Annotated in this window: 52 protein-coding genes, 1 tRNA gene and 1 riboswitch (2 of these 54 cut by a window edge); of the genes, 28 read left to right on the plus strand and 25 right to left on the minus strand. The window is 45.3% G+C overall.

The features are described 5' to 3' along the window. Positions 1 to 73, minus strand: partial view of a YaiI/YqxD family protein gene (locus tag FCL46_RS25530; RefSeq protein ID WP_136809305.1) — the start only. 380 nt of this gene lie to the left of the window's left edge; only the first 73 of its 453 coding nucleotides appear in the window; its start codon is at positions 71 to 73; the stop codon falls past the left edge of the window. A 136-nt stretch (positions 74 to 209) separates the two neighbouring features. On the opposite strand from FCL46_RS25530, the gene FCL46_RS25535 reads away from it, so the two are divergent. From FCL46_RS25535 to FCL46_RS25545, 3 genes are all read left to right on the plus strand, one after another. Next, positions 210 to 286: transfer RNA gene (locus FCL46_RS25535), tRNA-Arg, on the plus strand. 605 nt (positions 287 to 891) lie between these two features. Beyond that, positions 892 to 1,212 (plus strand): cupin domain-containing protein, encoded by a 321-nt coding sequence (locus FCL46_RS25540; protein WP_136809306.1) that lies wholly within the window; start codon positions 892 to 894, stop codon positions 1,210 to 1,212. Between the two features lie 213 nt (positions 1,213 to 1,425). Continuing rightward, positions 1,426 to 3,900 carry a cation:proton antiporter gene (locus FCL46_RS25545; protein ID WP_136809307.1) on the plus strand — a complete coding sequence of 825 codons (2,475 nt, stop codon included), beginning with the start codon at positions 1,426 to 1,428 and terminating at the stop codon, positions 3,898 to 3,900. A gap of 263 nt (positions 3,901 to 4,163) precedes the next feature. Here FCL46_RS25545 and trkA read toward each other — a convergent pair whose 3' ends face one another. Beyond that, positions 4,164 to 5,576 carry a Trk system potassium transporter TrkA gene (trkA, locus tag FCL46_RS25550; protein ID WP_136809308.1) on the minus strand — a complete coding sequence of 471 codons (1,413 nt, stop codon included), beginning with the start codon at positions 5,574 to 5,576 and terminating at the stop codon, positions 4,164 to 4,166. Positions 5,577 to 5,829: 253 nt separating this feature from the next. On the opposite strand from trkA, the gene FCL46_RS25555 reads away from it, so the two are divergent. Beyond that, positions 5,830 to 6,018, plus strand: coding sequence for a hypothetical protein (locus tag FCL46_RS25555; protein ID WP_136809309.1), 189 nt, complete (start codon positions 5,830 to 5,832; stop codon positions 6,016 to 6,018). A 92-nt stretch (positions 6,019 to 6,110) separates the two neighbouring features. On the opposite strand, the gene surE is transcribed toward FCL46_RS25555, so the two are convergent. Together surE and ilvY are read right to left on the minus strand one after the other, a co-directional pair. Then, the gene (gene surE / locus FCL46_RS25560; RefSeq protein WP_136809310.1) at positions 6,111 to 6,854 is read right to left on the minus strand and encodes a 5'/3'-nucleotidase SurE; all 744 of its coding nucleotides are present in this window, start codon (positions 6,852 to 6,854) and stop codon (positions 6,111 to 6,113) included. A gap of 55 nt (positions 6,855 to 6,909) precedes the next feature. Beyond that, complete coding sequence (ilvY, locus tag FCL46_RS25565) at positions 6,910 to 7,806, minus strand: HTH-type transcriptional activator IlvY (protein ID WP_136809311.1); 897 nt, start codon at positions 7,804 to 7,806, stop codon at positions 6,910 to 6,912. A 204-nt stretch (positions 7,807 to 8,010) separates the two neighbouring features. Between ilvY and ilvC the strand changes: the two genes are divergently transcribed. From ilvC to FCL46_RS25585, 4 genes are all read left to right on the plus strand, one after another. Then, positions 8,011 to 9,483 carry a ketol-acid reductoisomerase gene (gene ilvC / locus FCL46_RS25570; RefSeq protein ID WP_136809312.1) on the plus strand — a complete coding sequence of 491 codons (1,473 nt, stop codon included), beginning with the start codon at positions 8,011 to 8,013 and terminating at the stop codon, positions 9,481 to 9,483. 435 nt (positions 9,484 to 9,918) lie between these two features. Beyond that, positions 9,919 to 10,236, plus strand: a complete 318-nt coding sequence (locus tag FCL46_RS28535) for a ComEA family DNA-binding protein (RefSeq protein ID WP_136809313.1) — start codon at positions 9,919 to 9,921, stop codon at positions 10,234 to 10,236. A 345-nt stretch (positions 10,237 to 10,581) separates the two neighbouring features. Further along, positions 10,582 to 11,052, plus strand: coding sequence for a CBS domain-containing protein (locus tag FCL46_RS25580; protein WP_136809314.1), 471 nt, complete (start codon positions 10,582 to 10,584; stop codon positions 11,050 to 11,052). Positions 11,053 to 11,054: 2 nt separating this feature from the next. Next, the gene (locus FCL46_RS25585) at positions 11,055 to 12,419 is read left to right on the plus strand and encodes an ArsB/NhaD family transporter (protein ID WP_136809315.1); all 1,365 of its coding nucleotides are present in this window, start codon (positions 11,055 to 11,057) and stop codon (positions 12,417 to 12,419) included. 51 nt (positions 12,420 to 12,470) lie between these two features. On the opposite strand, the gene FCL46_RS25590 is transcribed toward FCL46_RS25585, so the two are convergent. Together FCL46_RS25590 and FCL46_RS25595 are read right to left on the minus strand one after the other, a co-directional pair. Beyond that, complete coding sequence (locus FCL46_RS25590; protein ID WP_263577240.1) at positions 12,471 to 12,863, minus strand: rhodanese-related (seleno)protein; 393 nt, start codon at positions 12,861 to 12,863, stop codon at positions 12,471 to 12,473. After that, positions 12,860 to 14,140: a hypothetical protein gene (locus FCL46_RS25595; protein WP_136809317.1), complete on the minus strand. Its 1,281-nt coding sequence runs from the start codon at positions 14,138 to 14,140 to the stop codon at positions 12,860 to 12,862. Before FCL46_RS25595 ends, FCL46_RS25590 begins: the two co-directional genes overlap by 4 nt. Before the next feature lie 234 nt (positions 14,141 to 14,374). On the opposite strand from FCL46_RS25595, the gene FCL46_RS25600 reads away from it, so the two are divergent. Then, positions 14,375 to 14,911, plus strand: coding sequence for an acyloxyacyl hydrolase (locus FCL46_RS25600; protein WP_136809318.1), 537 nt, complete (start codon positions 14,375 to 14,377; stop codon positions 14,909 to 14,911). 21 nt (positions 14,912 to 14,932) lie between these two features. Here the strand turns inward: FCL46_RS25600 and FCL46_RS25605 are convergent, their stop codons facing one another. Both FCL46_RS25605 and FCL46_RS25610 read right to left on the minus strand, forming a co-directional pair. After that, complete coding sequence (locus FCL46_RS25605; protein WP_136809319.1) at positions 14,933 to 15,421, minus strand: GNAT family N-acetyltransferase; 489 nt, start codon at positions 15,419 to 15,421, stop codon at positions 14,933 to 14,935. Positions 15,422 to 15,624: 203 nt separating this feature from the next. After that, complete coding sequence (locus tag FCL46_RS25610; protein ID WP_136809320.1) at positions 15,625 to 16,068, minus strand: universal stress protein; 444 nt, start codon at positions 16,066 to 16,068, stop codon at positions 15,625 to 15,627. 947 nt (positions 16,069 to 17,015) lie between these two features. On the opposite strand from FCL46_RS25610, the gene FCL46_RS25615 reads away from it, so the two are divergent. Next, entirely contained in the window at positions 17,016 to 18,014 is a 999-nt protein-coding gene (locus FCL46_RS25615; protein ID WP_136809321.1) for a vitamin K epoxide reductase family protein, read from the plus strand. 131 nt (positions 18,015 to 18,145) lie between these two features. Here FCL46_RS25615 and FCL46_RS25620 read toward each other — a convergent pair whose 3' ends face one another. After that, positions 18,146 to 18,430 carry a hypothetical protein gene (locus FCL46_RS25620; RefSeq protein WP_136809322.1) on the minus strand — a complete coding sequence of 95 codons (285 nt, stop codon included), beginning with the start codon at positions 18,428 to 18,430 and terminating at the stop codon, positions 18,146 to 18,148. A gap of 747 nt (positions 18,431 to 19,177) precedes the next feature. Here FCL46_RS25620 and FCL46_RS25625 point away from each other — a divergent pair. The 4 genes from FCL46_RS25625 to FCL46_RS25640 are packed head-to-tail and all read left to right on the plus strand — an operon-like array spanning position 19,178 to position 23,030. Further along, entirely contained in the window at positions 19,178 to 19,585 is a 408-nt protein-coding gene (locus tag FCL46_RS25625) for a 4Fe-4S dicluster domain-containing protein (RefSeq protein ID WP_217909521.1), read from the plus strand. Positions 19,586 to 19,593: 8 nt separating this feature from the next. Beyond that, entirely contained in the window at positions 19,594 to 20,478 is an 885-nt protein-coding gene (locus tag FCL46_RS25630; RefSeq protein ID WP_136809324.1) for a CoB--CoM heterodisulfide reductase iron-sulfur subunit B family protein, read from the plus strand. Positions 20,479 to 20,528: 50 nt separating this feature from the next. Then, positions 20,529 to 21,311, plus strand: coding sequence for a 2Fe-2S iron-sulfur cluster binding domain-containing protein (locus FCL46_RS25635; RefSeq protein ID WP_136809325.1), 783 nt, complete (start codon positions 20,529 to 20,531; stop codon positions 21,309 to 21,311). Positions 21,312 to 21,353: 42 nt separating this feature from the next. Beyond that, complete coding sequence (locus FCL46_RS25640; RefSeq protein ID WP_136809326.1) at positions 21,354 to 23,030, plus strand: FAD-binding protein; 1,677 nt, start codon at positions 21,354 to 21,356, stop codon at positions 23,028 to 23,030. Between the two features lie 137 nt (positions 23,031 to 23,167). Here the strand turns inward: FCL46_RS25640 and FCL46_RS25645 are convergent, their stop codons facing one another. Then, positions 23,168 to 23,377, minus strand: coding sequence for a rubredoxin (locus FCL46_RS25645; RefSeq protein ID WP_136809327.1), 210 nt, complete (start codon positions 23,375 to 23,377; stop codon positions 23,168 to 23,170). Positions 23,378 to 24,948: 1,571 nt separating this feature from the next. Between FCL46_RS25645 and FCL46_RS25650 the strand changes: the two genes are divergently transcribed. Continuing rightward, positions 24,949 to 27,588 (plus strand): hybrid sensor histidine kinase/response regulator, encoded by a 2,640-nt coding sequence (locus FCL46_RS25650; protein ID WP_136809328.1) that lies wholly within the window; start codon positions 24,949 to 24,951, stop codon positions 27,586 to 27,588. Between the two features lie 86 nt (positions 27,589 to 27,674). Here the strand turns inward: FCL46_RS25650 and FCL46_RS25655 are convergent, their stop codons facing one another. After that, positions 27,675 to 28,070, minus strand: a complete 396-nt coding sequence (locus tag FCL46_RS25655) for a GatB/YqeY domain-containing protein (protein ID WP_136809329.1) — start codon at positions 28,068 to 28,070, stop codon at positions 27,675 to 27,677. Between the two features lie 230 nt (positions 28,071 to 28,300). Between FCL46_RS25655 and FCL46_RS25660 the strand changes: the two genes are divergently transcribed. The 10 genes from FCL46_RS25660 to FCL46_RS25705 all read left to right on the plus strand — a co-directional run bounded on the left by FCL46_RS25660 (position 28,301) and on the right by FCL46_RS25705 (position 40,353). Further along, positions 28,301 to 29,920 carry an FAD-binding oxidoreductase gene (locus tag FCL46_RS25660; protein WP_136809330.1) on the plus strand — a complete coding sequence of 540 codons (1,620 nt, stop codon included), beginning with the start codon at positions 28,301 to 28,303 and terminating at the stop codon, positions 29,918 to 29,920. A 405-nt stretch (positions 29,921 to 30,325) separates the two neighbouring features. Continuing rightward, the gene (locus FCL46_RS25665; protein WP_217909522.1) at positions 30,326 to 31,927 is read left to right on the plus strand and encodes a peptide ABC transporter substrate-binding protein; all 1,602 of its coding nucleotides are present in this window, start codon (positions 30,326 to 30,328) and stop codon (positions 31,925 to 31,927) included. 102 nt (positions 31,928 to 32,029) lie between these two features. Beyond that, entirely contained in the window at positions 32,030 to 32,953 is a 924-nt protein-coding gene (oppB, locus tag FCL46_RS25670) for an oligopeptide ABC transporter permease OppB (RefSeq protein WP_136809331.1), read from the plus strand. A 21-nt stretch (positions 32,954 to 32,974) separates the two neighbouring features. Next, on the plus strand, positions 32,975 to 33,868 hold the full coding sequence (gene oppC / locus FCL46_RS25675; RefSeq protein WP_136809348.1) for an oligopeptide ABC transporter permease OppC: 894 nt from the start codon (positions 32,975 to 32,977) through the stop codon (positions 33,866 to 33,868). A 2-nt stretch (positions 33,869 to 33,870) separates the two neighbouring features. Then, the gene (locus FCL46_RS25680) at positions 33,871 to 34,833 is read left to right on the plus strand and encodes an ABC transporter ATP-binding protein (RefSeq protein WP_136809332.1); all 963 of its coding nucleotides are present in this window, start codon (positions 33,871 to 33,873) and stop codon (positions 34,831 to 34,833) included. Next, positions 34,830 to 35,834, plus strand: a complete 1,005-nt coding sequence (locus tag FCL46_RS25685) for an ABC transporter ATP-binding protein (protein WP_136809333.1) — start codon at positions 34,830 to 34,832, stop codon at positions 35,832 to 35,834. The genes FCL46_RS25680 and FCL46_RS25685 overlap by 4 nt, the downstream gene beginning before the upstream one ends. 415 nt (positions 35,835 to 36,249) lie before the next feature. Further along, entirely contained in the window at positions 36,250 to 37,299 is a 1,050-nt protein-coding gene (locus tag FCL46_RS25690; protein WP_136809334.1) for a 4Fe-4S dicluster domain-containing protein, read from the plus strand. After that, positions 37,292 to 38,194, plus strand: a complete 903-nt coding sequence (locus tag FCL46_RS25695) for an FAD/NAD(P)-binding protein (RefSeq protein ID WP_136809335.1) — start codon at positions 37,292 to 37,294, stop codon at positions 38,192 to 38,194. Before FCL46_RS25690 ends, FCL46_RS25695 begins: the two co-directional genes overlap by 8 nt. After that, positions 38,191 to 39,021: an NADH-quinone oxidoreductase subunit B family protein gene (locus FCL46_RS25700; protein WP_136809336.1), complete on the plus strand. Its 831-nt coding sequence runs from the start codon at positions 38,191 to 38,193 to the stop codon at positions 39,019 to 39,021. The genes FCL46_RS25695 and FCL46_RS25700 overlap by 4 nt, the downstream gene beginning before the upstream one ends. 54 nt (positions 39,022 to 39,075) lie before the next feature. Then, positions 39,076 to 40,353: a Ni/Fe hydrogenase subunit alpha gene (locus FCL46_RS25705; RefSeq protein WP_136809337.1), complete on the plus strand. Its 1,278-nt coding sequence runs from the start codon at positions 39,076 to 39,078 to the stop codon at positions 40,351 to 40,353. A gap of 123 nt (positions 40,354 to 40,476) precedes the next feature. On the opposite strand, the gene FCL46_RS25710 is transcribed toward FCL46_RS25705, so the two are convergent. The 5 genes from FCL46_RS25710 to FCL46_RS25730 all read right to left on the minus strand — a co-directional run bounded on the left by FCL46_RS25710 (position 40,477) and on the right by FCL46_RS25730 (position 43,851). Continuing rightward, entirely contained in the window at positions 40,477 to 40,614 is a 138-nt protein-coding gene (locus FCL46_RS25710) for a hypothetical protein (protein WP_153307136.1), read from the minus strand. A 163-nt stretch (positions 40,615 to 40,777) separates the two neighbouring features. Then, complete coding sequence (locus FCL46_RS25715; protein ID WP_136810867.1) at positions 40,778 to 40,987, minus strand: hypothetical protein; 210 nt, start codon at positions 40,985 to 40,987, stop codon at positions 40,778 to 40,780. A gap of 60 nt (positions 40,988 to 41,047) precedes the next feature. Further along, positions 41,048 to 41,809, minus strand: a complete 762-nt coding sequence (istB, locus tag FCL46_RS25720; protein WP_136810868.1) for an IS21-like element helper ATPase IstB — start codon at positions 41,807 to 41,809, stop codon at positions 41,048 to 41,050. After that, complete coding sequence (gene istA / locus FCL46_RS25725) at positions 41,806 to 43,290, minus strand: IS21 family transposase (RefSeq protein WP_136810869.1); 1,485 nt, start codon at positions 43,288 to 43,290, stop codon at positions 41,806 to 41,808. The genes istB and istA overlap by 4 nt, the downstream gene beginning before the upstream one ends. Positions 43,291 to 43,365: 75 nt before the next feature. Then, positions 43,366 to 43,851 (minus strand): hypothetical protein, encoded by a 486-nt coding sequence (locus FCL46_RS25730; protein ID WP_136808796.1) that lies wholly within the window; start codon positions 43,849 to 43,851, stop codon positions 43,366 to 43,368. Between the two features lie 669 nt (positions 43,852 to 44,520). On the opposite strand from FCL46_RS25730, the gene FCL46_RS25735 reads away from it, so the two are divergent. Continuing rightward, complete coding sequence (locus FCL46_RS25735) at positions 44,521 to 45,366, plus strand: NADH-quinone oxidoreductase subunit B family protein (protein WP_136808795.1); 846 nt, start codon at positions 44,521 to 44,523, stop codon at positions 45,364 to 45,366. Positions 45,367 to 45,368: 2 nt separating this feature from the next. Next, a complete protein-coding gene (locus FCL46_RS25740) occupies positions 45,369 to 46,682 on the plus strand; it encodes a Ni/Fe hydrogenase subunit alpha (protein WP_136808794.1) in 1,314 nt (437 codons plus the stop codon). Positions 46,683 to 46,921: 239 nt separating this feature from the next. Here FCL46_RS25740 and FCL46_RS25745 read toward each other — a convergent pair whose 3' ends face one another. Then, positions 46,922 to 47,461: a nitrogen regulation protein NR(II) gene (locus FCL46_RS25745; protein WP_136808793.1), complete on the minus strand. Its 540-nt coding sequence runs from the start codon at positions 47,459 to 47,461 to the stop codon at positions 46,922 to 46,924. A 297-nt stretch (positions 47,462 to 47,758) separates the two neighbouring features. Here FCL46_RS25745 and FCL46_RS25750 point away from each other — a divergent pair, with 297 nt between their 5' ends. Then, positions 47,759 to 48,337, plus strand: a complete 579-nt coding sequence (locus tag FCL46_RS25750) for a DNA-3-methyladenine glycosylase I (RefSeq protein ID WP_136808792.1) — start codon at positions 47,759 to 47,761, stop codon at positions 48,335 to 48,337. 83 nt (positions 48,338 to 48,420) lie between these two features. Here the strand turns inward: FCL46_RS25750 and FCL46_RS25755 are convergent, their stop codons facing one another. From FCL46_RS25755 to FCL46_RS25790, 8 genes are all read right to left on the minus strand, one after another. After that, positions 48,421 to 48,915, minus strand: a complete 495-nt coding sequence (locus FCL46_RS25755; protein ID WP_136808791.1) for a CBS domain-containing protein — start codon at positions 48,913 to 48,915, stop codon at positions 48,421 to 48,423. Positions 48,916 to 49,145: 230 nt separating this feature from the next. Beyond that, positions 49,146 to 50,921, minus strand: a complete 1,776-nt coding sequence (locus tag FCL46_RS25760) for an SLC13 family permease (RefSeq protein ID WP_136808790.1) — start codon at positions 50,919 to 50,921, stop codon at positions 49,146 to 49,148. A gap of 265 nt (positions 50,922 to 51,186) precedes the next feature. Next, on the minus strand, positions 51,187 to 52,815 hold the full coding sequence (locus FCL46_RS25765; protein ID WP_136808789.1) for an alpha-keto acid decarboxylase family protein: 1,629 nt from the start codon (positions 52,813 to 52,815) through the stop codon (positions 51,187 to 51,189). Between the two features lie 270 nt (positions 52,816 to 53,085). Beyond that, positions 53,086 to 54,069 (minus strand): sirohydrochlorin cobaltochelatase, encoded by a 984-nt coding sequence (locus FCL46_RS25770; protein ID WP_136808788.1) that lies wholly within the window; start codon positions 54,067 to 54,069, stop codon positions 53,086 to 53,088. A 120-nt stretch (positions 54,070 to 54,189) separates the two neighbouring features. Continuing rightward, positions 54,190 to 54,374, minus strand: a riboswitch (cobalamin riboswitch). A gap of 103 nt (positions 54,375 to 54,477) precedes the next feature. Further along, positions 54,478 to 54,849: a DUF2237 family protein gene (locus FCL46_RS25775; RefSeq protein WP_136808787.1), complete on the minus strand. Its 372-nt coding sequence runs from the start codon at positions 54,847 to 54,849 to the stop codon at positions 54,478 to 54,480. A 291-nt stretch (positions 54,850 to 55,140) separates the two neighbouring features. Further along, positions 55,141 to 56,787 carry a sensor domain-containing diguanylate cyclase gene (locus tag FCL46_RS25780; RefSeq protein WP_136808786.1) on the minus strand — a complete coding sequence of 549 codons (1,647 nt, stop codon included), beginning with the start codon at positions 56,785 to 56,787 and terminating at the stop codon, positions 55,141 to 55,143. Between the two features lie 143 nt (positions 56,788 to 56,930). Next, entirely contained in the window at positions 56,931 to 57,641 is a 711-nt protein-coding gene (gene btsR / locus FCL46_RS25785; RefSeq protein ID WP_136808785.1) for a two-component system response regulator BtsR, read from the minus strand. Then, positions 57,638 to 57,671 carry the end of a sensor histidine kinase gene (locus FCL46_RS25790; RefSeq protein ID WP_176371627.1) on the minus strand. The gene runs 1,664 nt beyond the window's last position, so the window shows 34 of its 1,698 coding nt (coding positions 1,665–1,698); its start codon lies off the right edge, out of view; its stop codon occupies positions 57,638 to 57,640. The genes btsR and FCL46_RS25790 overlap by 4 nt, the downstream gene beginning before the upstream one ends.

Consider the following 57,671-nt stretch of genomic DNA (forward strand, 5'->3'; position numbering starts at 1 on the left):
TGCGCTCTGCAGCCCGATAGAGAATTTCTTTGATAACAACCGGACACGCATCGGCGTCGACCCATATTTTCATAGTATAGCCTCAAAATGATGATCTGGATGTGGGAAAAGACAAACAACATATCACATTTTTATCCAAAAGAGAAAAACAGATACAATTAAAGCTTGCCATCTTAAAAAATATACAGTACAAAGTCCCCTCTCAACACGCACCAGTAGCTCAGCTGGATAGAGTACCTGACTACGAATCAGGGGGTCGGGCGTTCGAATCGCTCCTGGTGTACCAGTTTTCCCAGGCAGTTATCCGTTATTAACGGGTATCGGGTCTGTTTCAATATATAGGGCAGGTACTTTCTAAGTACCTGCCCTTTTTTTATTCCGATTATGTGACTCGTGTCCTGTCATGCCTCAGATGTCTAATTCTGCTTACCCTTTTCATGTCCTGACTTCGTTACTCCTTCAGTTACATAGTGCTGCTATGCTCCATCAGTCATGCCTTGCAGGAAGAGAAAAAACTTCACATTATTACAAAACCTGACACATGACATGACACGAGCTTTTCTTTTATGATTACCACCGAATCTCAGCCTTAGATAGAGAGGTGTAAGGCGTGAGGTGACAACTATATCAGTCCAGAAAGAAAGGCAAGTTTCTGTATTTGCATAGATACTAGTGGTCAGATTCTGAAAGGTTTTATACGCCTGACGCCTCACTATACTGGCTGAGGATTATTGGTAATCAGATTTCTTTTTAATCCGTTACCTATAGAATTATTTTCCAGCTTGACCTGTGTCAAAGAAAAAACAAATTATGCGTATAGTATAGAGACATGTGACGGTTTGGTGGCTCTGCCACGGATTCGAAATTCAATCCTACTATCGGAGGTGCTCTATGAAAGTGCTCAAACTTGATGAAACAAATGAATTCACCGAAGGTGCCATGAAGCGGTTCTTTCTGGTTGAAACTTCAGAATACTTTAAGATCATAAATTTTAATCTTGATGCTGGTGTGACTTTTCCGGTTCACTCTCATGATCTGGATGGTGAACTCTCAATTCAAGTAGTTGAAGGTGAGGGCTTTTTCCTTGGTGATGCGGGTGCTGAGATTCCGGCCAAGAAAGGAGATATTCTGGTCTCTGAGATCAGAGAGCCTCACGGTGTGCGGGCTGAGACGAGAATGCGCATTGTGGTGACCATTGCTCCACCGATTTAATGATTCTGTTTCGACATGCTGCTTCCAATGTGATTCATGAACGGAAAAGAGAAGATATTCTATCTGTATATACCTTCTTACCCTGTAATGGTGTGAATATAGGCTGCCAGGGTTTGCAATAACCTGCTTCCTGAGGCTAAAATACATGTAGTTTATAGCCCGATTTCACCATAATGGTACTTCCTCGCGGAGTGCCATACCGGGGATGATCACATGGAGCAGCACACAGGTTTTTTGATTCTATTGGCGGTTGTTCTTGCCTTGTTCTTCGGCGCAATTTTACGCCACATTCTTAAAAAGATAGCAATTCCCTACACTGTATCCCTGTTGGTTATTGGGTTGGGGCTCGGTTTGCTCAAGCGCGGAGGAATGTTTGATGACACCCTTTATATGCTTGGTGAGTCGATTGAGCTCGTCGCTGCTATCGATCCGCATCTTATCATGTTTCTTTTTTTGCCGACGCTGATCTTTGAGTCGGCATTTGCAATGGAAGGCCATCTGTTTCGTCGGGCATTCACCCAAATTGCCATCCTCGCTGTTCCCGGCCTTATTCTCTGTACGCTACTGACCGCTTTTCTGATTAAAGCCTTTTTCCCGTGGGATTGGAGTTGGCCTGCTGCCCTGCTCTTTGGAGCGTTGATAAGTGCAACTGATCCGGTCGCGGTGGTGGCACTGTTAAAAGAATTAAGCTCTCGAAAGCGGCTGGAGACCCTGATTGAAGGTGAATCATTATTAAATGACGGTACAGCGATTGTCTTTTTCGCCTTGTTTTATGGTTTTGTGGCAGGTGACCAGCAGGCTAATTTCGATGCAGGGATAATTCCCCTGATAGGTTGGAACTTCGTGGTGAAGGTCAGTCTGGGAGTGTTAACCGGATTGTTTTTTGGCATGCTCGCTATCGTTTTTATCGGCAGGGTTTTCAAGGATGCAATGATTGAGATTACCATCTCGATTGTCGTTGCGTATCTTACGTTTATAGTGGCCGAAAGTTTGCTGCATGTTTCAGGAGTTGTAGCCGTTGTTACTCTGGCACTGCTGTTGGCAAGTGTCGGTAAAACACGAATATCACCTGAGATTGAAGGATTTCTACACCATTTCTGGGAGATGATGGCGTATATCGCCAACACCCTGATTTTCTTGCTGGTAGGAGTAATCATTGCCCTGCGGGTACAGCTTGATTCGCCAGCGTCATGGGGAGCGTTGTTCATTCTCTTCATAGGTATCATGATCATTCGTGCTGTATCTATTTCAATGTTCCTGCCGCTTTTACAACGCATTGGTCTCGGGATTACACGAGAGAAATCTATTGTATTGATCTGGGGTGGTTTGCGCGGCGCTGTTGCTCTTGCTCTTGCCCTGGTGGTTGCGCAGGATCGGAGGATACCGAGTGAACTGGGTGACCAGATACTCTTTTTGACAGCTGGCATAGTGGTACTCACTCTTCTTATAAATGGTACATCCATGCAACTGGTGCTGAAGTGGGTTGGGCTGGACAAATTGCCTCCGGCCAAGCAGAGCACTGTCGATAAGGCCAGAGTTCACATTCAAAGAGAAATGGATGAATTATTACCAACACTCAAGGAGAATGGTTTTTTTCAGGGAGCAGATTGGGATCAGGTAGAGCAAAACATTGGTCTTGTGGCTGCAGGCACACACGACTTTTCTGAAGAAAAAAGCGCTTCGCCGCAGGAGTTGGAGTGTGAATTCAAACGACGCATTCTTGAGGCAGAACGAAGCAATTACTGGTGGCAGTGGGGGAAAGGATTGCTTGGAGGGACCGGTACGAATATTTTGATAGATGCAGTCGAAAAGGCCCTCGACGGTCAGCCGACAATCACACCACGACCGATGCTGCAAAAGCTGTGGAAGATGCCGATGATTGCGCAGTTACTGGGAAAGATCCCCTTTGCTAAAGATTTTGCAGTATCAGTTTCTTTTGACAGGCTGGCGCTTGGTTATGATGTTGCGAGAGGCTTTATCTATGCACAGGATGCAAGCCTTGAGAGAATTCCCCAACTTGCCCCTGATGATACGAGTGCTGAACGGGTCCGAAAAGAAATACTCAAAAACAAACGGGATACCTATGAGCGTATCGAACAGTTGCGTGCAGCTTTTCCTGAAGTTGTGGTAGCCATAGAAACCCGGGCAGCCTCAAGGTCTTTACTCAACAGGCAGCGTTCAGTGATTGATAAACTCATCGGTAATGGTCTATTAGATACCGCTGAGGCAGATCGAATGCTTGAAGAAGTGAACAAACAACAACAGCGACTGCGGCAGACTCCTACCCGTATTGAAACGCTTTCTCCCGAAGCTCTTCTGCGTCAGGAGAGTTGGCTCAAATCTGTAAAACCCGAAACTCGTGATCGATTGCTCTCGGCAATGGAGGTGCGGTTTCATGCGGCTGGCGATGTGCTGCTGCATTTCAGTGAATCAGGGATGTCTCTGGTGGTTATTGTTCGAGGTGCTGTGGCTGTGTCCAGAAAAAATGCTAAGCGACAGATTGTAGATGATATTCTCGGACCGGGGGCTGTGCTTGGCATAACAGCAATACTCTCAGGTGACCGGGGAGAAACTGTGCGTGCAGAGAGTCCCGTAGAAGCTCTCTGGTTTAATGCCGTTACGATACAGGAACTGATGTCACTGGATGATGTCTTCGCACACAATATGAGAGAGTTGACAGGTGCCTAACCCTGCCTATGAACCATAATTCCAAACATCAACCTGACAGATTGCGTGAGATCTTTGAAAACGCAACGAAAGGACTAAGGTTAAAGGGGTTAGGACTGAGTAAATTGCATTGAAAATGCAATACGTTTCTAAAACACTCAGTCCTTTTACCTTTGGCCTAAGTCCTTATACACGCTTCCAGTCTATGCAGAATGCTGGTAAAGCAACAGATTTGGCAGAAAATAACGAAGAGTTTGGAACAAAGGTCATTTTCGGACAGGCTTCTAACCCTTGTTCTTAAAAAGTTTGCGTACATCTTTAAGGTGCCTGGATGGGCAGATGACGATAACCTGTTCATTTTCGTTAATCTGGGTATCGCCAACAGCAATATTCCAGCTATCTTCTCTTCGCACGCTACCAATAATAAGTTTGTCGTTATAGTACGGGTCAAGCTTTGAGAGAGGTTTTTTGGTAATTTGTGATTTCGGACCTGCAACAAGTTCTACCACTTCAGCGTCAAAACCGTGAAGGTGAGCCACCGAAAAGAGCTCATTTCTACGGATATATTTGAGTATTTCATTGGCAGCCATAACCTTTTTATTCAAAGCGATATTCGAACCTGTCGTAAGAGCAAGTACCAGATAATCTTCTTTTGTAACCAGAGATATTGTCTTGGCTTCGCCGTTGTTGTTCACTTTCTTGTGCTGGCGCAGCAGGTTTTTGGCGAGAAGGCAACTCATGATATTGGTTTCGTTCTCACCTGTTGTGGCGATGAAAGTATCTGTTTTCAACAGACCGCCTCCGAGCAGTACATCGGCGTCTGATCCGTCACCGCATAAAACCTCTGTGTGTGCAAGATGATACGAGAGCTCTTCTGCCCTGGCTTCATCTTTTTCCATCAAGGTGACTTTTACTGATTTTTGTAACAATTCAGCAACTCGCATACCAACAAGCCCGCCACCCAGCACCATCACCCGCTGTTGTCGATGCAACTTCATATCCGTAAGTTTCATGAGCTTTGGCAAATCACGGTTGGCTGCCATGATAAAGACCTGATCGTGTGGCTGGAGTTGCTGTTCACCACCTGGAATTATGGTACTGATTCCTCTGGCGACCGCCACAACCCTGAATGGGAATTCGTTAAATTCCTGAGCGATAGCTTTAAGCTTTTTATTGGCAAATGGAGAATCGTCGCCAATTTCAGTTGCCAGGAGTTGAATCTGGCCATCGGCTATACCAACAATCTCGTTACCTGCAGTAAGTTTGATAAGGCGTACAATTTCCTGGGCTGCGAGCTCTTCAGGGTTGATCAGCAGGTTAAGTTTCAGGTCATCTGAGGAGAGAATGGAATCAGGAGTACCGAATTGTCGTGTTCGCACTCGGGCTATTTTGCTGTTGATACCAAAGCGGTCACCGATAATGGAGGCGAGCATATTCACAGCATCGTTATCGGTGGCGGCGATAAGATAGCGCATTTTTCCGGCATCTGCTTCTTTCCAGCATTCGATATCCATGGCGCTGCCTTTTATCAGGCGGGCATCTATCTGGCCGTCGGCGAGGGCGAGAACCTTGGGGTCTGGTTCGATTACGGTGATTGCGTATTCTTCATGGGCAAGCCGTTTGGCCAGGTAATAACCGACACCACCGAGACCGAGTATGAGAATGTTATCCCGTTGATTTCTTTTCTTGTTGAACATAGTCCCTGCTGCTTTTAGCCCATGAATAATATGGTTGAAAATAGGGCTGGTCGTGCCACTTCGGCCGGTGCTCGAAGGAGGGCGGGATGAGTAGTGTAATTACAGATTTTCCCGGATGAATTATGTGATTCTCTTACATGATTAGCAATTGCTTGTCAACTTGACCACGGTGGACAGGGCGTGGAATGCTTGTTGCAAGAAGATATATGGCGGAGATCCACTTAAATCAATTATTGACGAAGGAAACAGCGGCATGGATGTAAGTATGGGTGCGTTAAATGCTCAGGCGATGTCACTCAACAAGGCAAGCGTCGGGCAGGAGATTCTCTTGAAAACACTTGAAAAAAGTGAAGGGACTAAATTGAATAATACAGCAATGGAGTCGCGCCCGGTTGAGAAGGCTCAAACCGAGAGGCAGGGGCGTATAAATCTGTATGCCTGATAGTGATTGTTTTAATATTCGCTATTGAATTACGGTTGTGAAATTCAATAGCGTGGTCCGGGCAGTTGAAATCGTTACTGTCGTGCGGCCTTTTAATCAAGTTCCCACTCTTTTTTAAGATGATTCAGTCCTGAATGATTGGTCAGATCCAGATGGATTGGCGTAATTGATACATAGCCATCGTGGATTGCATGAACATCTGTATCTTCATTGGCATCTCTGACCGGAGTTCCGCCTCCGATCCAGTATCGCTTTCTTCCCCACGGATCCTCGGTTTCCTGAATAGCATTTTCCCATAATCGTCTGCCCTGACGTGTTATACGGATCCCCTTTGGGTGCAGTAGTGGCGGCACGTTCATGTTGATGAGTGTATTGTGCGGAAGAACATCATCAAGAATTCTGGCGGCCATTTTTTTAGAGAGTTCTCCGGCTACAGTAAAATCATACGGTGCCTCTCCTGCCAGTGAAACTGCCATCGATGGTATTCCGTAAATGGTTCCTTCCTTGGCAGCTGAAACTGTTCCTGAGTAAGAAATGTCATCGCCGATATTTGGGCCTGCATTGATCCCGGATACTAAAAGGTCAGGCCTGATATCAAGAACTTTGCCGAGTGCCAGTATTACACAGTCTGTAGGAGTACCGTCCACTGTGTAAGTGTCTTCGGCAATTTCTCTGACATGAAGAGGCCTGCTCATGGTGAGCGAGTGTGAGACAGCAGAGTTGTCTCTATCAGGTGCCACAACGATTATACGACCAAGCGGTGCCAGAGTTTGGCGAAGAGTTTGTATTCCCTGGCTGTGGATGCCGTCATCATTGGTAACAAGTATTGTGGTCATAATGTGATCCTTGTTGATCGGAAAAAACAGGTCGAGACATGATTGGGGTCAGTGCTTATATAGATTGTACATCATAAGCTTCCCTGGTTGCTATATCCCAGAATGCGGCAATAACCGGATTGCGTCTATTTTTTTGTGCTGTACATATGCCAACGGAGAATGGTTTCAGTTTCGGTGAAACATCCAGTATCGTGACCTGCTCTTTGAGGACACTCTGGTCAAGTACGAGTTTAGGTACGACACCGACTCCGCACCCCATGCCAACCATGGCGATTATCGCTTCGTTCCCAGCCACTTGTGAGTAGATATTGGGTTCTATAGATTTTTTTTCAAACCAGCGATCAACCCGGTCCCGGCCAAGACCACGTTCCGGGACTATTATTGGTGTGCGGCGCCAGTTGATATCGATCCCGTTATAGGTGATTGTCCGGGGATGATTGTCCGGAGCAATGAATATGAGAGGTGTTTTTATCAGTTCTATGAAATCGAGACCTTCAGGCTGTTGATCGGGTAAAGCTGCGACAGATATATCCGCTTCACCATTATATATTTTATAGAGTGCCTTGGCTGCATCTCCTGTCTGCAGATGAAGGAAAACGTCGGGGTGTTCCTTCCGAAATCTGTTGAATATTGCAGGGAGAATAGAAAGAATTGCAGTAACCGAGCAGTAGAGGGAGAGTTCACCCTGTAGTGTGTCGTTACGCGAGAGAGAGTTTTGCAACTCACTCCAGCGATTGATGACTTCTTCAGCGTATTCTCTGAAAACGACTCCGGAAGGGCTGAGGGAGACCGAGCGTTTGTCACGGTGAAAGAGTTCGTGACCAAGTTCGTTTTCAAGGCGCTGCATAGCTCTGGTCAGACCTGAAGGAGTGATGTTGCAGGCCTGGCTGGTACGACCGAAATGGAGAGTTCCTGCAAGGTGCCGAAAAAGTTTAAGTTCTCTGATATTCATGGTATTAGGGAAACCGTAGCAAGGCTGGCCACTGTAACTCAGTGATTTGCCATTTTTTCAACAGGGGTGCGTGTATTGCGATATATGCAACACTGTATCACGAACAAATCACTTGACGCAATAGAGTATTCTCAATATATGACGTCTAATGCCGAAAACGCGCAGTTTGTTCATTAAGGAAAATCTTACATCAGGGAGATAGAGATGGGTGAAAATTATTTCAATACCCTGCCGCTTCGTCGGCAGCTTGAAGAGCTTTCCCAGTGCCGCTTTATGGATGCTTCAGAATTTGATGGAGTTGAGGTTCTGAAAGGAAAGAAGGTTGTCATTGTAGGTTGTGGTGCACAGGGCTTGAACCAGGGATTGAATCTTCGTGACAGCGGTCTTGATGTCTCCTACGCTCTGCGCGAAGTTGCAGTGACTGAAAAACGTCAGTCCTGGAAAAATGCCACAGAAAATGATTTTGTTGTAGGTTCTTACGAAGAATTGATTCCTCAGGCTGACCTGGTTATCAATCTTACTCCGGACAAACAGCATACAAATGTTGTTGCAGCGGTCATGCCGCTTATGAAAGAAGGTGCCTGTCTTTCTTACTCTCACGGTTTTAATATCGTTGAAGAGGGTATGAAGATCAGAGACGACCTTACTGTTGTTATGGTAGCTCCTAAAGGACCAGGCACCGAGGTTCGCGAAGAGTATAAGCGCGGATTCGGTATCCCTACCCTGATAGCTGTTCATGGTGAGAATGATCCAAAGGGCGAAGGTTGGGATATTGCTAAAGCATATTGCTGTGCAACCGGTGGTGACCGTGCTGGCGTCCTGCAGTCGTCGTTTGTCGCAGAAGTAAAATCTGATCTTATGGGCGAGCAGACAATTCTCTGCGGAATGCTTCAGGCAGGTTCTCTTGTTCTTTTTGACAAGATGGTAGAGAAAGGCATGGACGCCGGATATGCTTCCAAGCTGGTTCAGTATGGTTGGGAAGTTACCACAGAGGCGCTTAAGCACGGTGGTATCACCAACATGATGGACCGTCTTTCCAATCCTGCAAAAATTAAAGCTTTCCAGCTTGCAGAAGAGTTGAAAGGAATTCTCCTTCCTCTTTTTGAGAAGCATATGGATGACATCATGTCAGGCCATTTTTCCAGAACCATGATGGAAGACTGGGCAAATGATGACGTTAATCTGCTTGGATGGCGTCAGGAGTCCCTTGAGTCCGCTTTTGAGAAAACACCAAATGCTGATGTTGAGATTCCTGAGCAGGATTACTTTGATAAAGGTATCCTGATGATCGCCATGGTTAAAGCCGGTGTTGAGATGGCATTTGACGTTATGGTTTCTGCTGGTATCAAGGAAGAGTCTGCATACTATGAGTCATTGCATGAGACTCCGCTTATTGCAAATACCATTGCACGCAAGAAACTCTACGAGATGAACGTTGTTATCTCTGATACAGCTGAGTATGGCAACTACCTGTTTGCTAATGCAGCCAAGCCATTGCTTCAGGAGTTCATGAAGAATATCGATCTTGATGTTGTTGGTAAAGGTCTTGAGAATGCAGGCAATGGAGTTGATAATATTGAACTGATCAGTGTAAACGAAGCGATCCGATACACCGCTGTTGAAGTGATCGGAGAAGAGTTGCGTTCTTACATGGGAGCTATGAAAGCTATCATCTAACTTAGAAGATACTACCTGGTTTTCATTCGAAAACTATCTAGCTCACGCACTATATTAAGACCCCGAAAGATAAAGATATCTGTCGGGGTCTTTTTTTTTTTCAAAAAAAAAATAAAAAAAGGCGTAAATGTAATTTTGTACGATAAACGTAAGAGCCTGTTGATAGGCTGGAACAAGATTAAGCAAGAAGAGCGACAGACCAGTGCGGGGCCACAACCAGACAATGTCTTTTTGGCCGGTTACTCGGGGGGATGTATTGTAACTGACTGAACTGACGCATCGGGGGGTGAAAGTTTGGGTGAATTGATGTTTGATCAATGGCCTCCGCCTGCTGTCCTCTCTTGCTTTTTCTTTTCTCCTGGCCAGGAAATCACTGTATGTGCAGATAGTCATTTAAAGCATTAATCGAACCAGAGATTTTATTAGGAGAAATACATGAAAAGAGTATGTTTGTTGATTGCTGTTGTTTTTACTTTTATGGCAGGGTTTGTAGGGGTTCCAGCAGAAAGTTTTGCCAAGTCGACGCAAAGTGAGAATACTGCAAATCAAGTGCTTTCAGGTCCCGTTGATATTAATACCGCTGATGAGGCTATACTCAGTTCATTACCAGGAATAGGTCCGAAGACAGCAGAGGCGATTACTGATTACAGAAAACAGCATGGTAATTTCAAATCGGTTGACGATCTGCAGCAGGTAAAAGGAATAGGCACCGTGAAACTCGCAAAGCTTAAGCCTTTTTTGAAAAAGATTTAACTGTATTATCTCTCGAAGTACCTCTCTTCTTTATTACGGCAGGTGTTGCCCACACCTGCCGTTTTTTTGTTTATTGCCAGGGGCAATCCATTATTTCCTATTTCAGATATTTCCGGTATCGTTGATCTTTTCAGGGGACCTGATTGCTATTTGAACTAAATAGAAAGCACACTGTATTAGTTGGTGCTCATGTTCAGTCAGATTGGATAGGCGAAAATCTGTTTTCATTTGTCTTTCCAATGCAATTGGCCTAGGCTGAAAAAAAGTTTTCCGAATATTTTACAACGTATCCATGTGCTAGGGTTGTGTGGTGAATATATAAAGAACGCAAAAGGGGAGTGTGACATGCAGGTGAAAGAGCTGATGCAGCCTGTGGTAAAAAACTGGTTACAGCCGGAGTTGACATTGCATGAAGCCGTATGCGCCATTCGAAAGGCACAGCGGGAGGGTGTTTTTTCAAACGGAATGGTTGTTTTGGAGGATGGTGTTAAACTCGTCGGGATTGTTTCAATAAAGGATATTATTCGGACGGTTATCCCGTCGTACATGGAGAATAATCTTCGCGAATTTACCTGGGACGGAATGCTGGAGGAGCACGTGCAAAAAGCACGTGAGGTTAAGGTGTCTGATATCATGTCAAAAAATGTACTGACAATCAGCCCGAATGCTTCACTTATGCGATGTGCAGATTTGATGATAGATCATTATCTCCAGCAGTTACCTGTCGTTGATGATTCAGGCCGTGTTCTGGGAATAATCCATATACATGATCTCTATATCAGGATTGCTGATCTGATGTGTGCGGATGAGGAGTAATCATGGAACCAACAGCAGCCGGCGCAGCCTTTCCTATAGATTCGACATTTTGGATAGCTATTGGGATTTTTTCATTTGCTCTGATTATCATAATGTCGGAAAAGATTCACAAGACGGTTGTGGCGATCTTTGGTGCATCGTTGGTACTGGTATTAAAAATACTGGATCAGCATGAAGCATTTCATCTTGAGGAATTTGGTGTTGACTGGAATGTAATATTTTTGCTGGTTGGGATGATGATTATCATCAGTCTGATCAGACCCACAGGGATGTTTGAGTATATAGCTATCCGCAGTGCTAAACTTGGTCGCGGTGAGCCTTTACGGATAATGATAATATTTGCTGTGATTACTGCTATTCTTTCTGCGCTTCTTGATAACGTTACAACTGTACTGCTGCTGGCACCTGTCACTTTACTTATTGCAGAAGCTCTTCAGGTTGATGCTGTACCCTTTCTGATAGTTGAGGCGCTGGCATCCAACATCGGGGGAACAGCCACCCTGATCGGTGATCCTCCTAACATAATGATCGCCTCAAAAGCCAAGTTGAGTTTTGTGGATTTCGTTATCCATCTTACGCCTATTATCTTTGTCATTATGGTGGTCTTCCTACTTATCGTTAAGATAGTTTTCGGAAAGAAATTACAGACAAAAGATGAGTTGAAAAAGCGTATTATGGGAATGCGGGAGGAAGAAGCTATTAAAGATCCTGTAATGTTAAAAAAATCACTTTTTGTACTGGCAGTGGTTTTGGTTGGTTTCGTCTTTCATGGGGTATTCCATTATGAGCCGGCTACAGTTGCCCTTTTTGGTGCTGGGTTATTGCTTCTGCTTTCGAAAACATCTGAGCCTCACAGGGTGCTTGCTGAAGTTGAATGGCCGGTAATTTTCTTTTTTATAGGGCTGTTTGTAATGGTAGGCGGGTTGGTTAAGGTGGGGGCCATAAAAATGATGTCTACCGAGGTGCTTAATCTCACGGAAGGCAATATGATGGCAACCTCCATGCTTATTATGTGGTTCTCAGCAGTTGCCTCGGCAGTGGTTGATAACATCCCCTACGTGGCAACAATGAATCCTCTGATAATTGACATGGCACGGGAGTTATGGCCAAATCTCGCGGGGAATGAGTTGCTTCATCATCCGGACCTCATGCCTGTATGGTGGTCGCTTGCTCTTGGAGCTTGTCTTGGCGGTAATGGTTCTCCTATTGGTGCATCTGCAAACGTTATAGTTGTCGGAATGGCCGAAAAAGCAGGTTGTCGGATCAGCTTTCTACGGTTTATGGCCTATGGTGTTCCCATAACTATTGTGACAGTATTTTTGTCGATGATTTATGTGTTGCTTAGATATTACGTGCTTGGCTGGTAATGAAGCCCGGACAGGATGATCCGAAGATATCCTGTCCGCTTGTAATGCAGATTATTTGGATTCAACTGGGTATTTGTTTCGATACCAGGCGCGCCAGCCTCCTTTTAAGGCGTGAACATCTGTGTACCCTTTTGCTATAAGTTTTTGTGCCAGACCGGCACTTGTTGCTTCGCTGGGTCAAGCGCAATAGAGGACAATTTTCTTGTCCTTAGGATATTTATCACCCCACTCTGAGAACTCTCCGTAATTTGAACGAATCGCCCCTGGAATCTTGAATTCACTGGTACTCCAGTCCCGGCCTGTTCGAACATCAAGAATGATGACATCCTCAGACCCCAGCAGAGGTTTAAGTTCCTCTATGTTCATTAAGCCGACAGATCCGGCGAAAGCGGGTGAAAGTGTAAGGCAGAATGCTGCTACAAGCAGGACCGCAATTCTTTTCATGATTGACCTCCTGTTTTTTTGACGGTTGGGTAGGTTATCTCGTATGCAGGTCTTTTCCAGAGCCAGAAAGCCGATAAGCCGGCAGATGCTGCAATGATCGAGAGTAAAAAACGGATGATGAGGGCTGATTGCTCATTGGCAATAATAAGATACAGGGCACTGATAGAGTAAATACTTCCTAGAACGAGCCCTCTGCGAATGCCTGAAGCACTGACTTCGTATAGAATTTTTGAGGCCGCTATGCACAGCAGTCCTATAAACAGCAGCCAAAGTATGAGTGATGCCTGAATGTATGTTTCAAGAATATCATGTCCTGCCAGGCCACCCATTAAGAACGCACCTATTATTACTGATAATAGAACAACAAATCTCCTTCGTTTGAGTTTTCCAGGTGGGTGTCCGGGAAGGAGATTGCGTTTAGAGAGATCAGCCAAAGCTGTGAGGGCAAGAAGGAAAAAGCCATTAACAGCCGCACATACTCCACTGATTATGGCTGCTCCCATCAGGTATCTTCCCGGTTCTCCCAGAATCTCTCTGGCTGTGAGCATATATGGAATAGTTGATTGGGCGAGTTTTTCGGCATCGACGTATTGCAACGAGAGCATTGACCAGAAGAGCAACAAAAAAAAGCAGAAAAATACTGCTGCAAGTGCTGGAACCCGTGAATCATTTTCCTGATCAGGAGTAGCGAAATCAAATCCAAGAAAAAACATCAGAGAGCCTGCCAGAACCGGAAGGGAAAATGTAAACCCGACGTCAACCGAGATGGGTGTGGAGCTTGCAGATCCACCAAGGCCAGCCAGGCAGAGTATAGCAATTGATAGTAGTACGACGACTAAAAAGAGTGGCTGGGCCATACGTGCGAATCGTTCGCCCGCGAGATGGAGCAGGCAGACGATAGCAAGTAATACAAAGGCAAAACCGAAATTCGGGAACCAGTAAAGGAAAATTTCGTTAAACGCGAACCCACCAGTGACCAGCAGACCCGTGGGTATAAGCAGAACCAGGCTGATTCGGCAGGCAAGTATAATTGTCATGGCTGGGAGTTTGCCTAACCCTTCTATGAGCAATCCTGTCTGAGAGCAATTGCCATTGTTGCGTAATCGGGGATGTCGAATTAACGAGACAGCCAAAGCTGAGATTAAGGCGGAGATGGCGATCGCTGCCAGAAAGAGGGTACGGGTTTCAGCAATGCCGTTGCCCAGACGTACCAGAACTTCTGGGGATAGCATCCAGCATAAACTAAAACTTACAGCAATAAAAAACGGCCAGGTCATGAACCCTCCCATTGTGTGACATAAGGTTATGCAAGTGAGAGACTGATTAATATGAGAATATTCCCAAAATAATTACATCACTTCCATATAACAAGGCTTATGCAAGGAATTATGTAAATGCAGAAGCTTATACGAGCCCTTGTAATGAAAATTCTTGACAATGGTTAGCGGTTTGCGAGACGATTAATGAAGGAGAAAACCAGTTAACATGCTGACAATACAGAGGAGAGTTCTATGATTTGCCTGCGGCGCATGGTGGTGGTTGTTCTTTGCATTTCTTTTAGCTGTATATATTCAAATGCTATGGCAGCATCGTTGTCAGACGTTGCGCTTGGAGTACGGGTAGCCACAAATATTGATGACGAAGACTTCACTCAGTATGAAGTGTTTGGCGCCGTCCCTTTGCCATGGAGGTCACATCTTTCAAATGGCTGGGAGTTTGAAACCATGCTTGACCTGAGTATAGGGGTGATGGAGGCCGAAAATGATACTGGTGGAAAATTTACTGCCGCTGTTGATGCATTATTCTATTCGCCGGATCGAACGTTATCACTCGTTGCTGCTATGGGGATTGGCGTGATGACCAGGGAGGTCTATGACGGGGTTGACTTTGCTGGTCCTGTTTTCTTTCGATTTCAAGGTGGACTCAACTATTGGCTCAATCAATCGTTTAGTGTCGGCTATCGATTTCTTCATGAATCAAATGGATCTATGTATGATAAAAACCCAAGCCTGAATATGCACCAGTTTGAGATGAGGGTCCATTTTTAAGCGTTTTTCTCTCTCCGCCTCTTATTTCGGGTGCAGCATCATAATGTGGGGAATACCGTCTTCGTCGTATGGTTCTGAGATCGCCTGAAAACCAAGATCAATATACAATTCAGACAGGTATAGTTGTGCTGATATTTTTATCGGCAGGTTGGGATGTTGTGTTTTTATAAAACCGATAGCTTGAGCCATTAACTCACGACCGAGCCCTTTTCCACGAATTGTCTGTGTTGTCAGAAGACGGCCAATGGCAGGTTCGGTAAATTTTCTGCCAGGAGGAATGACGCGCAGGTATCCGGCAAGTTCTGATGGTGTGTGTTTCAGATGTGCGAGTAAGTGGTACGCATGTTGATCAAGGCCGTCTGCATCAAGATAAGGGCAGTTCTGCTCGACAATAAACACCTGCTGACGTAATTGGAGCAAGCTGTAGACATCCTCTTTTTCCAGTTGTTCGAAAGTATACCACGTAAATACGATGTCCTGTAATCTCTGCAAGGTGCTGTTCGTGTTCATACGGATGATCTCAGCCTGTGTTTTGCGTCGTTACGCTGAATTATACGAAAAAATACATGATACCACAGAGGACTTCTTGTCGCGAGATCAGCTTCTGTTGGATAGAAATAATACAGCGGGAGAATTGGCACATGTGACCACAGAAACACCGGCAGCTAAGCTGAAGCTGCCGGAAGATGTGGTCTGAGTTGGAAGGATGGGGTTTATTTATACGGGTTCATCGTGAGCGTCGGACAGTGAGCTCGCTTCAGGACCCGCTCCGCTACACTTCCCAGAAGAATTTTTTCCAGTCCTTTGGCGCCGTGAGTACCAATAATGATCAGGCCAGCCTGTTCCTCCTGAGCATATTTCACAATGGTATCGACAATTTCACCTTTGTAGACAATGCCACTGATATTCTCATATTTAGCTCTATTGTCATCCAACAGGTTATTCATCACCTCTTTGGCGCGTTGAACCCGCTCCTGGTTAATTGTTTCAAGAGAAGGACTGCCGAGCATCATGTCTCCACTGGCGTAAAACTCAGTAACATGGATGAACCGTAATTGAGCGCCCATTTTCTTTGCCATGTAGATGGCAAAATCAGCCACTTTTTGCGTATGCTGCTCCAGGTCTACAGGGACAACGATTTTTGTGATTTCCTGCATGGCTCTCCTCCTTGACAAAGAGTAATTGGGTTGTGACACACCGTATAGATACACCGTGGTAAACTAGGAGGCTGTCCGACAATGGCCTTTCGAAGTCTACGCTATCTGCCTAATCTCTTCGGAATTTTCAAAAAATAATGCTCGCAATATCATCTATATGGCTGTGCGTATTTTTTGAAAATGTCTCGATTTTAACCAAAATTCCTATTGTCGGACACCCTCCTAGGATATGTTGCGTCATATGACACTCTGCCTATATGTTGTATTATACGCTTTTATCTTTCTTGAATAAAGGCGGATTATGCAGTGTTTCTTCGTGAATTAATCGTGTCTTCAACTGCTTGGTGAGTTATTTTAATGCTTTCAGATTGTTAGGGTCTTTTTTTGAGAATATTCCGTTAACTTTACGTTCTGAAGCTGTCAATTTTTCTTATGTCTGTGTTACGCCATAACATCAATTCTGGTAAGCGGTGAAGGGATAGGGGATGCCCGTTACATGGCGGTGGTTAATATTCTTACATGGAGTGGGCTTGATTAAAATACATGATGATTGGATGTGGATGAGGTAATGGCATTGATTTATAGAAAGTATATAGAGTGAGCCTGTATTCGAAGCTTCAAATATCGTGAAAAATAAGGAATATTACTTGCTTCATCCTTCAATTATACGATATAGAAATACAGCTGACGTGAAAACATGCTTTCCTTTCCAGGCGGTCAGGTATAGAGAAAAATATCTTCGCTTTGTGTTGACCGGGTTTATTTTATTCTGGTCAAAAAATACTTTTTTAATCAGCCGACAAGGTAAATGATGTACGCAATCATTTTTAGGTTATAATAAATCAGGGTAAAAAATTTCTGATATTATGATGTGTGCGGAATGTTTATCTATGCAGATATCTTTCGTAATTGTAACCATTTATTAACTTTCACTTCTGTTTATCGCTATGTTGTATCAGTCAAAAACGTCTCTGGAACCCATTCCTCCTGCAATTAATCTACTTCTACTTCTTTCTCTTGGTGGTGCCCTGATCACAGCCGTTCAGGCCCTTCTTGTCGTGATAAAGGGTGATATTCTTTGTCTCAATGAAGGATGTAAGGTTGTGGAGAGTCTTACTACTGTGCCTCCTCTGGCTTTTAACCTTGCAGGTTTTATTTATTTTTTTGTTATATTCAGATTGTTGCATCTCGGGAAAAACAAAGATAGGGGCTGGTTGAAATGGGCACGGCTGTTCCTTTTGTGTGGAATGGCTGTCGAGGGAGTGCTTGTTTGTTTTCAATATTATGTTGCAGAAGTATTTTGTTCGTATTGCCTGATAATACTCTCAATTGTTGTGTTGTTGAATATAATGCTGGGGATTCGGCAGATTGTTGCTGCTTTAGCACTTTTCTCAGCAGTAGTAGTTGCATTTTCAAGCCTGGAGTTTTCCCCTCGTAGTGAGTCCGGTGAAGTGGTTCTGGAGGAGGGTATCTATGGGCATCTTGAGAAAGACACTTCAGCCCCAGAACTATACCTGTTTTTCTCATCTACCTGCCCTCACTGTGAAGAGGTAATTGAGACAATTGGCCCTGATTTCACATGTAGTCTTAATTTTAACCCTGTTGACACCCTGAAAGAATCGCCGATAGCTGACTTGATCCGTCAAGATGGTTACTCGCCGCTTGCAAATCGCCGATTTTTAAAGAATCTTGGGATCAATGAGATTCCTGTGTTAACCATTAAAGAGCCGGGTGAGATACGGACGCTTAAGGGTAAACAGAAGATTATCGAATATCTTGACAATACCTGTAGAAGTGAAGGGGGGGGGCCTGATCAGACTTCTGATTTTTCAGGTGAAAGTAGCCAGGTGCCAGGTTTTCAGTTCCAGATTCCTGGTGTTCAGGATGAAGGATGCAAGGTTGATGTTGATTGTGAGGAGCCTCTGCCTGAAAATAATCAGCAGTAAGACTGTGTTGATGAACTGGAGCAGAAAATAGTCTGCAGATAATGATGCTATCTGCGCTTTAAGAAAGTAAAAAAGGCGCCTGGATCACAATGATCCAGGCGCCTTTTTGTATTTTGGTGATGAAATTCAGCTTAACTTAGCAGGGCGTCTATCTCTTCTTGTGTAAGCAGTGAACGAAACCCGTTATTGCGCCGTTCATAGATCCGCTGTTCAAGGCCTTTACGCCTGTCTACCCCAATCCTGCCTTTGGTTATGGATCGTATCCACGCTGTAAATGTACGTTTCTTCGTCCGACCATTTCTTGGATCTTCTCTTCGCTCGACGCTATTTCTTCTGTCAGGTGTTTTCCGTCTGCAGCTGTTTGGCTTTCTGCGCTCTACATCGTTCCAGATTGGCGGGCTGATTCGTGCATTCATAATATCAGTCGTTGGCTGTAGTTCAAATTGCCCTGGTGAGCATGGTTAATCATAAACGGCAATGTATGCGATACGTTACATAATATTGTAATTCATGTAAACAATATTGGCTAAATACCTCGTAATTACAGGTGGAAAGCTTTTGCTCATGCGAACCGGTGTGGCTGGGATTGTAAGTGATAACAATAGCATATCAATATGTTGTGGGGTAATGTGTTGCTGTACGTGTTTAACCCATTCGGAACAAAAGAGGGTGACACGAAGTATTGAGAAATTCAAGGTGGTGCGATGTCATGCATGATCTGGATTTTATTGCCGGTTACAGAGCCTGTTTGAAATGAACCACCGGTAACTCGATTGTGATAGTTGGGGAGTGATTTGAAGGAAAGATCTGAGTACTGTTCCACTTAAGAATGAGGGCTCATTCAGTTGATACAGTCTAACTATATGATATAGTGCATTTTAAACGATGTTGAATTGTGATTCGTAATCTGTTAATACTAATACGTCAAAATGGTCTAATGTTTAGACTGGTCTGTCTCTTGCTTCCTGGTCGAAGTCTAAAAGTGCTTTTTGAGAGCAGTGTGTCTTGCTAAAGTTACGGGACCAACAATCAGGAACATCATACATGGGCCAACACCATGTAAATACGGTGCGTTCACCTGTTCTGATGGTGTATCAAGGTGCTGACGCTGTCTGCTAATGCTATCGGGGATAGAAACTCTGTTTCCGGAAAAGAGAAGGGAAATGACATTGAAGATGAATGCAGGGACTCTGTCAGTGGAGTCGATCAAAAAACTGAATGAGCTGAGCGGGGAAAATGTAAAGCTCTGTATGCAATGTGCGACATGTAGCGGTATGTGTCCCATGACAGAAGAGATGGATTACGGTCCTCGCAGGGTGATGCATATGGCACAGTTTGGCCTACAGGACAAGCTGGCCGAAATCAACACCTACTGGAAATGTGCATCGTGTCATGCCTGTACTGTTAAATGCCCTCGCGGAATTGATATCGCCAAGGTGATGGAGGCATTACGACAGCAGACACTGCGAACAGGCAAAAATAAAATTGAGCCTTCACAAATGTCGGCCGAAACCATAGCGGATCTTCCGCAGATCGCCATGGTCGCCGGATTCAGAAAATTGACCAGCTAAGGAGAGCAATGAAGATCAGTTACTATCCAGGTTGTACCCTGAAGACCAAAGCCAAAAATCTGGATAAGGCAGCAGTTGCTTCTCTGGAAGCACTTGGAGTTGAAGTCGAAGAAATCGACAAATGGAACTGCTGTGGCGCTGTCTATTCACTGACAGCGGATGACCTTATCCATATGGTTGGGCCGGTACGCAACCTTATTCGGGCAAAAGAGCAGGGTGCCGACAAACTCGTGACCCTTTGTTCCATGTGCTATAACACCCTGGCACGTGCAAATCAGCTGATGCGTGAAGATGAAGTGAAGCGTGATACTATCAATCGCTTTATGGATGACGAGATCGATTACGCAGGTGAAGTCGAGGTTGTACATTACCTCACTTTTCTCGAAGAGCAGGTCGGCTGGGAGAAGATTAAAGAGCAGGTGAAATCACCGCTTACTGATCTCAAAGTCGGAGCATATTACGGATGTACATTGCAGCGTCCTGCTGATGTCGGTATCGAACCATTCGGTAGTTATGAACTCATGAGTGGCATGCTGGAAGCACTGGGAGCAACCGTTGTTCCTTTCGCTGCCGCAGATAAATGTTGCGGTTCGTACCAGATACTTGGAGCCGAGGCTGGAGAAAACAGTGCTGCTGCGAACATTCTGAATACCGCTGCTGGTGAAGGTATCGAGGCAATTGCTTCAAGCTGTCCGCTCTGTGAGTACAATCTCGGAAAACAGCAGAAGCAGATGCTTGCCAAAGAGAAAATTACTACCACAATCCCGACCTACTACTTTACTCAGCTCCTGGCAGTCGCATTAGGTCTTGATGAGGAAGTCTGTCATTTTGAACTCAATGATGACATGAGTCTGGAAATGTTAAAGAGCAGGAACTGCCTGGCCGCTGCTTAGGTGGGCCTTGAATATATAGACTATATTTCGCGAGTAAATGGAGAACAACCATGTGTGAGATTTCGAAAACACCCAAAGTAGCGACAGGGGATCGTGCAATTTTACCTGAAGGTGCTAAAACGATTCCGATTTATGTAATGGGCAAGCAGTATCAGGTACCCGAGACACTGACCATAATGAAAGCAATGGAGTTTGCAGGCTTTCGCTTTCTTCGTGGCGCTGGTTGCCGTGGTGGTATTTGTGGCGCATGTCCTACAGTGTTTCGTATGGCCGGTGACTACAAATTGCATTTTGGCCTGGCCTGTCAAACGGTTGTCGAAGCAGATATGTATCTGGCTCAGATTCCGTTTTTCCCTGCAAACAGGGCAACGTACAATTTTGCAGAAATGGGGCAGGCAGCTGACGCGATCCATGCCCTCTATCCTGAACTGTTTCGCTGTGTAGCCTGTAACCTCTGTACCAAGGCATGTCCGATGGATGTGGATGTTCTTGGTTATGTTTCTGCGCTTAAGCAGGGCAATATTGAGAAAGCTGCGAGAATATCTTTTGACTGTATTCAGTGTGGTCTCTGCGCAAGTCGCTGTATGGGTGAAATCCCTCAGTATCATGTTGCTCAGCTGGCTCGTCGTGTATTCGCACGTTACATCCAGCCACAGGCTGAACATCTGAAAAACCGGGTGACCGACATTGAAGCGGGCAAGTTTGATCCTATGCTCGATGAATTAAGTGGAATGTCCAAAGAGGATCTTGAGAAGCGTTATGTAGCTCGTGAGCGTGAACCGGATATGGCTGAAGCCGGATCCTGGGCGCCACAAGACACAAGTCATCTTTAATAACCATTCTATCGATCATCCGGGAAGAAGGAGTATATAATCATGGGATACACACCCGAATTAAAAGAACTGATTAAACGAGTAGAAGCTACCCGCCCAGAGCGTGTGGCCATGGCCCGTAGAAGCGAGCACTTTCCTGCTCTCAGTATGGCCGAACGCGAAGAAGTCCTTGGCAAACATCATCCTGATTATCAAGAAGACGCCAAGAGAGAAGTGCTGGTAGGCCCGAATAAAGGCGACATATTCCAGGAAGGCGTTGCTAACCTGCTTATGTCAAAATCTATTGTTCGTCCTGGTCTTGTTGATCTCAGCAAGGTTGACCTTGAGACCGATGTTTTAGTAATTGGTGGTGGTGGTGCAGGTACCTCAGCGGCGATTATGGCAGCGGAAGGCGGCTGCAATGTAATTATTGCCAATAAACTGCGTCATGGTGACTCAAACACTATTATGGCTGAAGGTGGAATTCAGGCGGCAACTCAGGAAGTCGATTCTCCATACTATCATTTTCTCGATACCATTGGTGGCGGGCATTTTACAAATCAGCGTGACCTGGTAGCTGCTCTGGCAAAAGACGCACCGCTTTCTATCTCGTGGCTTGAGAGCCTCGGCATGATGTTCAACAAGCACGAGGACGGCCGCACAGTTGTTCGCCATTGCGGTGGTTCTTCGAGAAAACGTCTGCAGTCTGCCGGTGATATGACAGGTGCAGAGATCATGCGTGTTGTTCGTGATGAAGCCCGTAACCGTGCAGATAAGATTACCATCTTAGAGTTTGCACCGGTGATCGAGTTGCTGCTTGATAGCGAGGGCAAGTGTGCCGGTGGTATCCTGTTCAACATGGAGACCAAAGAATTCACAATTGTTAAGGCAAAAGCTGTAGTTATGGCAACCGGTGGTTTTGGTCGTCTGCATGTCAAAGGTTTTGCTACAACAAACCATTACGGCGCGACCATGGACGGTGTTGTCATGGCATACCGTGCAGGTATCGGCAATAAATCACTGCACTCCACCCAGTACCATCCAACAGGAGTTGCCTACCCAGAGCAGAATGTCGGTTTGTTGATCACAGAGAAGGTTCGCGGGCTCGGTGCTCATGTTCTTAACGTGAATGGTGAGCAGTTTTGTTTCCCTCTTGAGCCGCGTGACGTTGAATCTGCAGAGCTTATTCAGGAAGCAATGGAAAAAGGCCTTGGCATCATGACCCCGACCGGTCGTGTAGGACTCTGGCTTGATTCCCCAATGATTGAAGAACTGCATGGTCCTGGTAGTGTTCGTAAAGAATTACCTGCCAAGTTTATTCAGTTTGAGCGTCATGGTATCGATATCAGTAAAGAGCCGATGCTTGTTTACCCGACTCTGCATTATCAAAATGGTGGCATCAACGTTAACGGTGATTCAGAGACTCAGCTTCCAGGACTCTACGGTGCCGGTGAGGTAATCGGTGGTGTTCATGGCGAAAACCGCCTGATGGGTAATAGTCTGCAGGATATCATCACCTTTGGTCGTCGTGCGGGAATCGGTGCGGCCAAATATGTTCAGGGTGGTGTTGATATTAAAGACCTCAGTCTTGATCATGTAGTGAAGTTTGAGCAGGAGCTTGCTGATGCAGGTATTGAGAACCCGGTGGTTGCCCCGATTATTCTTCCGGATTACTCAACTGACGAAGTGGCTGAACGCCGCTGGCCCGAGGCTTTGACCGAAGGTACCCCGGGCGTCTAGATTTTTGAGGGCCCTGTTAAGCACTATGGCAGGGCTATGAAAAACTAGTGAATCATTCTCCTCCCTACCGAAGGCCACTGTTGGCATGCAGTGGCCTTCACTCTTTTCAGCCTTAATTCCCAGGATGTGTAATCCGCTCAGATTCCATCCGCAAGCACTGAGCCAGGGCCGGCGAGTGGTCTAAAGCTTTTTTTGCTAGCCTGGCAGAATGGGCAGGACCAGTCATCTGGGAGATCTTCGAATTTTGTTCCCGGAGGGGTGTCCGTTTTGGGCTCGCCTTTATCGGGGTCGTAAACATAACCGCAATTCGGGATCTGACACTGATACATATCTTTAGGTAAAGCCATAGTGGTCTCCTGATGAATAATGTATATGCGTATCTGCGTTGTATCGACCATACTGCAACAGCAATAATGTTATACCGGTAACTTATCATGTTAGCGAGTCCGATTCCAACCTCTTTTGTTTTTTTTTAATGCACTGGTGTGGCAGGTACTGATTAGTAGGAACCTGAACTCAATTGCTGGTGCGATACAGGTGATTGAAAATGGCCATATGGATATGGGCAGAATGCAGTCTGAAAAAACAGATTTAATCTATCTGGTCTGAATAGCGTGTTTTGTTTGATATATCCGTGTATGTGTTCGAAACTCTGTGTAAATGTTAGGTCTATTTCGGGAGTAATGATGAAGCCTGAATATTCAGGCCATAGGACTTCCGCTGCAGGTGAGTGTGTGAATATCGGGAAGGGTGATTGTCGCCTCGCAACTATTTGTAGAAACGTGGTTTCTTAATTCTCTTTTATACTTTTCTATAGATATGTCTGATAATTCAGACTTGATTCTAGGATGGCCTATTTCAGACGATCCGGAATGTATAAATCGTAAAAATGTAACAATATAACAAGGTGGTACGGGTTTTTTTAACTGCTTGTGCGAGCCTGTTAACCTGCTGCGGTTAGAATTGAGGTGGCACAATAATCCGAATTTGCAGATTAGATATGTGGAAAGGATCATTTTTTCGAGCCTGTTTAGAGGCGTTAATTGGTAAATGGTGCTAATCGGATGTGCAAAACCGAAAATAATAAAAAAAAATTCTAGTTATAAGATATGTCTGAGTTCGGTTAAGTTACCGATAAACTGACATTTGTTTTGGAGTTTGTCAACCGGTGCTGGAGTGGAGTGATTTTTATTAAACTCTAAAATGATAATGTGGCACATCGCTTGCTATATAAGGGCATACAGCATGAGAAGATGCATACTGTATAGATGTTATCGAAGCCAGGTTAGTCAAGCTATAGCCTTATTGTATTGGTGGGGTGCAGAAACAGGTTACAGCTTGGCCAACCAGGTTTTTCTTTCATTTTCGACCGGTCCTGGAATATTAAGGTACGGTGTTATATGTATGCCAACCTCCTCGGAAACGTATAACATGAAGGTGAAATCCTCCAGAGAAAGCAAAAGATTCCGTGCTGGAACGGGCAAATTATCTGGCAGCTTGGTCCGCCTGGATTCTTTTGCTTTCTTTGGTCGTAGTTTTTTTCCCCTTTTCCTATCTTTTTCATTTCTTTTCGCACGATCTTCCCAAAGCAAATAAACTAATCGTATATCGAAAAATAGTTGTGTTTGCAGTTTTTGTATCCAAAATAAAAGCAATCCTCTCACTTGCCCGTCATACCTCTTTCTGCTACGATTTTACATAGTGGCTGATGCCCTTTTGTGTAATTTGCTCGTCTATCCGGTTTTCATCCGAAAAGTACCAACTGACTCAAGATCAGCATTGTGTGTTCAATATTTTATTGTCGTTCACCCGAGGATAAATATTTGAGAGCAATGAAGAGTTAGATGGAAAGCACCGTTTTCAGAAGGGAACTCTCTATAACTCTATCAGGTGAATATCTGCTCTATTGAGATTGTGAATGAAATATATGCGTACGTTAAGCGGTATTGTTATGGGTGTTCTTCTCCTGTTGTTATCAGGTAGTGTATCGGTGGGAACTGAGGGTGAAAATCTGGAAGAGATCCGTCACGTACTTCTTCTTAATTCATATGATCAGCGCATGACATGGGTAGCCGACATCGTAAGAGGTGTTGAAGAGGTTTTGCAACCCGATAAGAATAACCTGGATCTTCATATAGAGAATATGGATACAAAGGTTTTTCACAGTCCTGAGTATTACCGGCAATTTTTCGAATACCTCAAGGTTAAATACGCTAACATTCATTTGTCGCTTATCCTCTCTTCAGACAATAATGCTTTTGATTTTTTGAGAAAATATAAGGGCGTTCTGTTTCCTGATGTCCCAGTTTCATTTTGCGGAGTAAACGACTTTCATCCAAATCAGCTTGAGGGACAGAATGATTTTACAGGGGTTGCAGAAATATTCTCTGCCAGAAAAACGGTTGATCTTGCTTTAAGTCTTCACCCTGAAACGACTGAGCTATATGTCATCAATGATTACCTTATTACAGGGCGTGCTTGGTCTAACAACATTGAAAAGGATCTCAAGGGAATCTCCCCAAAGGTACATATACGTCATTCCGAAAACGTTTCAATTTCTGAGCTGATGCAGGAAATCTCAAATTTGCCTCCAACCGCTCTGGTGTTATTCGGTGTGTACTTCTCCGACCGGGATGGGAGGTATTATACCTACGAGAAGATAGGTGCCATGCTTTCTGCGTCAAGCAACGTCCCAGTCTATTGTCTGCTTGAGTTTAATATCGGAAAGGGTGTAGTAGGTGGCAGTGTGATAAGTGGTTTGTATCAGGGGAGGGAGATGGCTGAAACAGGACTGAAAATTCTGAATGGGGTTGCCCCCGCAGACATTCCGGTGAAGATGAAGGGCAGTAACAGGTTTATCTTTGATTATATCCAGCTGGAGCGATTTGGTATAAATGAAATATCTCTCCCGGCAGAGAGCTATATCATTAACAAGCCGTATTCGTCGTATGAAGAATATAAGGTACAGTTCTGGGTGGTCATTGTCTTTATACTCACTTTGCTGGCCACTGTGTTGTTTCTTTGCATAAATATGGTGAAAAGAATCAGAGCTGAGGCAGCCCTGAGAGATAGTGAAGAGCGTTTTAGGCAGCTTGCAAACGCATCGTGGGAAGCTGTTCTGATACATGAAAAGGGTGTGCTTTCACATGCCAATGAAATGTTTTTTGAGATGTTTGGTTACACTCCTGAGGAACTGGCTGGAGAACATATTGTTTCGGTAATCCTTGCAAAAGAGTCAGTTGGTGAGGTGCAGAATAGGATTGAGAACAGTTTGACAAGTTCTTACGAAGCTGTTGGGCGTCGAAAAAATGGCACCACCTTCCCCATTGAGGTGCATGTTCGAGAGGTCACGATTCAGGGCAGAGATGTTCGAATGTCTGCAATACGTGATCTCACGGAGCGGAAGATTATGGAGGCACGAATTGCCCAATCAGAGAAGATGGAGGCAATCGGTACGCTTGCAGGTGGGATTGCTCATGACTTTAATAATATTTTGTCAGCAATAATGGGATATTCAGAGCTTAGTCTGAGCCAACTCGAAGGGAATGAAAAAGTACGGTACAATATAGGTGAAGTCCTTCGGGCAGGACATCGGGCAAAAGATCTTGTTTTGCAGATCTTGACCTTTGCCCGCAAATCAAAAGAGGAAAAGCGACCTGTTCAGGCATCGCTTATAATCAAGGAAGCGCTCAAATTGTTGCGCGCTTCGCTCCCCAGCTCCATAGAGATACGTAATTCACTTTATTCAGATAGTTATGTGTTGAGTGATACGACCCAGATTCATCAGATTATGATGAATCTTTGCACAAATGCAGGCAAGGCCATGGGTGATGGCGGAGTTTTGGAGATCGAACTGAGTGAAGTTGAGTTGGATTCTGTACTGATTACATCCATGCATCTTGATGTTGAACCTGGAAGGTTTCTTCGATTAACGGTGAAAGATAGCGGAGTCGGTATTCCTGAAGAGTTGCAGGTGAAAATATTTGATCCATTTTTTACTACCAGATCCAAAAGTCAAGGGACCGGACTGGGGCTCTCTGTGGTTCATGGCATTGTTAAGGATTGCAGGGGCGCAATCACTGTAGAAAGTGAAGTCGGGAAAGGCAGTGTTTTTACAGTATACCTGCCAACAATAGAACCGGATGTAGATACGCGTGCAACAGTTGCTGATGAGTTGCTGCCAACAGGCAATGAATCGATAATGTTTGTTGATGATGAACCGGCAATAGTGGATATGGCAGAAAAAGTACTCACCAATCTTGGTTATACAGTTTCAGGATATACAAGCAGTTCTGAAGCGTTGCTGGCCTTTGCAAGAAACTCTGAAAAATATGATCTGGTTATTACTGATATGACGATGCCGCATATGAATGGAGATAGATTCGCACGAGAGCTCCTGGCTCTTAAGGCAGACATTCCAATTATTATATGTACCGGTTTCAGCGAACAGATTACAGAAGAAGAGGCGCTGAAAATGGGGATCAGCAGCTATATAATGAAGCCGGTGGTGATGAAGACACTGGCCATTACAGTTCGTAATGCTCTGGGTAAGATATGAGTGGAGAAATATCAATAGAACCTTCACCCGCAGAGTATTTTCTGTAGGTGAAGTGTCTGGCTAAAGCGTATGTTTTTTCAGAAGTGTTACAGGGATTGAAGAATATTTTTCACGATGTTTCCATCAGCGCTGCTGCCGAAATGAGCCATGATTGGTTTCATAGCCTGCATTTTATTGCCGAATTGGGAAAAGTCGACATTGTCGCTAATCCAGTTGCGGATATCTTCTTCACTTGCCTGTTGTGGCAGATATCCTTCAAGAATTGCAATGTATTCCTCATCTCCCGTTCCTCCGGCTGCGATGAGTTCCCGCTCTGATTTTATCAGCTTTTTGATAATGCCGATTACTTTATCATCGTCCAGTTCTTTTTCAGGCTGGCGTTGGAACTCGCCGATGAGAATACGGATAACACCAGTCCGGGCAGTGTCTTTACTTAACATCGATGTCTTTAGGCCACTCTTGATAGTTTCCTGTAAGCTCATATCTTTTTCCTAGTTGATTAGTTGCATGTATATAAAAAAATCTGGTTAGACAGCGGAAATTGTACTCTTTGCAGGTTTGCGGGTCAATTTCAAACATGGTATCAAAGTCAACTTACAATAAATAGCATAAATATCCTGACAGGTAAGGGCAAAATATCCTTGGTAACAGATTGCTAAAAAAATAGGGCAATGTGGCTGCCACTGCAGGAAATACTACTAAGGAGTTTTCAATGAATGAAATCCAGCCAGTTAGCTGTGAGGCTGCGGAGTGTAACGTTATAAGCGATCAGTCAATAATTCATGAACGATATACCGAGCTGTTGGGAGATGAAAGTAAGCTCCGCGCAGAGAATGTTCATTCTATATATGTACCAACTTCTACAGCAGAAGTTGTATGGGCTGTGCAGGATATGATCAGTAAAGGGCACTCGTGTGTAATTTCAGCTGGTCGTACTGGTATTGCAGGAGGTGCGGTCCCGCTGGGTGTTACATCGATTCTCTGTCTAGATCAGTTAAAGAGCCCTCTAGGCTTAGCGCAGGAAGGTGATGCGTATGCTATTCGGGTAGAACCGGGTATGTCACTGGCGCGATTGACCGGCCTGGTTATGCGTAATGATTTTAATGAATGCAGAGATTTTGATAGTGCAGAACATCAGGAAGCCAGTGCGAGCATAGCTGACAAAAATTTACGGCTCTGGTTTCCGGTTAATCCCACAGAGACCTCGGCGCATATTGGCGGCATAGTTGCGACCAACGCTTCAGGAGCACGTAGCTATCGTTATGGGGCGACCAGAAAATGGGTTCGCGGCTTAACGGTGATCCTGGCTGATGGGCGGCTGTTGAAAATACGCCGGGGCGATGTTGTTGCCGAAGGTGGGTGTTTTGTCTTGCACGAAGTCGATGGGTCAAAAAAAGAGATTCAGTCGGGCGAGGTGTCATTGCCGGCCACAAAGGCCACCCTTGGTTATCCACTGGCGGCAGGTATGGATCTTATCGACCTTTTTATCGGGAGTGAGGGGACGCTTGGAGTTATTACCGAGATTGAACTGTACCTTTCTTTACGGCCTGAAGCGTCTGTCGGGGTTCTGGTGATTGCCCCGGATGAAGAGACTGCACTTGGACTGGTTGAAAATTCCCGCTCCAATACGGATGTGAATTTTGATGCTATTGAATATTTTGATCCGGCAGCGTTTCAGCTAATAAAAGAGAAGAAAGATCAGGATGGGGCGGGAAGCCATATCCCCGATTTACCAAACTGGCAGGGTTGCGGTGTCTACTTTGAGTTTTCAGGGACAGAAGAAGAGACAGAAGAGGCGTGTATACCTCTTGAAGAAATACTTGAACAGAGTGGTCTCAGCCTTGACGATACCTGGGCAGCGATGGAGCCTGCAGAAATGGCTGCACAGCGGATTTTCAGACATGCTGTTCCCGAAGCAGTCAATGGTATAATTGGCCGGAGAAAACTCAAATTTCCCGGGCTTCATAAGGTTGGTACAGACATGGCAGTTCCCAATGATAAGCTGAGAGAGGTGTTTGCTATGTACCGTCAGGGGCTGGAATCTTCTGGTATAGACAGCGTTATCTTTGGTCATATTGGTGATAATCATGTTCATGTAAACCTGTTGCCAAAGGATATGGAAGAATTGGCACGCTCAAAGCAGCTCTACCTTGCCTGGGCCGAAAACGTTGTGACAATGGGAGGCGCGGTGGCAGCCGAGCATGGGATAGGTCGAATGAAGAAAGAGATGCTGCAGGTTCAGTATGCGCCTAAGATTTTAAACATGATGAAGGCGGTTCGCACTGCTTTTGATCCCAATGGTGTTTTTGCTCCCGGCGTGTTGTTTGAGTAAGTACTTCGATACGCTCCGGTTCAATACATTTTATATTGAACCGGATGCGCAAGGAGCAGAGAAATAATATTCAGTAAATTTTGTCTTATTCCTAACATGTACAGTGTGCTATCATAGCATCAGTGATGATTTAACGGCTTGTTCACGCAATTGAGGAATATTGTTAAGCACTATCCTGTGTATGTCACTGTCTATACGATGAAAATTATTTGATATTACGCTAATGATGAGTTTATCTTAAATATTCAAATACTTCTGGTTTCGTTTGAATAAACTATGTTTGTTTAGCGCTTGCGAGATCAGTTGAATACGTTTACATATGCTTTTGGAAGAAGTAGCAAGTCATTGTTATCAAACTCTTAATTGTATGTAGTTGTGGTATAAATTCAACATTGGAGGAGATTCATGAAAGGGAAACTGTGGCGGAATATGTCTGGACTCAGGAATGTTTTCTATGCAACATGTGTTTTCGCACTGATGACTGCGGGAACAGCCTATGCGGGTGGTACACTTCGTGTCGCAGCTATGGGTGAGCCAGCTTCACTTGATCCGCATAAAGTAAGCGGAACATGGGAAAACTATATTGTTGGTGATATGTTCCTTGGTTTGACCACCGAAGATCCAAAGGCTGAGGCTGTTCCAGGTGTTGCTGAATCATGGACAATTTCGGAAGATCTGACTACCTACACATTTAAGCTGCGTAAGTCTACATGGTCTGATGGAACTCCACTTACTGCAAATGATTTTGTTTTTTCTCTTCAACGTATTCTTCTTCCTGAGACTGCTGCTGAGTATGCATCTCTCCTCTATGTAATTGATGGTGCAGAGGCTGTTAACTCTGGTAAAGCAGAAGCAAGTAGCCTCGGAGTTAAAGCGCTTGACGATTATACCCTGGAAATAAAACTTGTTGGTCCTGCACCATATTTTCTGGATTTGTTAACCCATTACACCGCGTATCCGGTACCAAAACATGTAATCGATAAGGTGGGAAAAGATTGGACCAAACCTGAGAACATGGTTGTTAACGGACCTTTCAAGCTTGTTGAATGGCTGCCGAATACCCATGTGAAACTTACCAAAAACGATAATTACTATGATGTAGCTGCAATTGATCTTGATGCGCTTACCTTCTTTACTCAGGAAGATCGTGCGGCCGTTCAAAAACGCTTCCGCGCAGGTGAGATCGATGTTGCAATGGATTTCTCTTCAGACCAGATCGGCTGGCTTCGTGAGAATATGCCTGAGGAAACCCGCATTGCTCCATACATGGGTGTTTACTATTATCCGATAAACTCATCAGTTGAGCCTTTCACCGACGTTCGTGTACGTACTGCACTGTCCATGGCGGTTAACCGTGAAGCCATTGTAGACAAAGTATTGAAGACCGGTGAACTGGCAGCTTACTCGTTTGTACCTCCAGGAGTTTCTCATTATTCAAAACCTGCAGAAGTTGAGTGGAAAGATGTACCATACGGAGAGAGAGTTAAAAAAGCGAAGGCATTACTCGCGGATGCTGGTTTTACTGCTGATAATCCATTGGAACTGACTCTTCGCTATAACACCTCAGAAAACCATAAGCGTATTGCCGTAGCAGTTGTGTCTATGTGGAAAGCGATAGGCGTGAAAGCAGAACTTCACAATGCAGAAGTAAAGGTTCATTACGCTGATCTGAAGCAGGGTGATTTCCAGGTGGCCCGTGCCGGTTGGATTGCAGACTATAATGATGCCCAGAATTTCCTCTATCTGCTTGAGACCCGTACTGGTGCAAACAACTATGGAAGATATTCTAATCCTGAATTTGATAGCCTGATGAAGCAGGCTGAAGTTACAGCAGATCTCAAAAAACGTGGTGAGTTGATGTATAAAGCAGAAGCTCAGGCCATGGCTGATATGCCTGTAATTCCTATCTACCATTACGTGTCTAAAAACCTTGTATCAAAGAAAGTTGTTGGATTTGAAGATAATGCAAAAGATATCCATCGCTGGAGATACATAACCCTCAAGTAGTTGCCATTTGCCAGGCGCGGGAGTAACCACTGTTTCACGCGCCTGGCTGTTTTTTGAACAGCTACCTTTTTTTCGATACAGGACATACTCAGGGAGTTTTGTATGTTTGCCTACGCTGTACGTCGACTCGGAAGTGCCATTCCAACGCTTCTTATTATTGTTACCATAGCCTTCTTTATGATGCGGCTTGCTCCTGGCGGACCATTTGACCGGGAAAAGCAGTTGCCGCCGGAAATTGAGGCTAATATTCTCAAGGCGTATAACCTTGATAAACCTGTGTATGAACAGTATTTCGATTATATCGTGAATATTGCTCAGGGAGATTTTGGTCCATCTTACAAGTATCTGGATTTTACGGTGACCGATCTCATTGTTGCCGGGTTCCCTGTAAGCCTGCGGTTGGGAATGTCAGCAATTTTGCTGGCAATACTTTTCGGGGTGACAGCCGGAACCATAGCAGCCCTCAATCAGAATTCCAGATTCGATTACATGGTTATGGGGGCCGCAATGACCGGTATAGCAATACCCAACTTTGTTATGGCGCCCCTGCTCGCACTCATCTTCGGGGTGTATCTCTCGTGGCTTCCTGTTGCCGGTTGGGGTGGAGGGGCATTGAAGAATCAGATACTTCCTGTCGTAACACTTGCTTTGCCACAGATTGCCTATGTTGCCCGGTTGACTCGCGGCAGCATGGTTGAAACCATGAACGCAAATTTTATTCGCACAGCCAGGGCAAAGGGCTTGGCAGAGAAAGTAGTTGTTGTACGCCATGCCTTAAAGGGCGGCCTGCTCCCTGTTGTATCCTATCTAGGACCGGCAACAGCCGCGGTCATTACCGGATCAGTTGTTATCGAGTCGATATTTGATGTTCCGGGGATCGGCAGGTATTTTGTTACAGGGGCACTCAATCGTGATTACCCCGTGGTGATGGGCGTTGTTATTTTCTATGCCGTGCTCATTATGGCGCTGAATTTGATTGTGGATCTTATCTATGGATTCCTCGATCCGAGAGTGAAGGTTGACTAAGTGGCTACTACTACTCCATTTATGAAAGACCAATTGAATGGTCTTGATACTACAGAAGATGTGAAGGGGCGAAGCTTATGGCAGGATGCACTTCGCCGCCTTCTTCATAATAAGGCTGCAGTTGTCTCAATGATACTGCTTGGGATTATTGTTATTCTGGCGATTTTTGCACCGTTCCTGTCACCCTGGCCGTTTGATGATCCTGACTGGGGGTATGATTTTCCCGGTGCGCCTAACGCTGAGCTTAAACACTGGTTCGGTACAGACGGTAACGGCCGTGATTTATTTGTACGTACTCTCTACGGTGCGCGCATCTCGCTTATGGTCGGAGTGATTGCCACCACGGTCAGTCTGGTTATCGGTGTTACCTATGGTGCCACCGCCGGATTTATCGGTGGCCGTGTAGATAATGTCATGATGCGTTTTGTTGATATTATGTACTCTCTGCCGTTTATGTTTTTTGTGATCCTGCTGATGGTCTTCTTCGGACGAAATATATTTCTTATCTTCGTGGCGCTTGGTGCGGTCGAGTGGCTGACAATGGCCAGGATTGTTCGCGGCCAGACGCTTTCGGTGAAGAAAAAAGAGTTTATTGAAGCGGCACATGCAATAGGTGTTTCGAACTGGAAAATTATCACCAGACATATCATCCCAAATGTCCTGGGGCCGGTTATCGTCTACATGACGCTCACCATTCCGCAGGTTATTCTGACCGAGTCATTTCTTTCGTTTCTCGGGCTTGGTGTTCAGGAACCGCTGACCAGCTGGGGTGTTCTGATATCTGAAGGTGCAAAACAGATGGAATCTGCTCCGTGGATGCTTGTATTTCCTGCAGTATTCCTGGCTGTGACACTCTTTTGTTTCAATTTTATCGGGGATGGTTTGCGTGATGCCCTTGATCCTAAGGATAGATAATTATGTTGCTTGATGTACAGAACCTGACAACACGTTTTCATACCCATGATGGCGAAGTCTGTGCCGTAAATGATGTGAGTTTCTCGGTAGAGGCGGGTGAGTGTCTCGGCATTGTAGGGGAATCCGGCTCCGGAAAAACCCAGGTGTTCATGTCTATTATGGGCCTTCTGGCTAAGAATGGCAGGGTTGAGGGCAATGCATTTTTTGAAGGTAAGCAGATCCTGGGATTGAAACCGGCTGAACTGAATGCCCTGCGCGGTGTTGAGTTTTCAATGATCTTTCAGGATCCTATGACTTCGCTCAACCCCTATCTGCGGATCTCTAAACAACTGTCCGAGGTGTTGATGGAGCATCGTGGCATGAGTGAGGAGGATGCAGCGATTGCCGGGATTCAGATGCTTGACATGGTGGGTATTCCTGAGGCGAAACAGCGATACCGCATGTATCCTCATGAATTTTCAGGCGGTATGCGCCAGCGTGTAATGATCGCTATGGCGCTTCTCTGTGAACCAAAATTGTTGATTGCAGATGAGCCTACAACCGCACTTGATGTTACTGTTCAGGCCCAGATCTTAGAACTTCTTGCCCGTCTTGGCAGAGAGTTGAATATGGCCACGGTTATGATTACTCATGATCTCGGGGTGATAGCCGGTGTCAGCGACAGGGTGGTCGTTATGTATGGCGGTCGTATTGTCGAGCAGGCAACGGTACATGAGGTGTTCAACGATCCACAACATCCGTATACACGAGGGTTACTTGACTCCATGCCGCGACTGGATGATCCGAGTAGTAAAACTCTGTATACCATTGCCGGCCAGCCCCCTAATCTGCAAAACCTGCCAGCAGGCTGTAGTTTTGCTCCCCGCTGTGAATATGTGATGGAGAAGTGTCAGTCGCAGCCTCCACAACTTGTAGAGCTGACAGGTGGCCGTAAAAAGGCATGTTATCTGGAGAAGTTGAAATGAAGAATCAATCAGAACGCAGAGAAGAGGAGCCAATCCTCACCGTCAACGGCCTGAAGGTCTACTTTCCTATTTCCAGTGGTAAACTGTTTGTGCCGCCTATGCCATTAAAAGCTGTTGATGATGTCAGCTTTGAGCTGTATTCCGGCGAAACCCTGGGGGTAGTAGGTGAGTCAGGCTGTGGAAAGTCGACTCTTGGTCGTGGTATTCTGCAGCTTATTGAGCCGACAGCGGGTGAGGTGATTTGGGAGGGTAAGCATCTGGAAGGGCTGCCTTCAAAAGAGATGATCATCTATCGTAAGAATCTGCAGATCATTTTTCAGGATCCATTGGCAAGTCTCAACCCACGAATGACTATCGGTGATATCATAGCTGAGCCGCTCACTGTACATTATCCCCAACTCTCTAATGAGCAGAAAAAGGAAAAAGTCGCAGAGATCATGGAGCAGGTTGGGTTGCTGCCTCAGATGATCAATCGTTATCCGCATGAGTTCTCAGGTGGGCAGTGCCAGCGTATCGGCGTTGCCAGAGCGATGATTCTACGCCCTAAACTGATTGTCTGTGATGAACCTGTCTCAGCACTGGATGTCTCTATCCAGGCGCAGATTGTCAACCTGATTCAGGAACTGCAGCAATCTTTTGGGCTCTCGCTGATATTTATCAGCCATGACCTGTCCATTGTACGACATATCAGTCATCGGATAATGGTGCTCTATCTTGGCAATGTGATGGAGGTTGCCGATAAGCAAACCCTTTATGATGAACCGAAACATCCGTATACCAAGGCGTTGATATCAGCTGTTCCTATTCCTGATCCGGAGCTGGAGAAAAATAAACAACGCATAGTGCTTGAAGGTGATCTTCCATCTCCCCTGACTCCACCATCAGGCTGCGTGTTCAGGACACGCTGCCCTATAGCCAAAGCTATTTGTGCTAAGGAAAAGCCTCACCTGGTTGAGGCGGGGAAGAATCATCAAGTAGCCTGCCATTTCTGGGATAAATAAATAATATGGTTGTAGGGGCATCTGGCATAAAGGTATATGATTATCACTAATCTTCAGTTTATAAAGGTGAGGCGTGAGGTGTGAGGCGTCGCAGATTGACAAAAAAAGGTGTATTCAATAAATTGCTTTAATTTCAAGCGGTTGAGGGGGGTAGCGGCTTTGAGCTGTTACCCCTCTCCCTTGCACGCTGAAGATTAGTGGTAAGCATAAATATGTAAGCTGGATATTTTACCTTGAGTCGCCAATACAGCGCACAATCTGCAGTAATTATATCACTTAATTTAAAATCAATTTGCTGTAACCAATAACTGCCTTAGTACGCGCCTCAATTTATCTATAGTACTATTAGTTGTTCTTAAGATATACTAATGAGTATACGTTGATTCCCTTTCTGATGCATTGATGGAGGGTAGATATGCTCTTTCATGTTTTGCCAAAAGATGAACTTGCCTCTCTTTTCGAAATTCTGGCAATCAATCGAATAGTCGGTCCAACCCGCAAAGCGATCTCAAAAGATGGCAACCCTATTTGGGCCTTTGATTGGCTGAATAGTTTCGACGAACTCGATCTCGAATACACCAGCACCTCCCAATCCCCCAAGAAATACTTTCTGCCCTACCAGGAGACACTTTCCACTTTTACAGTCAACGAATCCGGCTGGGAGAAAAATGTTGACTACAATCACTATCATCCGAATGTATTTTTCGGAATGCATGCGTGCGACATCAATGCCTTGAACCGACTCGACAAGGTGATGCTCGAAAGCGTTTATCCCAACCCCTACTATGCCGGCAAACGAAAAAATATGTTCATTATTGGTGTGGGATGTGCGCCTCAGCCACATTGCTTCTGCAGATCTATGGACGCAGACAGCGTACTGCACGGTTTTGATATGTTTTTGACCGATATTGGGAATAAATACTTTGTCGAAATTCAGTCAGCGACTGCTTTTGAAATACTGAAAAATATCAGAACTACCGAGGCGACCAACCACGAACATGCCATGTTTTTACAGGCTGTTGAGGAAAGAAACACACGCTTTACCTGCCATGTTGATACCACTGACCTCTCCAAAATCCTTGATATGGAGTTCAAGTCTGAAGAGTGGGTGAAATGGGGCGATAAGTGTTTGTCATGTGGAACCTGTGCCAATGTCTGTCCAACCTGTTACTGTTTCGGCATTCAGGAATCAGTGGATATTGACTTGAAAGGGGCGAGAAAGGAGGCACATCTCTACTCCTGCAACCTTGTTGACTTTGCTCAAGTGGCTGGAGGTCACAATTTTAGACCGGAGAGTCATACCAGGCTAAAATACAGATATTATCATAAGCATCGTGGCTTTGTTGAGGCCTTTGAGGAGGCGTTGTGTGTCGGCTGTGGACGCTGCGGCCAGGCCTGTCTTGCCGGGATAACAGTACCGGAAGTCATCGGCAGTATTCGACAGGAGGCACAGCAGAATGATTAAAGGCAGCCCGCAGTCAGACCTGATAGTTAGCAGTCACCGCCACCGGCGCAGAGAGGATCTGGCAAGTTATGAGTACAGCTACTCTGCTGAAATAACAAATGTCTATCAGTTGACCAGGACGGAAAAACTATTCCAAATACAATTAATTGACCCTGCAGTACGTAAATCATTTACCTTTGAACCAGGACAGTTTGTCATGCTGGAATTACCTGGCATTGGCGAGGCTCCATTTTCCATCTCATCAAGTCCCGTCAGAGGAGGTGATTTCGAGCTGTGTATACGTGCAGTCGGCAATCTGACCAATTTTCTCCACCGTATTGAACGCGGTATTCAGGTGGGTATAAGCGGTCCTTTTGGAACGTCCTTCCCCATTGAAGCCATGCGGGGGGCTGACATGTTGTTTATTGCAGGGGGGCTGGGAATTGTTCCGCTACGTTCACCTTTGCTTGCAGTCCTGGAGAACAGAAGTCGCTATGGTGCGGTTGACCTGGTATATGGCGCAAAAAATCCATCAGAGTTGCTTTTTACTTATCAGTATGACGCTTGGCGCCGTTTTGATATTGAGGTGCAGATTACGGTTGATCAGACCGACAACACCTGGGATGGCCCGGTCGGTCTCATTACCGAGATTTTGAAGGATCGCATCTTACCAAGGCAGGCCTTGTCGCAGAGAACGTATGCTATTGTCTGCGGTCCGCCGGTAATGTTCAAGTTTGTCTGTGATATGTTGACGGAAGCAGGCCTGCCTATGCAACATATGTTTGTTTCCCTGGAGCGGAGGATGCATTGCGGCCGGGGAAAATGCTGCCGCTGCAACATCGGTTCAACCTATACCTGCCTCAAAGGCCCTGTCTTTGATTACTGGTCGGTTATGAATCTGAAGGAGGCCATATGAAGAACGAGAATCGTACCTACCTCGGCGTTCCGGCCCACAGACCGCGTGTTGGTTTCTTTGAGCTTTCATCCTGCGAGGGTTGTCAGCTTCAACTTCTCAATAACGAAGCGACGTTGCTTGAGTTTCTTGATCTGGTGGAAATTGTCCAGTTTCGGGAAGGAATGACCGAACGATCTGATGATTATGACATTGCCTTTGTTGAGGGCAGCGTCACGCGTGACGATGAGATAATGCGGTTGAAAGGCATCCGATCGCAGGCAGCACTTCTTGTCGCATTCGGATCCTGTGCCTGCTTTGGGGGGGTAAATCAACTCAAGAACCGTTTTCTCGATCAGGAATGGGTTAAGAAAAGTGTATACGGTGATCATTCGATTGCTACCCGGGAGGCGCAACCGCTTTCTGCCCATATCAAGGTGGACCTTGAGATATTCGGCTGCCCTGTGGAAAAAGGTGAGGTTGAACGGATTGTTGTCAACCTGGTTCTTGGCAAAACAATAGAACACCCCAAATATCCTGTCTGCATGGAGTGCAAAGCAAATGAGAATATTTGCCTTTTCGATCTGGGAGAACCCTGCCTTGGGTTAGTGACCCGAGCAGGGTGTGATGCCTGGTGCCCCAATAATAGGTTTGGCTGCTGGGGTTGCCGAGGACCTGCAGAAGTTGCCAATATCAAGCAGATGCAGGAGGTCATGAAGAAGTACGGGATTGAGGCGGAACGGGTATTAGACCGGCTTGAATGTTTCGGAGGATTTGCCGAGGTGGCCGCTAGTCTGCGTCAGCAATTGCGGGTCACCCCAAACGCAGGAAGCCACAATGATGTACGTTAAAAAACGGCACCGGTTTTACCAGATATCGGATATAAAACAGGGGCACTGAGCATCATGAACGTGACAAGCAATATTCACATCCACCACTTAACCAGAGTGGAAGGACACGGCAATATAGATATCCGGATTGTCGGCGGCAAAGTGACTAAAGCAGTTTGGGAGATAGTGGAAACACCGCGTTTTTTCGAGGCGATGCTTATTGGGAAAAAATGGGAAAATGCCCCATATATCTGCGGTCGCATCTGCGGCATATGTTCTATCGGTCACACGCTGGCCAGCATCCGGGCAGTGGAGAATGCTTTCGGCCTGGTCCCTTCGCAGCAGACAACCCGGCTTCGTCTACTGCTCAAACACATGGAAACGCTACAGAGTCATATCCTTCATATATATTTTTTGGTGGCGCCTGACTTTCTGGGAACGGGTTCTGTCTTGCCGCTGATTGAGACCAATCCGGAAGAAATACAGCGAGCCGCCAGGATTAAGCTTTTGGCCAATGACGCATGTGACATTATTGGCGGACGGCGCCTGCATCCCATCCGGACTGTAGTCGGGGGATTCACTATGCTGCCGGAGAAGAACCAACTCAACCTGCTGAGGCAGCGGCTACTAGGCGTAATTCCAGATCTCCAAAAGACAGGAGATCTCTTTGCCTCCTTTTCCATCCCTGATTTTGTCCGAGAGACGGAATTTGTATCCTTAAAAGGTGTAACAACATATCCATTCATTGGCGGCGACCTGATGTCATCCGACGGCGTACACAAGCAGGAGAGCGAATACAAGGAAATGACCAATGAATATATAGTCGAACAATCAACCTCTAAATGGAGCAAACTGTCCAGGTCTTCTTTCGCTGTCGGGGCGCTGGCACGTCTCAATAACAACTTCCAGTTTCTCCATCCACGCGCCAGGAGCATGGCCGAAAGATTCAAGTTCATGCCGGTGGTACACAACCCTTACATAAATACGCTTGCCCAACTGATAGAGTGTATGCATGTGGTTGAGGATTCACTTTCTCTCATTGACGAAACCCTTGATTCCCCCTGTCAGGAGAGCAGAATTGAGGATATAAAGCCACGTGCCGCTGTAGGTGTTGGAGCCGTGGAAGTGCCGCGTGGTATTCTCTATCATATGTATGAGTTTGACGATGATGGTAGGATTATCAAAGCGGACTGCGTTATCCCCACAGGGCAGAATCATGCCAACATTCAACATGACCTTGAAGCCCTGGCCGCGGAACTGTCGAGACAGGGGCTAGGCGATGCGGAAATTGAGACCTTGGCCTCAATGTTGATAAGGGCCTATGATCCCTGCATCTCATGTTCGGTTCATTAATGAATCTCTTCTATTGAAAGAATCCACACCTCAGTAACAGCCTTCGGCGGAATGGGTATGATTGGAGGTTCTGTCGCAAACGTGACTCTACTCCAGGTAAGGAAAGGTTTCACGGTGGGCATTTTAACTGTCAGATGTAGATACAACCCAATAGCCAAGCCTACTCAGGAGTTTACTGTTCATCTCAAGAATCGCGACTTCCTCATCGACCAATAGGATGCATTCGTTGCCGCCGACTATTTCCGGATCTTCCGTGTTCATAATATCCTGAAAGCGCGTATCGATTTCAGCAATCGGCAGAAAAACATTAAAACATGTTCCCTGTGGTGTGCTGTCACTGATTTTAATACAATCTCCATGGTTTTAAATTATCCAATACACCACTGCCTGTTCAACGACAATTATAACTCCGGGTTGACGACAATTATAATTCCGGACTCATCTCGCTTTTAACACTTTGTTTTAACGGTAAAATATCACTTTTCTTCTTGCTAAAACAAATTTCCATAAGTAACATTTCAATACTCATCCGGAGGATAGGGCAACGCTGAGGAGCGACCTGAGCGCCGAGATGAATGCCGTAAGGATGGAGACCGAGCGTTACTGCTCGGTCTTTGTTTTTTTCTCCATCCATATGGCCTCAATGCGTTAAACCTCGGGGGTTTGGGGGCAGAGCCCCCGGTACTGAGGAGCATTAACCTGCCTCCAAGTTCTGTTTTGCCTTTTTTAGCCTGTAACTATCGAGGTTGAGCTCCAGGATGACACTGTGATGAACCAGGCGATCTATAGCAGCAGCAGTGGTCATCGGATCTTTAAAAATCTTTTCCCATTGTGAAAAAGGTAGATTGCTGGTGAGCATGATGCTGCTTCGTTCATAGCAGTATGCCAGTAGAGTGAACAGCACCTCCATCTCTTCCCGGCTTTGCTGGACGTAACCGATATCATCGATAAGTAACGCGTCATATTTCACCATTTTTTTGAGCATTCGGGGTAGCACAAGTTCTCTTTTGGCCACCAATAAATCTTGAACAAGCAAGCTGCAGGACGTGAAGAGAATTCGCTTGTCGTTGTTAATCAGCTCTTGCGCAATCGCGCAAAGCAAATGGGTTTTGCCACTACCGGGATTTCCAAAGGCCAATATGTTTTCAGATCGTTCAAGGAAAGAACCTTCCAACAGGCTATTCACCAAGCCACGAAGTTTAGCAGGAAGGCGAGTCTGGTCAAACGAGGCCAGGCTTTTTTCCAGAGGCAGCCTGGATTCCCGTAAATATCTCGCAATGCGTTTGTGCCGACGTTCTTCGCATTCTCGAACAACCAACTCCTGGAGATACGCTTCATAGCTCAGTGATTCCTGCCTGGCTAACTCAGCCTCGCCCCGATAACAGGCTCGAACAGTTGATAGATAGAGCTGCTTTAACGACCTCTCCAGAGTAACCACATTATCTGCTTGATTCATCCGTGGACCTCCTCTAAGAGTTGATCATAACCAGCAAGGGTAACAGTCTGCACCGATACGTCAGTGACAGGTTCAGCCGGCTGTTTCAAGGAAAGAAATTTGTGTACCTCAGTAGCATTTATTGGTTCTTCTTCTGCAATCAAGTAACGCAGAGCATCATCGACAGCTGTCTCGTTTTTCTGAGCAGCAAGTTGTAAAATTGACAAGTATTCTTTGGCAGCATTGGTAACACAGTGCTGTTGAGCAAGAGTATCATAGGCCATCCGGAATCTGCTGGTTGGAAACAGATCATTCAGATACCTGTAGTTTTCAAACGCCCGAGGTTTGCGAACCAGCCAGTCAATGATATGACGGTATTGAATATAATGCTTGTTGCTGCCTCTTATCCTCGGAATATTTTCAATATGACTTTGTCCATACCAGATCTCCAGATGCCCTGAATACAGGCGAACGTTGACCTTTTCTTTTATCAGACGACTGTTAACTGAATAGACTTTGTGTTTTATTCTGATAGTGCTGCTCGGTCCGACTCTCACTTCAAAACGCGTACATGTATCAAGCTTACTCGAAGGTAAGGGTTTCAAGGCTGCCTGTTCTTCGAGAAATCGTGATTGACGATTGCGATTAAGTTGTGCAAACAGCTTCTGCAAAAACAGTTCATACTCTTGTCGCGTAGTAAAATCCCGACTACCTCGCAGCATTAGTGCTTGATCAACTGCTTTCTTAAAACGATAATGGCGCTGTTCAATGTCTCCGTTTTCATGAGGGCTGGAAGGATTTGTTTTACGCCCCTGCATATTGTAGTGGTCCAATAACCCTTGATATGCACGAGTAAACTCTTCAAGATTTTCCGGTTTATTTACCGCAGCTGACAACCTATCCGTTTGGTGTTGCTCGGGAGCACCGCCAAGTTGCCAAAGACATTGTTGCAGTCCTTCGCTTAAACTCTCAAAACTTTCTGAAAAACATATTGTCCCCGTTTCCCAGTTTGAATAGGTCAGAACAAAATGAAATACCAGGTGATCAAATGGCTGGCCTGCAATAGTAATTTGCAATTTATCCATATGGGTGAAATCTGATTGGCCTAATCTGCCAGGGTGATGCTTTTGCGGAAAATAAATTTCATTACCAGGGCCTGCTGTAGCACGCCAGTTTTTTACTCGACGTTGAAAAGTCCGAAGCTGACCATCGCTGAAACGGCCAGGGTGAAGTCGTTGCAGGTGACAGAAAAGTGTTTTGGCCTCAAGGGCGTCATTGCTTTCTAAAAATGGTGTAACCGAGGACCATACATCATCAAAAGGGTCGTCTCGAGTTCGCCAATCTCGTATTCGTTCAGCGTTAATTTCACTTGGTAACTTTTCAAGATCACGATACTTGCGGCCAGTTTTTTCATCCATGCCAGCCTTCAGTGATGCGACCTCTAATGTTTTTCCCTGACTTAAATATTTCTTCAATTTTCTCACCTGAAAGTCTGTGACCATTCATATCCCTCCTTTGAGAGATATGAATAATCGGATCACAATTTTCCGGGAAAAATAATTGTCGTTAGGGGGGAATTATAATTGTCGCTGATCAACTGCCAGATCGAGAATTGAGCCTTTACCAACGTCTTTAGTGGTAAAATGGGGCTCAAAAATCCGCTCAAGAATGGTTTTTGGAATACCCGTCCCTCTATCGCAGATTGAGATCTGTGCAAATGGTCCCGACCTCAGATCAGGAACGTCATCAGTCAAATGATGACTGAAACAACGGGTGAGGATAGCTGTTCGGGCGACTCGAAATGAAACCGGTAGTAACACGGTATATAATAATAGTGGTTTTTTTGTTGTTGTGCTGTTTTTTGTTCCGTACGAAAGGATAAATGAAACCTGGATTGTGTTGTTAAGTTGTCGAATATGGGTGGTTAAGTGGTTTGTTGTTGTTTTTTTGAATTGATCATTTTTATCCGCCAGGATGGGAATGAAGACGATATCCGTAGGTAGTAATGAAAAACAATTTTCAGTCGGTTTCCAAAAGAGGAAATCTGGTTTCTGAAATATCACTTTTTTTATAGTGATTGTATACCCTTTAGGAGGTAGTTGTCTGTAAATATAGTCCGGTTTACAACGGCTTTTTCACCTCAGTTCTGTGGTGGATTATTCACCAATTTCAGTGCCTGAAAAGATCAGAAGAGTAGCGAGTTAGTGTCTACAACTCTCTGATGGAACAAACTATACCTCATTAACCTGCATTTTAGGTTGCATTGGTCTGCCGAATAATCCGACGAGGGTGCCTCGCTACTTGATGGTGTCATGTTGTGTCGTGATGGAGTGTCATAATGCCACAATGTGGTTTACAGCTTCGATACACATTTAGAGCTACATTGGAGATCAAAATGTTTGTTAGACGGGTTGTGGATCTTTGGGGCATTCTGGTCTTACCAATAGACCAAGCATGGGGGGAGGCGACTTGCGATTTCTGTATTGGTGGGGTACATTATCGCCTTAATAAGCTAATTTAATATTTATTTAATCTAAGTATATCAAAGGTTTTTTGAGTTTTGAGTCATCCTGAGCTTTATCTGTCGCAGTCACTTTTAAGCCTGCCAGGTCACTGAACCAGTCAACCACTATCTATTATGTTACGCGTCTGATTCATGCTTAATGCAAATGGTTAGACCAAAGAATTATCAATACTATCGTTTTTAATATATTCATGCAGATGGAGGAAGTATGCGTTTTGCTGTGCTGCAACTGACAGGTTGCGCAGGATGCGAGGTCTCGCTGTTAAATGCCGGTGACGAACTTGATCTTGCGAATCTGGCCTACATGCCACTGGTTGTTACCGCGCATGATGTGCCTGAAGTCGATGTACTGCTGGTAACAGGTGGTATCCGAACAGATGAGGATCTACTTAAACTCAGAGAGTCTGCAAGTCGGGTGAAAAAGATCATCGCGGTAGGCACCTGTGCTATCTCCGGTGGTGTAGCCGGACTTGGTGATCGTCAGGATATCCGTGAGCATTTTCTGGCATCAGCTCATCAGGGAAGGGTTCCGAGAATGCTGCCGAAATGCAGCCCGATTGACACCGAAGTAAAGGTTGATAACTATTTACCAGGTTGTCCACCGGTACCGAGCCTCTATGTCAAGTTGCTCAATGATCCGGCTTCAATAAAGTCCACCAGTATTGTCTGTAAGGAATGTGGTCGTCGCAAGCCGAAAGACATTCGCCCTGACACCCTTGCTGATGTTGTTCATAAAGATGAAGATCCGGATCTTTGCCTGGTTAAACAGGGACAACTCTGTGTGGGAACGTCTACCAGAAATGGTTGTGGTGCCATTTGTCCGAGAGCAGGATTTCCATGCGTCGGATGTAGAGGACCCTCCAATAACCTCATTGAGAAAGACGCAAATGCTTGGTTTGAGAGCATTATTCGTGTTTTTCAGCGCATGACAGATATTGATTCGGATACGATCAGTGAGGCGCTTAAGTCGCCGCACCTGGCCCTGTTCCTGTTCCAGTTTTCCGACTACACCGATACCGAGCTTGATAGTCGTCCTAAAGAGAAGGTGCTGTAAAAATGACTACTACAATTCAATTTCCTATTTCACGTATTGAAGGCCATGCTAAGGTTGTGGTTGATATCGATAATGGAAAAGTACGTAATGCCCGTTTCCTGGCCCAGGAATATCGTGGCTTTGAGCAATTCCTTCAGGGTATGCCCGCAGATCAGATGCCGGTAATCGTTCCCAGGGTCTGTGGTGTCTGCTCTACTTCTCACCATATAGCCGCAGTTGAGGCTTTAGAAGATGCATATGGTGTTACACCTCCCCCTATCGCTGAAAAGATCCGTCATTTAATGATGGTGGGTCAGTTGGTTCAGAACCAGGCTACATCGCTCTTTTTCTTCACCATGCCGGATAAACTCCAGGCGACTTCAATCTTTGGTGCTGAAGAACGTGCTGGTAAGGATACACTTGGCAGCATCAGCAAGAAGGCAATGGCTGTTCGTAAGATCGGTACAGAGCTTATTTCTGTTGCTGGCGGCCAGTTTATTCATCCTGTAAAAGCTGTTGTTGGTGGTGTTGTTTCTGGTATCGAAAAAGAAGCAGCTAAAGAGATGCGGGCAAAAATTAAAGTGGCACTGCCGCTGGCATGCAGTCTCTTTGATGAATACTGGCAGCTTACCCAGAAAATGGCTGAAAGTGTTGGTAAATGGGAAGGAAATGATCCTTTTTATTACATGGTTGCTGTGGATAAGAATGATCCGACCCTGCCTGTTGATACTGTTACCATGCAGAAAAATGACGGTTCTGAAACCATCAGCTTTAAGCCAAGCGAGTTCAAGGAATTCCTAAAGTTCCACAGGGTTCAGGACAGCTATTCAAGCAAGACCAGTTTCAACGATCTGCCGATTCGCGCAAACAGCCTGGCACGTATGAATCTTGCCGAGTCAACAGGCACTCCTATTGCGGATGGGTACCTAGAGCGTTTCCGTGTTGAATTCGGTAGCCCTGCACACCAGATCCTACTTTTTGATCTTTGTAGAGGGATTGAGTTGATCAATGGGCTTGAACGCGCTGACCGGCTTCTTGCTGAAGATTTAAGCGAAGGCGAGATGAATGTTCCTGTCGAGCCACGGGATGGTTGCGGCTTCGGCCTTGTCGAAGCGCCACGCGGCCCGCTGATCCATCACTATCAGATTGAGAATGGCCTTATTGTTCGTGCAGAGTTTGTTATTCCGACAGTGCACAATAACTTTTCCATCGAACGTGCTTTGACTACTATGGCAAAACAGTATGTTCACGAGGATCGAATTGATCTTGGCCTGGATAGGGCTATGGGCTGGGTTGTACGTGCTTTTGATCCTTGTATCGCTTGTGCAACACACTAAAAGAAGATGTGTCTTCAGCTACGTATAGCCTGTGGACAGAGTTACTAATATTTATTGGTCTTGTCATAACTACACTGGAAAGTTGTCGCATCAACAGGTGTCTTCTGATGGTGCATCGATCTTCGAATAAAACATCCAATTCTAAAAAAATTGGATGCTTCAGGATGACAACTTCGTAGTAGATACCCCAGTGTCAGAACAAACGTGGAATTTGCCTTTAGGGTGGATTCCACGTTTTTCTATTTGATCTCAGGAAAATTAACAGCCATACAATCCGGGCATATACCATGTGAAAATTGAAGATTGTCTTTGGCTGAAAAGTATTCTTCCACAGTTTGCCACTGTCTTTGTTCGGTGTTGTGAATCCCCTTACAGTAACAGCATATTCGTGTTATTTCCGGCTGATCTGCAGTCTTGTCAATTTTGCTCTGCTCTCTCTTTTGGGTAATATCAATGCCGATTCCCAAAGCCGCTAGTGGTTCTTTTCGTGATTGAAAGGGGTATCCGTGCATTTCATAGATTTTTCCCCGATGATTATCTTCCCATACCCACACCTGTCCTTCCTCTTTTGAAATGACGTCTTTTGCCGGACATATTTTGCATGGTTCAGTAGTACCACGCAGCATTGAATAACAGGGGATGGATGAGTTTACACTACCAAAAATCGTTTCAAATGTTCGATTGGCAAAATGAAAGGTATAGTTGTCTGAAACAATAAAGACAAATTCAGGAATTTGATCGAGAATTAATTCTTGAATCGTATGTTCTGCATGTCTCATGATTTTTCGCCGATGTGTTGATATGTCAATTGAATGTGTAAACATCATCACCTCCTTATTACTGTAAATCAAATGCATTCGGTGGGGATTCTTATAACTCGTGTAAAAAAAACACCCACCTTTCTATTCAACAAAACGTTGTACAACCAGAAAAGTTACAGAAAACTCGCAGGCTGGATGGGAATCATTTAAAATGCTTACAGATAAGCAGATGAAATCGGGCATTGAAAAATTGTATAGTCGATTATGGATGGTGTTGATCAATAGATTGTTATGAATAATCAATGGAGTGGGGATATGAGCAGGGCACGATGTACGTGGTGTGACCTTAATTCAGAGGAATATATCGAGTACCATGATAAGCAGTGGGGAGTTCCTGTTCATGATGACCGGTTACTCTTTGAGATGCTGGTACTTGAAGGCATGCAGGCTGGATTGTCCTGGCTTTCAATCTTGAAAAAACGGAACAATTTTCTCAAAGCCTTTGATAACTTTGACGTGGCCACAGTGGCGGCATACGGAGAAGAGAAAGTTGAAGAACTTTTGCAGGATGCAGGGATTATCCGAAACCGGCTCAAGATCAATTCGGTCATTAAAAATGGCGGTGTTTTTCTGGATATCTGCAAAGAATTTGGCTCATTTGATGCGTATATATGGGGATGGGTCGATAATCAGCCGTTACAAATTGATTATGCAACCAAACAGGATATCCCTGCACAAACTGATCTCTCAGTGAAAATATCCAAAGATCTCAAAAAACGGGGAATGACGTTTGTCGGCCCGGTTATTATTTATTCGCTCATGCAGGCTATCGGTATGGTCAATGATCATGACCCGGACTGTTATAGAAGAAAAGAAATTACCGAGATGTCGTGAACAGGAGATTTTCTGTCACGCAACTGCGGAATGACTCCCCCGGAGCAGATCCCCGGGAGAGGTGTTTTTTTACTGACTGATTATCAGGCAGCCTGGACTATGGCAGAGGTATCACAGAGCAGATTGGTTATTGCATTATATACGTCGCGAAGGTAGATGATACCCAGCACCCGGCCATCGATGCCAACCACTGGAAGTCGACGAATCTGTTCAACCAGCATGATATCGGCACATCGCATAATTGATTCGTTGAGCGAGATTACCCGGACATCTTCTGTCATGATATCACTGACCGAGAGCTTATTGACTTTTTCAGTCCTCTCAATACGCATGGATTCCCATCCTGTTTCATCTTCAGGCAATCCCTCCAGGTACATGTATGAGGGGATGAGTAAACGTAGGATGTCTTTGGTCGAGACGATACCGACGATCTTCATCTCGTTATTGAGAACGGCGATTCCATTAACGGACAGGCCATGGCCACGTTTCGTTCGTTTCATCACTTGTATCGCCTGTAATACAGACATTTCCGGTGTGAGCCAGTTGTTGATAGGTTCCATGATGTCGCGTACTTTCATAATACCTCCCGGCGAGTAAAATCTTAAATATCTTTGATTTACCACTTCGGACTGTAAACACGGATCACTGAATCAATCCTCTGTTTGAAAGCTATTATACCATATTCAACAAATTCAGATCAGAATTATTTATGAATAGCTTAAGTATATCTAATGTTAATCGAGATTGTCATGTTGGCGGATGATGTAGCCATGTTTCTTTAAACCTTCTGTATTTGTACTGGAGACATTTAAAACGGCCAGAAAATGGGGATGAGCAGCATACCGGCAATTACCACAAAAATATTCAGTGGAATGCCCAGTTTGAGATAATCTTTAAAGCTGTAACCACCGGGCCCGTATACCATCAGGTTGGTCTGGTAGCCGATAGGAGTGGCAAAGCAGGCGCTTGCGCCGATACATATGCCGACAATAAATGGTTTCGGGTCAACTCCGATACCAAGTGCGGTCGAAATGGCGATAGGCAGGAGCAGCACTGCGGTGGCATTATTGCTGAGAATCTGGGTACTGATTGAGGTGAGTAGTATAATGCCGCCAAGAACAAGAGTGGGAGACAGGCCGGAAAAGAGGCTGAGAAATGCCTCAGCATATATCTGGCTGGTGCCTGTCTTTTGCATGGCGACGCCCAGGGCAATGGTACCAGCGATCAGCATCAGAACATCAGCCTGCAATGCACGGTAGGCATCACGCATCTGCAGGCATCCTGTTACAATCATGAGAAAAGCTGCTGTGAGGGCACAGGTCATAATGTCAGCAAGTCCCAGGGTAGCTGTTCCAATCATGCCGATAAAATTGATGATAGACCAGATTGCTTTTCGTTTATGGACAATTTCCTCATACACATCTTCAATGACGATGCAGTCGTTCCCCGCACGGATTGCGTCGAGTTTGCTCTCTGAGCACCAGATGAGAATCACGTCTCCGGTTTTTAGTCGCACATCATGGATCTGACGTTCGGTCATATGCAGGTTGACGCGCTTGACCGCAATGATGTTAACTTCCTGATCTTTTGCCAGATCAGTGTTCTCAAGCTTTCTACCCCGGAGTGAGGAATGGGGCGAAATGATGAGTTCTACAACAATTGGTGCATCTTTTTGTGCGCCCAGGAGTAGTCCCGTTTCAGATGAAGGCAGTTCGACACCTTCTTTTTGCAGAATTGCCACCAGATCATTTAAAGACCCTTTAACAAGTAATATATCACCGGCATCAACCTTGATAGGATCACGCCCCGGGTAGTAGATAAGTGACTTATTGATTACCTCAAGAACTTCAAGCTTCGGGTAGCGTACTTCGAAAATATCTGTAGAGTCACGACCGATAAGTTTGCTGTCAGGGGTAATCTGAAACTCTGCCAGATACTGCCGATGCTCACTGTCCTCAATATGACAGACAGGGTTTGCCAGCTCGGGTAGTACCCGGGGAGCTGCAACCAGCAGAAAGAGAATGCCGACCAAAGCGATAGGGACACCGATAATGGAAAGTTCAAACATCGATAAAGCACCATAGCCGTATTCATTGCTGAGGTCGCTGATGATGATATTGGTTGAGGTTCCGATAAGTGTACAGGTTCCAGCGAGAATTGAGGCATAGGATACCGGAATCAGAAATTTGGACGGACTTAGGCCAAATTCACAACACATTGCCATAACCACCGGAATAAAGAGAATAACGACAGGTGTATTGTTAATGAAGGCTGAGGCTATGGCGACCGTAAAGAGAATAACGGCTAGTGCGAGCAAGGCGTTACCACGAGCAAGTCGAATAACCTGACGCCCAAGAAATTCAACGCCGCCGGTTCGCATCATCCCCTTACTGACCACGAACATGGCACCGACGGTTATGACTGCAGGGTTTGAAAAACCGTTTACGGCCTCACGCGGCGTAAGAATCCGGGTGACTACCAGCAATACCATGATGCCGATTGCTGTCAGATCGACAGAAATTTTCTCGGTTATCAGCAGATAGAGTGTACCAAGTAGGATGATCGTTATTATCCAGTTTTCCATGGTCAACGGTGTAATAATTAGGGTTAAGCCAGCTCAATAATTTAGGAGTCCGTCCGAAAAATAGATAGGAAGCTGTCCGAAAATCGCCTTGCTCACCAACTCTTTGTTACTTTGACAATAACAATTCTTTAAATATCGAGTACATGACTTTGCATGTCGTTATCAAAATTGCTCTTCTTTGAGAAGGAATGTAGTTTTTCGGAAAGCCTCTTAACGTATTGTATCAAAAATAATAATTACGATGTGAATCCTTGAAAGAAAAACCCTACTTTTTATCTCCTGCCGCTTTGAAATAATTTCGGATATTTTGCATCATCGGTGCGTGGTCTTCCCGATGTAACAGAGCTTCGATCAGGTATACTTTGTCACTGCTCAGTGCATGTTCGAGAGCTTTATCAAGTTCGTTTCCGGTTTCAACGCGCTCACCTGCGCAGCCGAGAGCCTCAGCGTATTTAACATAATCCCAGTTGTTCAGATTGTAATAATCGCGGTGTTTATCTAAGGCTGAGAGCATTTTGTAATACCCGTTGTTGAGTACTATAACTATTGGATTCAGGTTATTGGCTACGAGAGTGGAAAGCTCACTTCCGGTCATCTGAAAAGCACCATCACCTACAAGTACAATTGGCCGAAGATCGGGCGCAGCCAGGGCTGCGCCAACAGCGCCGGGAACCGCAAAACCCATAGATGCGTAATAGCCCGGAGCCATAAAAATGTCGGCATCAATTTCTAATCCGGCAAACCAGGCATCTCCGACATCCGCTAGAAAGCTGTGCTCAGTTTGATTGAGTTTTTTCAGCACGCGAATCAGTTCTGCTGTGTTGAGTTTTTCTGTAACTGATTGAGGTGCAGACTGCTCAGGGGCCTTGGTAATTGCAGGAAGCTGTTTAGCCTGAGGTGCCTGTTCAGCAAGATAGTTGATGATTGCTCCGAGCGGTACCTGAGTGTAGGTATGGTGAGATATTTTTATTTCAAGATCGCGCATATCAATACGTTGCTCTGCACTGATTTTTGCTGTCCAGAATCCTGTGTTAACATCAGAATAAATTACTCCGACAGAGAGGATGAGGTCGGAATTCTCAATCATCTCACGTGCGGTGGAATCACCCATTTCACCCATGTAAATTCCCACATGGTTCTTGTGAGATTCAGGAAAGGAGGCTTTACCCATGACAGATGAAACAACGGGAATTCCCCAGGTTTCTGCTATCTGTTTTATAGCATCCATCAGCCCGTGGCGACGAACACCGACACCTGTGTAAAGTATGGGGCGTTCAGCCTGCTCAAAGGCTGCGAGTATCTCTCTGGCTGCTTCTTTCATTGCAGCGTTATTGGTAGACGGTCCTGAATGGCATTTTGCAGGAATCTCAGGTACCGGTATCTCTATTGCGGTCATATCCAGAGGAATTTCAATATAGCCCGGCCGTTTGAACGTGAGGCAGGCATCGAGAACCCTGTTGATTTCTTCTGCTGCAGTCACAGTGTTTGTTAGAGCTGATGTGGCACAGGTAACCTCTTCAAATACCCGTTGCTGACTGCCATAATCTTTTACCAGATGATGAAATGCGGGATTTTCCATTCTGCCGGCAATTGCCGGCGCACCGCTTATAACAACGAGTGGTGAGAGTTCGGCATACGCCATGGCAACCGGGTTGATCATGTTGAGGCCGCCAACGCCGTAAGTGGTGAGTACGGCTCCGAGTCCTTTTAAACGGGAATAGGCATCGGCTGCAAAAACGCAGTTCGGTTCATGGGTACAGACGATAGTCTTCAGGCCATATTCAGCTTGCTGGGCATAGATTGGCAGTGCAAAATCTCCTGGAATTCCAAATGTTAATTCTGCCCCGCACTGTTCAAGGCGTTCAAAGAGATAATGTGTGAGTTTTTTCTTCATTATGTGTTCCCCTGGGTAATAAGTAATGCGAGGTGCCGAGCGGAGAAAAGATAGTGAGTTGCGTGGTCGGCAATTGATCAACCAATACTTGACTATACAATATATTTTCTGAATTTAAGAGTTCTACAGAATATTATAGAGTTATTAGCGAAAATGGGGAATCAGAGTGAGCGGGTGTAGTGATAAGTGAGCTGAGTACAAATGAGAGTGGCTGTCATCAACCACTCTCATTGTATAAAAAGGTCTAAGAAAATAGGTTGAGCTGTGGAACTACTTCAGCTTGATATTACGTTCTTTTGCCGCATCAGCAATGTGCTGAACGAAAATACTGGCGAATCTATCATTCATTCCTAACCCCTTGAGTACTGGCTTTACATCGTAGCCTTCTTTGACGAGAATAGATTGCCATGAATCATCTTCGTTGCCAGCCATATCGTTTTTTGCATGATCACCGGCAACAATCATAAAAGGCTTGATAATAACCTTGGTGTTATTGGCATTTTTCAGTTGACTGAGAATGTCATTAATAGATGGAGCACCTTCAACGACACCGATAAAGGTCTGAACGTCAGGATACGCTTGTTGCATTTTTTTCTGGGTTTCAGTGTAGATGCCTGTTGACCAGTACTCGTTGCCATGCCCCATGTAAATTAGTACTGATCCCTCGTCTTTTGCCATCTCAGCATCAGCTGCCAGGGTTTTGACAACTGCATCCACATCATCATGGTACGGGTAAACATCTCCTGGCATGCCGAGTGCGGGACGACCCATAACAATGTTTTTTATAGGTTTCCAGCGCTCTTTCATGGTGCGTATTGAGGCCAGCCCATGTACGTATTGGTGAAGGTCGTGCGATTGCTCCATATAGAACATATGTGATGGCTGGACGATGATGTTTGTATACCCATCTTCAAGGAGGTCACCAACGGTAGCAATGAAATTTTTGACATACAGAATTTCTTCAGGAACTCCCTGGTCAAGCCATATTTGCGGTTCGGCCTGACGTTTTTTCCACACTTTCCGTATCATGTTAGAAGTAAATGTCATTCGTACCTCTGTTCCAGGATACGCTTTGCGGACTGTTTCGGTGATATTGGTTATAGATTCCAGCGCGGTGGGAACTGTAGTTCCAAAGTGGGCCATGACAATAGCTGTCTTGGGTTCTTTCTCAAGCGTACCGGCATATGTACCGGTTGCAGCAAGAATCATCGTCATGCACACTGCGACAAACACTCTACGGGCTTTGCTTTGCATCAGTATTTCTCCTTCGATTACATGAATGCCCGGAAATAAAAAATCCCCGGACCAATGTTAATGATCCGGGGATTCCCTGTTTGTCCTCGTCTCGGTTCTAATCACCCTTGTCCACGGAGTGATTGTATCGTGCTTCAGGCAGGTCTTCTGACTTCCGGCTCTTCCTACTAACTGCGTCTTCCCAATCTACTGATCAGTGACTTTTGGTGCAGTGTTCGTCCCCGGTTACAGCGGCGGGCCCGTCCCTGATTTGCACAGGGTTCCCTTTTTAGCTCAAAATGAGCACCTGAAACTGGTTATAAGAAAACGTTTTGGCAGGGAAAAGTCAAGGAGTAAAATGTACGTAGTTGCAGAGCCCTACATTGTGAGAATCACAGTGTAATATGGGCATGTTCAACACGTTTATATTTAGCAGAGACCATCGTGATATGAGTGGGTGAGTAAGTCTTCGAGGCTTACAATTTCCAGAGCTGAACTATGGGTTGCAGCCAAAATGACTGGAGGGGCAACGCCATTTTCCAGTGCTTCCTTCCAGCGGTTTGCACAGAGGCACCAGTGGTCTCCCGGGCGCAGACCTGGGAAATTTGCCAGGGGCATTGGAGTTGTTAGGTCGTTTCCCTGTTCCTTTGAAAAAATCAAAAATTCTTCTGTCACCATGGCGCATACAACATGCCGGCCGGTATCATTTTCTCCGGTGGCACAACTTCCCTGCCGGGTAAAGCCGGTGATTGGGTCGAGGCCGCAAATTTCCAGGGGAGTTCCCAGGACATTGGTATTCATATAATTCTCCTTATGGGCAGCATTGCATATAGTGCAGATCTTAGTAATTTAACCATAATATCCTGTTATGCAATGCATGTTGATTTGTGGGCGATTGTCTTTAGTTGTATAGATGCCTGGGAGGTTGTCCGACAATGCTCTTTCCGCTCATATCTTCGTTAAACTTGAAAAATTATCCTCCGGTAAGCGAGGGACGAGACTCCGAGATATTAACTATATGCCTGCGGTAATTTTTCAAGTGTGCCTTGATCTGAGCGAAAACTTCTATTGTCGGACAGCCTCCTCGTCGCGTTATTCGTCCTGCTGTGGCTGCTCGCCGGGTATCGGAGCAAGCATGACTCTATTTCGACCAGCATTTTTTGCTGCATAGAGTGCACCATCTGCTTCCTTGAAGAGCTGTTCATCTGTATCGCCATGAGCTGGGTATATTGAAGCTCCAACTGAGATTGTCACAGGCCCGTACGATATGTTCTGGAGACTAAAATCATGATTTCGGACCTTCTCGATAATTCTTTCGGCCATCGAAAGAGCACCCTTAGTGTCTGTTTCTGGCAGCAGTACAGTGAATTCTTCTCCGCCGTACCGGCAGGCAATATCTTCATCGCGTATTAACATACGCAAAAGACGGCCGAACTCGCTGAGAATGAAATCCCCAACGTCGTGGCCATGTTCATCATTAAATTTTTTAAAGTGATCGAGATCCATCATCAGCAAGCCGAGTGTTTGGTCTCTACGTGCTGCTCGACTGAGTTCATGATCTATAGTTTCATGGAGGTATCTGCGATTGTAAAGACCGGTAAGCGGGTCACGAATTGCCTGCTGTCGCAGACTTTCCCTGAGGTTAAGACTGGCGAAAGTGAGGCTTGCATTCTCAGCTACAGCCGAGGCAAGCTGGAGTTCTTCTGCACTCCACTTTTTATCAAGTGAGCCTGCCAGATGAAGCACTCCGTGTGTTTCACCTTGTGCAACCAGCGGAATGCAAAGCATCTGCTGATTTTCTAATCGGGAGTGACTGCAACTCATCGTGCCGTTATCCGGGTTACCAAGATGCGTTTTTCCGGTTCGCAGAGCCCAACACTGTTCAGGCTGATAGCTGGTTTCATCTTCCCAGTCTCCGTTCCAGTCAGCGGATATTTCCAACCTGTCTTTAGAGGCTCGAAATACGGCGAGCGAACCATTGAATCGTGGTAACAATAACGTGGTAACAAGTCGGATTACCTCAAGCGCTTCATCCTTGGAATTGCAGGCGGTGAGCTGTGTGCCGAGATTTTGCAATATCTCAATTTCTTTTGTACGACTCTCGGCACGTTTTTCAAGGCTTTGTCTGCTACTTTTCACAAGAGTGATAATATAGCGGGAATTCAGTATGCTTGTTGCCGTAACAATAAGCAGGGCCGCAATTCCAAAACTTATAAAAATGAGGCGCTGTCGGAATAGTTCCTGTTGCAGCTCGTCAAGCGGAATAGCCACTCTGAAATAGCCTTCCAGTTTGCTGTTATTAAATAGAATGGCCACATAAAGCAGGTCAATGTTGAGAGTTGAACTATAGCGTCTGGAAATACCAACCCCTTTCTCCCGAGCCCTAATGATTTCCGATCGATCGGCGTGATTCTCAACAGATTTAACTTCATGAACCGATAATCTTGAATCGCCAAGAACAGTCCCGGATATATCAATGACTGTTGTGCGGAACCTGCTGTCTCCCGAGAACGTATCTGAAAAACTGTCAATTTCCGGAATGAGCGGGTTGTCATCAAGGAAATTGAGCGTCTTTATTCCAATTCTCGCTATTTGAAGAAGATTATTTTCATACCTTTGGGATGCGATCCTGCTGAAATACAAATCGATAAACCAAAAACCACAAAATGTGAACGCAGTTACCAGAAGGAGAGGGAAGATAATGATGCGCTGCGAGGTCGATGAACTGCTTGGTTGCATAGGCTGCACTGGTTGCGGGGAATAGTATTACTTCTTCAGATCAATTGTAGCGTAGAATATATTCTGATACCAGAGAGGGGCGCGCGATTTAGTGAATTAGTATCATCGCTTTGAGTGCACAGGACGTTCAGTTGGGTGGCAACTTATAAGAGTAACTTCTTTTTTATGGTTTTCAGGTAACGTCTGCTCACGGGCACCATTTTTGCCGATAACGTTCGGATTTTTGCAAGGCCCGCTTCCATCAGGATGATTTCATCGATGGAATCGAGATTGATAAGATACTGTTTATGGCACCTGAGTAGTGGAGTACGTTCTTCCAGGACTTTGAGAGTGACCTCGGTGAAGTATTCTCCGTGTGAGGTTGCTATATGCACACCTGCAGGTTCAGTAAAGATAAACTCAACATCAGCAAGACTAATGAGTTTAATGCGATTGCCAAGCAAGCAGGGGATGCGCTCAATCGCCTCAGTTTCATAGGTGGGATGGCGGTTTTCAACGATGGTTCGCTGGAGTTTGGTAATGGTTTTTGCAAGCCTGGCTTTATCGACCGGTTTGAGTAAATAGTCGAGGGTTTTTTCTTCAAAGGCTTTGAGCGAATAGTGATCATAGGCGGTGACAAAGACCACATGGGGCATGATTCCTGGATTGATCATGTTGAGAAGTTCAAAACCGTTGATCACTGGCATCTCAATGTCGAGAAAGAGTACTTCCGGCTTAAGGCGATTAATGAGTTTTAAAGCATCAATAGCGTTACTACAGGTGCCTAATATCTCGACTTTCCCGGTTTCCGTAAGCAGTGCTTCCATCTCGTCGCGTGCGTGAAGTTCATCATCGATAATGAGTGTTCTAATCATTGCTTGCTGCACCCCTTTTCCGGCACGGAG

It is taken from the genome of Desulfosediminicola flagellatus (assembly GCF_005116655.2).
Taxonomy (GTDB): domain Bacteria; phylum Desulfobacterota; class Desulfobulbia; order Desulfobulbales; family Desulfocapsaceae; genus Desulfopila; species Desulfopila flagellata.

Bases quoted from the DNA above. Each gene is read 5' to 3' on its own strand.
- FCL46_RS25540 (WP_136809306.1), top strand. From the start codon at position 892: ATGAAAGTGCTCAAACTTGATGAAACAAATGAATTCACCGAAGGTGCC.
- FCL46_RS25545 (WP_136809307.1), top strand. From the start codon at position 1,426: ATGGAGCAGCACACAGGTTTTTTGATTCTATTGGCGGTTGTTCTTGCC.
- trkA (WP_136809308.1), bottom strand. From the start codon at position 5,576: ATGTTCAACAAGAAAAGAAATCAACGGGATAACATTCTCATACTCGGT.
- FCL46_RS25555 (WP_136809309.1), top strand. From the start codon at position 5,830: ATGGATGTAAGTATGGGTGCGTTAAATGCTCAGGCGATGTCACTCAAC.
- surE (WP_136809310.1), bottom strand. From the start codon at position 6,854: ATGACCACAATACTTGTTACCAATGATGACGGCATCCACAGCCAGGGA.
- ilvY (WP_136809311.1), bottom strand. From the start codon at position 7,806: ATGAATATCAGAGAACTTAAACTTTTTCGGCACCTTGCAGGAACTCTC.
- ilvC (WP_136809312.1), top strand. From the start codon at position 8,011: ATGGGTGAAAATTATTTCAATACCCTGCCGCTTCGTCGGCAGCTTGAA.
- FCL46_RS28535 (WP_136809313.1), top strand. From the start codon at position 9,919: ATGAAAAGAGTATGTTTGTTGATTGCTGTTGTTTTTACTTTTATGGCA.
- FCL46_RS25580 (WP_136809314.1), top strand. From the start codon at position 10,582: ATGCAGGTGAAAGAGCTGATGCAGCCTGTGGTAAAAAACTGGTTACAG.
- FCL46_RS25585 (WP_136809315.1), top strand. From the start codon at position 11,055: ATGGAACCAACAGCAGCCGGCGCAGCCTTTCCTATAGATTCGACATTT.
- FCL46_RS25595 (WP_136809317.1), bottom strand. From the start codon at position 14,140: ATGACCTGGCCGTTTTTTATTGCTGTAAGTTTTAGTTTATGCTGGATG.
- FCL46_RS25600 (WP_136809318.1), top strand. From the start codon at position 14,375: ATGATTTGCCTGCGGCGCATGGTGGTGGTTGTTCTTTGCATTTCTTTT.
- FCL46_RS25605 (WP_136809319.1), bottom strand. From the start codon at position 15,421: ATGAACACGAACAGCACCTTGCAGAGATTACAGGACATCGTATTTACG.
- FCL46_RS25610 (WP_136809320.1), bottom strand. From the start codon at position 16,068: ATGCAGGAAATCACAAAAATCGTTGTCCCTGTAGACCTGGAGCAGCAT.
- FCL46_RS25615 (WP_136809321.1), top strand. From the start codon at position 17,016: ATGTTGTATCAGTCAAAAACGTCTCTGGAACCCATTCCTCCTGCAATT.
- FCL46_RS25620 (WP_136809322.1), bottom strand. From the start codon at position 18,430: ATGAATGCACGAATCAGCCCGCCAATCTGGAACGATGTAGAGCGCAGA.
- FCL46_RS25625 (WP_217909521.1), top strand. From the start codon at position 19,178: ATGACATTGAAGATGAATGCAGGGACTCTGTCAGTGGAGTCGATCAAA.
- FCL46_RS25630 (WP_136809324.1), top strand. From the start codon at position 19,594: ATGAAGATCAGTTACTATCCAGGTTGTACCCTGAAGACCAAAGCCAAA.
- FCL46_RS25635 (WP_136809325.1), top strand. From the start codon at position 20,529: ATGTGTGAGATTTCGAAAACACCCAAAGTAGCGACAGGGGATCGTGCA.
- FCL46_RS25640 (WP_136809326.1), top strand. From the start codon at position 21,354: ATGGGATACACACCCGAATTAAAAGAACTGATTAAACGAGTAGAAGCT.
- FCL46_RS25645 (WP_136809327.1), bottom strand. From the start codon at position 23,377: ATGGCTTTACCTAAAGATATGTATCAGTGTCAGATCCCGAATTGCGGT.
- FCL46_RS25650 (WP_136809328.1), top strand. From the start codon at position 24,949: ATGAAATATATGCGTACGTTAAGCGGTATTGTTATGGGTGTTCTTCTC.
- FCL46_RS25655 (WP_136809329.1), bottom strand. From the start codon at position 28,070: ATGAGCTTACAGGAAACTATCAAGAGTGGCCTAAAGACATCGATGTTA.
- FCL46_RS25660 (WP_136809330.1), top strand. From the start codon at position 28,301: ATGAATGAAATCCAGCCAGTTAGCTGTGAGGCTGCGGAGTGTAACGTT.
- FCL46_RS25665 (WP_217909522.1), top strand. From the start codon at position 30,326: ATGAAAGGGAAACTGTGGCGGAATATGTCTGGACTCAGGAATGTTTTC.
- oppB (WP_136809331.1), top strand. From the start codon at position 32,030: ATGTTTGCCTACGCTGTACGTCGACTCGGAAGTGCCATTCCAACGCTT.
- oppC (WP_136809348.1), top strand. From the start codon at position 32,975: ATGAAAGACCAATTGAATGGTCTTGATACTACAGAAGATGTGAAGGGG.
- FCL46_RS25680 (WP_136809332.1), top strand. From the start codon at position 33,871: ATGTTGCTTGATGTACAGAACCTGACAACACGTTTTCATACCCATGAT.
- FCL46_RS25685 (WP_136809333.1), top strand. From the start codon at position 34,830: ATGAAGAATCAATCAGAACGCAGAGAAGAGGAGCCAATCCTCACCGTC.
- FCL46_RS25690 (WP_136809334.1), top strand. From the start codon at position 36,250: ATGCTCTTTCATGTTTTGCCAAAAGATGAACTTGCCTCTCTTTTCGAA.
- FCL46_RS25695 (WP_136809335.1), top strand. From the start codon at position 37,292: ATGATTAAAGGCAGCCCGCAGTCAGACCTGATAGTTAGCAGTCACCGC.
- FCL46_RS25700 (WP_136809336.1), top strand. From the start codon at position 38,191: ATGAAGAACGAGAATCGTACCTACCTCGGCGTTCCGGCCCACAGACCG.
- FCL46_RS25705 (WP_136809337.1), top strand. From the start codon at position 39,076: ATGAACGTGACAAGCAATATTCACATCCACCACTTAACCAGAGTGGAA.
- FCL46_RS25710 (WP_153307136.1), bottom strand. From the start codon at position 40,614: ATGAACACGGAAGATCCGGAAATAGTCGGCGGCAACGAATGCATCCTA.
- FCL46_RS25715 (WP_136810867.1), bottom strand. From the start codon at position 40,987: ATGGATGGAGAAAAAAACAAAGACCGAGCAGTAACGCTCGGTCTCCAT.
- istB (WP_136810868.1), bottom strand. From the start codon at position 41,809: ATGAATCAAGCAGATAATGTGGTTACTCTGGAGAGGTCGTTAAAGCAG.
- istA (WP_136810869.1), bottom strand. From the start codon at position 43,290: ATGGTCACAGACTTTCAGGTGAGAAAATTGAAGAAATATTTAAGTCAG.
- FCL46_RS25735 (WP_136808795.1), top strand. From the start codon at position 44,521: ATGCGTTTTGCTGTGCTGCAACTGACAGGTTGCGCAGGATGCGAGGTC.
- FCL46_RS25740 (WP_136808794.1), top strand. From the start codon at position 45,369: ATGACTACTACAATTCAATTTCCTATTTCACGTATTGAAGGCCATGCT.
- FCL46_RS25745 (WP_136808793.1), bottom strand. From the start codon at position 47,461: ATGAGACATGCAGAACATACGATTCAAGAATTAATTCTCGATCAAATT.
- FCL46_RS25750 (WP_136808792.1), top strand. From the start codon at position 47,759: ATGAGCAGGGCACGATGTACGTGGTGTGACCTTAATTCAGAGGAATAT.
- FCL46_RS25755 (WP_136808791.1), bottom strand. From the start codon at position 48,915: ATGAAAGTACGCGACATCATGGAACCTATCAACAACTGGCTCACACCG.
- FCL46_RS25760 (WP_136808790.1), bottom strand. From the start codon at position 50,921: ATGGAAAACTGGATAATAACGATCATCCTACTTGGTACACTCTATCTG.
- FCL46_RS25765 (WP_136808789.1), bottom strand. From the start codon at position 52,815: ATGAAGAAAAAACTCACACATTATCTCTTTGAACGCCTTGAACAGTGC.
- FCL46_RS25770 (WP_136808788.1), bottom strand. From the start codon at position 54,069: ATGCAAAGCAAAGCCCGTAGAGTGTTTGTCGCAGTGTGCATGACGATG.
- FCL46_RS25775 (WP_136808787.1), bottom strand. From the start codon at position 54,849: ATGAATACCAATGTCCTGGGAACTCCCCTGGAAATTTGCGGCCTCGAC.
- FCL46_RS25780 (WP_136808786.1), bottom strand. From the start codon at position 56,787: ATGCAACCAAGCAGTTCATCGACCTCGCAGCGCATCATTATCTTCCCT.
- btsR (WP_136808785.1), bottom strand. From the start codon at position 57,641: ATGATTAGAACACTCATTATCGATGATGAACTTCACGCACGCGACGAG.